The following is a 55,711-nucleotide window of genomic DNA, read 5'->3' on the forward strand; positions in this document are numbered from 1 at the left end:
GGCCGACCCGTGTGCGGCCTCGAACGAGGCGACCCCGGGGCGCTGCCAGGTGGTGGAGTCCCGTTCGGCGAGCAGCACCGCCGACCGGACTCCGGCGAGCACCCCGTCCACCGGCCGCAACCCGGACAGCACCGCCCGCCGGCTCGCCGCATCCTGCGCGCCTCCGTTGGCCACGAGCCCGGCGAGTCGTCGGGCCGCCGCTAGCAGCTCCGCGACCGCCGCCGCCACGACCCGGGCGTCGACGGGCCCGTCCGGCTGCCGAGCCTTATTGCCCGCACCCGAACGCCAGCCACCCTCAGCGTCGGCAGGAGCGGCTTCGAACATGTGTACGATTCTACCCGAACCGGACACCCCGGAACGAGGCCGGAATCAGGATGTGGACAACCCGCCGGTCACGGAACAGGAGGGGAGTCGTCCGAGGATCCCGGGTCGGCGCGCCGACGGTCCTCGTCGAGCCGCCACAGGAACTCGGGGTCGTCGTCGGGAGCGGTGGGACGCCTGCTCTGCCGCGGCGCGCCCGGGCTGCCGGCGGCCGCGGTGCGACGGGACCACCGCACGGCGAGCCACACCACGGCACCGAGCAGGGGCACGAAGAGGATCAGCAGGACCCACAGCGCCGGGTGCACCCCGAGCCGCTCCTCGGCGGTGCTGCGGATGACGTCGAACGCGCAGTAGACGGTCAGCCCGATGATCAGCAGGACGGCGAGGTTCCTCACCTCGTCAGACTAGACGCCGCCCGGCGGACGGGCGCCCCCGCGGAGCGTCCTACGCTGGGACCGTGCCATTCGTCGTCTACTCGGTCCTTCGCCTCGCGCTCTTCGGGGCCTGCCTCGGTCTGCTCTGGTGGGCGGGCCTGCGGTCGTGGCTGGTGGTGATCGTCGCGGCGTTCCTGGCCTGGGGGCTGTCGTACGTGCTGCTCAGCGGCCCGCGCGACGCGGCTGCGCTCCAGCTGGCCGAGCGTGCGGAGCGTCGACGAGCCGCCGGCGACCGGACGGTGCTGGGCAAGCGCGCCCAGCAGGACGCCGACGTCGAGGACGCGGCCGACGAGGCCACGCGCACCCAGGAGTCCTAGAGGGCCAGGCCGAGCCCGAGGAGCACGCCGAACCCGAGCTCGAGCAGGCCGGTCCCGGCGAGCACGGGGACCAGCGCGCGGCCGCGGGCACCCAGGAGCACGGTCACGGCGAGGATGACCGCCGGCGCCAGCAGGACCAGGACGATGAGCGTCCAGGGCGACGCGAACGCGCACACGATCCCGCCCAGCAGGACCGGCAGGATCACCATCGCGGCGTAGACGCGTCGGGCAAGTCGGTCGCCGAGCCGCACGGCGAGGGTGCGCTTGCCGACGAGGGCGTCGGTGGGGATGTCCCGAAGGTTGTTGGCCATGAGCAGCGCGCACGCGAGCAGCCCGATGGACACCGCGCCGACCCACGCGGCCCAAGAGAGCTCGTCGGCCTGCGTGTACGTGGTGCCCAGCACGGCGACGAGCCCGAAGAAGGTGAAGACGCCGACCTCCCCCAGCCCGAGATAGCCGTAGGGGTTCTTGCCGCCGGTGTACCCCCAGGCGGCCGCGATCGCGATCACCCCGACGCCGAGCAGCCACCAGTAGCCGCTCACGTACACCAGTGCGAGCCCGAAGATGCCGGCGACCGCGAACGCGGCGAACGCCGCGCCCCTGACGGTGCCCGGGCTGGCGGTGCCGGACGCGGTGAGCCGCATCGGGCCGACGCGGTCCACGTCGGTGCCGCGGATCCCGTCGGAGTAGTCGTTGGCGTAGTTGACGCCCACCTGGAGCGCCAGCGCGACGCCGAGCGCCAGCGCGGCACGCCCGAGGTGGGCCTCGCCCAGCTGGGCGGCAGCCCCGGTGCCGACGAGCACGGGGGCCGCGGCGGCCGGGAGCGTCCGCGGCCGTGCACCCTGCACCCAGTCGCTGGCAGTCGTCACGGGGAGTTCCTCTCGAGGTGGCGTGCGGCGAGCAGCGTGGCGGCCCGACGGTCGATCTTGCCCGGCCCGCGCAGCGGGAGCGAGTCCGTGACCACGACGTGCCGGGGCGCGTGCGTGGCGCCGAGCCGGTCGGTGACGGCCGCACGGGCGTCGGCCAGCGTCGGCGGGGTGGCCCCGGACCGCGGGACGACGACGGCGACGACGAGCTGCCCCCACTCGTCGTCGGGAATCCCGACCACGCAGACCTCGCCGACGCCCGGCAGTCCGGCGAGCACGGACTCCACAGGCCCCGGCGGCACCTTGACGCCCCCGGTGACCAGCACGTCGTCGGCGCGTCCGAGCACGGTCAGGACGTCGCCGGACCACGCGCCGAGATCCGTGGTGCGCAGGTGCCGGACCCCGTCCACCTGCACGAACGCGTCCGCGTCCAGGTCGGGTCGCCCGAGGTAGCCGTCCGCCAGGACGGGACCGGCCAGCAGGATGCGTCCCTCGGTGTCCAGCCGGACGGACACGCCGTCCAGCGGCCGCCCGTCGTAGACGCAGCCTCCGCAGGTCTCCGACATGCCGTACGTGGTGACGACGCGGACGCCCGCGGCCCGCGCGCGGTCCAGCAGGTCCGGCCCCGTCGCGGCGCCGCCGAGCAGCACGGCGTCGAACGCGGCCAGGGCGGTCGTCGCGGCGGGGTCGTCGAGCAGCCGCACCAGCTGGGTGGGCACCAGGGAGGTGTACCGCGGTCCTGGCCCGGTCATCGCGGCGGCCGCCGCCACGAAGGCCGACGCGCGGAACGGCCCCGCGGTCGTCGCCACGGGCTCGGTGCCTGCCAGCACCGAGCGGACGAGCACCTGGAGGCCGGCGACGTGGTGTACGGGCAGCGCCAGCAGCCACCGACCTGGGCCGTCGAGCCGGGCCTCGGTGGCGGCCGCCGACGCGCGCAGGGCCGACGCCGACAGCAGCACGGCACGCGGATCGCCCGTGGACCCCGACGTCTGCACCACCACGGCGATGCCGTTGGGGACCTCGCGGCCGTCCACGGGACCGGGCGAGACGGCCGGCCCGGTACCGCTCAGGGCGGCCTCGAGTGCCGGGAGAAGGAGCTCCGGCCGCGCGGGGACGTCTCGCACGGGCCGGCTCACCCGCCCAGCGTAGGTCCGTCTGCGCGCGCGCCCGGCCGGGGCAGGCGCCCCGACGCCGTAGAGTGTCGCGCGATTCACACCCGAAGGAGCACCGTGCCGTCCGTCCTCACCGCCCCGCCCGCCTCCCGCCGGGCCGCCGTGCTCGTGGCGCTCGCGACCACCGCCACGCTCGCGCTCGGTGCGTGCAGCGGACCGCCGACGGACCCGACGCCTGTCGCGCCCGTGACGCAGGCCCCCGTGATCGAGGCGGCCAAGGGTGCTCCGCCCGCACCGGTCGTGCCGCCGCGCTGGCCGCTGACCGGCGTCACCGCCACGGAGGTCTCGACGCGGCCCGCGCTGGCCATCAAGGTGGAGAACTCGACGGAGGCCCGCCCGCAGACCGGGCTCGACCAGGCGGACGTCGTCTGGGAGCAGGTCGTCGAGGGCGGCATCAGCCGGTTCGTCGCGGTGTACCAGTCGCAGGTGCCGGCCGAGGTGGGCCCGATCCGGTCGGTGCGCCCCATGGACCCCGCGATCGCCGCGCCGCTGCACGGACTGATCGCCTTCTCCGGCGGTCAGCCCGCGTTCGTCCAGGCGTTGAAGAACGCCGGACTCCAGACGGTCAGCATGGACGCCGGGGCGGGCGGCTTCTACCGCAAGAAGGGCGTCGGCCCGGCGCCGCACAACGTGTACGGCACCCCGCAGACGTTCTGGGACCAGGCGGACGCCGACCACTCCGCGGCGCCCGCCGCGCAGTTCGTGTTCGCGAAGGTGCTCGACAAGGCCACGGCGGTTGCCTCTGGTGGGCCGTCGTCGACCGTGGCCGTCCGGCTCTCCGGCTTCTCGCGGCCCACCTGGACGTGGGACGCGGGGACCGGGACGTGGCTGCGCGCCGAGGGTGCGACGCCCGCGACGCTGCGCTCGGGTGCTCGGATCGCCGCGACGAACGTGGTGACGCTGAAAGTGCGCCTCATCGACTCCGGCACGGTCGACCCGGCGGGCAACCCGGTCCCGGAGACCGTGCTCGAAGGCACGGGCGAGGCGACGATCTCCAGCGGCGGCAAGACGGTCACCGGCACGTGGACGAAGGGGTCGAGGGACGCGGTCCTCACGCTCGCCACGCCCGACGGCGCGGTCGTGACGCTCGCGCCGGGGAGCACGTGGGTGGAGCTGGTCCCGCGGGACTCGGGCTCGGTCACCATCAGTTGAGTGAACGACGGGGGAGCACGATGACGACGACCACACGACGATCCGGACGGGGCGCGGTAGCCGCGGTGCTCGCGGCCATGGCGCTGGCCGTCGCCGGGTGCACCACGCCGGCGCCGGAACCGCCGCAGGAACCGCCGTCCCCGGTGGTGCAGGGGCCCACCATCGCGCCGAACAAGGTGCCGGCACCCGTGCCCGTCGTTCCCCCCGTGTGGCCGCTGACCGGCGTGGCCGGGGAGCCGGCCGCGCGGCCGTCGCTCGCCGTGAAGATCGAGAACACGGCCGTGGCCCGTCCGCAGACCGGTCTGGACCAGGCGGACATGGTCTGGGAGACGATCGTCGAGTTCGACGTGTCGCGCTTCGTCGCCGTGTTCCACTCGCAGGTGCCCGCGGAGGTCGGCCCCATCCGGTCGGTCCGCCCGATGGACCCGCAGATCCTGGCGCCCATGCACGGCCTGCTCGCGTTCTCGGGCGGCCAGCCGGGCATCCTCGACCTGGTCGCGGCCAGCGGCGTCCAGATGATCAGCCACGACGCGGGTGCGCCGGGCATGTACCGGGTCCGGGACAGGGCCGCGCCGCACAACGTCTACGGCAACCCGACGATCTTCTGGGGACAGGCGGACGCCGACCACCAGGCGCCGCCCGGCGAGCAGTTCACCGTCGCGCGCAGCGCCGACCGTGCCGCGGCCGTCGTCGGCGGCACCCCGGCGAGCACGCTCGCGTTCCGCCTCTCCGCGGCGTCGAGCCCGACCTGGACCTGGGACGCCGGCAGCGGCACGTGGCTGCGGTCGGAGGGGTCGACCCCGGCGACGGCCCGCAGCGGGGCGCGGCTGTCCGCGGTCAACGTCGTGTCGCTGACGGCCCCGCACCCGAACTCCGGGTTCGGCGCGCAGGGCGGGGCGGCGGTGCCCACCTACGAGCTGGTCGGCTCGGGCGACGGCGTCGTCGCGACGGGTGGCAAGACCATCCCGGTGCGGTGGCAGCGGAACGCCCAAGAGGTGCCGATCCGGCTGTTCACCGCCGACGGCCAGCTCGCGGACCTGGCGCCCGGGAACACCTGGGTCGAGCTCGTGCCGGCCGGCAGCGGGTCGCTCACCATCGGCTGAGCCGGCTCGGTTGTCCGTCCACGGGATGATCCCCGGGGGCGGGTTGGCCACCCCAGGGCGGGAGCGCGACGAGCCCGCGGGCCGATGCCCGGCGGCAGGTGCGCGGGCGACGCTGGACGCATGGCCACTCTCACGCATCCCCAGCCCACACCCGTCGAGCACGACGTCCGGTCGCTCGGTGCGGTCCTCGTCTCGGCCGTCGTCCTCGTCGCGCTGCTGGTCGGCGCCGCGGGCGTCCTCGGCTCGATCGTGGACCTCGCCGGCTGGGCCCTGTCCAGCAGCTAGTACGCGTACGGGAAGCCCGACCAGTCGGGCTCGCGGCGCTCGAGGAACGCGTCCCGCCCCTCGACCGCCTCGTCGGTCATGTACGCCAGCCGGGTGGCCTCCCCGGCGAACACCTGCTGCCCCGCCAGGCCGTCGTCCGCCAGGTTGAACGCGAACTTGAGCATCCGGATCGCCTGCGGTGACTTGGTCGCCATGATCCGCGCGTACTCCAGCCCGGCCTCCTCGAGCTGCTCGTGCTCGACCACGTCGTTCACCGCGCCCCACGCGAGCGCCTGCTCCGCCGAGTACTCGCGGGCCAGGAAGAAGATCTCGCGGGCCCGCTTCTGCCCGACCTGCCGCGCGAGCAGCGCGGACCCGTAGCCGCCGTCGAACGAGCCCACGTTGGCGTCGGTCTGCATGAAGCGGGCGTGCTCGCGGCTGGCGATGCTGAGGTCGGCGACGACGTGCAGCGAGTGACCGCCGCCGGCCGCCCAGCCGTTGACCAGCGCGACGACGACCTTCGGCATGGTGCGGATCAGGCGCTGGACCTCGAGGATGTGCAGCCGCCCGGCGCGTGCGGGATCGACGTCCTGCGCCGTGTCGCCCGACGCGTACTGGTAGCCCGACCGGCCGCGGATGCGCTGGTCGCCGCCCGAGCAGAACGCCCAGACGCCGTCCTTCGGGCTCGGTCCGTTGCCGGTCAGCAGCACCGTGCCCACGTCGGACGTGGTGCGCGCGTGGTCGAGGACGCGGTACAGCTCGTCGACCGTGTGCGGGCGGAACGCGTTGCGCACCTCGGGCCGGTCGAACGCGACGCGGACGACGGGCAGGTTCCGGGCGGTCGCGCCGGCCGCCACCTGGTCCGCCGTGGGGCGGGCGAACCCGCGGTGGTACGTGAGGTCCGTGAGGTCCTCGAACCCGTCGACCGTCCGCCAGCGCGTCGGGTCGAACGTGTCGGAGACGGGGTCCGGCAGGGGAGGCAGGGTCACGGCGGCAGCCTAACCGCGACCGTGCAGTCTGGTACGCTTGTACCAGAACGTGCGCGGGACGGCGGGGACTGCCACCCGGCGCGCACGCGGAGAGTGGTGCACCACCATGGCCTGGATCGTCCTCGTCCTGTCCGGCATGCTCGAGGCCGGCTGGGCCCTCAGCCTCAAGGCGTCCGACGGCTTCACCAAGCTCTGGCCCAGCGTCCTGTTCGTCGTCCTGCTCGTCGCGTCGATGGGCGGGCTGTCCTGGGCGCTCAAGACGCTCCCGGTCGGGGTCGCGTACGGCGTGTGGGTCGGCATCGGTGCCGCCCTGACGGCCGTGCTCGCCGTCGTGCTCTTCCACGAGACCGTCTCCGTGCTGAAGATCGTCTCGCTCGTGCTCATCGTGGCCGGCGTCGTGGGCCTGAACCTGTCGGGCGGCCACGCGTGACCGACCGTGGTGCCCGCGGGAAGGGTGCGCGCCGCCGCGCGGACCTGGCGACCGCCGCCGCGACCCTCCTGCTGCGCGAGGGGCCGGGTGCGCTCACCCACCGGCGCGTGGCGCTGGAGGCGGGAGCCTCCCTGTCGGCGACCACCTACTATTTCGCGTCCCTCGACGACCTCGCGGCGGCGGCCGGAACCGCCCTGGCCGACGCGTGGGCGGACCACGCGCGCGCGGCCCTCGCCGGCGCGCCGGCCGTGACCGTCCGGCAGGACCCCGACGCGTCCGCGCAGGTGCTCGTCGACGCCGTCCTCCCGCCCGGGGACGACGCCGGCGTGCGCAGCTACTACGAGCACCTGCTGGGGGCGGGTCGGCAGGCGTCCCTCGCCGCGGCGTTCGCGGGCGGGCGCGCGGCGGTCGACGCCGTCCTGGGGCAGCTCGTCGTGCACGTCGACGCGCCCACGTCGGCCGCGGTGACCACGGCCCTCGTCGACGGCGCGGTGGTCACCGCCCTGACCGAGCAGCGACCCGTGCGGGCGACGGCGCGGGCCCTGCTCGTCGAGGCGTGGGGTGCGTGAGTCCGCCGTACGCTGGCGGCGTGCTCCACGACCCCGCTGACCTGCACGTCTGGTCGCTCCCGCTGCGCACGCGGTTCCGCGGGCTGACCGTCCGCGACGGGGTGCTGCTGCGCGGCGACGCGGGCTGGGGGGAGTTCAGCCCGTTCTGGGACTACGACGCCGACGAGTCGGCCGCCTGGTGGCGCGCTGCGGTCGAGGCCGCCGACGAGGGCTGGCCCGCACCCCTGCGCACCCGGATCCCGGTCAACGTGACCGTGCCCGCCGTCGACGCCGAGACCGCACACCGGATCGTGCGCGGCTCGGGCGGCTGCCGGACCGCGAAGGTCAAGGTCGCCGAGCCGGGGCAGTCGCTCGCCGACGAGATCGCCCGGCTGGAGGCGGTCCGCGACGCGCTCGGCCCCGGCGGTGCCATCCGCGTCGACGCCAACGCGGCATGGGACGTCGACACCGCCGTGAGCCGGCTGGTCGCCCTGGACCGTGCCGCCGGCGGCCTCGAGTACGCGGAGCAGCCGGTGCCCGGCGTCGACGACCTCGCCGCGCTGCGCCGCCGCACGCACGTGCCGATCGCCGCCGACGAGTCGATCCGCCGCGCGCAGGACCCGTTCGCGGTGGCGCGGGCGCACGCGGCCGACGTCGTCGTGCTCAAGGTCCAGCCGCTCGGCGGGGTGCGCGCGTGCCTGGAGCTGGCGGAGCGGATCGGGCTGCCGGTCGTGGTCTCGTCGGCCCTCGAGTCGTCCGTGGGGCTCGCCGCCGGCGTCGCGCTCGCCGCCGCCCTCCCGGAGCTGCCCTACGCGTGCGGTCTGGCCACCGCGCAGCTGTTCACCTCGGACCTGGTCGACAGCCCCTTCCTGCCGGTCGACGGGGCGCTCGACGTCCGCCGCACCTCGCCCGATCCCGCGCTGCTGGCAGCCTCCGCGGCGCCCCCCGAGCTGACGGACCGGTGGCGCGCGCGCGTCGCGGCCGTGCGGGCTCGGGCATGATGGCGGGCGTGCCGACGACGACCGCCCTCGCTCCCGACCCGGCGACCTCGGCGGCCCGCGTGATCGTGCAGGCGCTCGCGGCCCTCGGTGTCGAGGACATCGTGCTCGCCCCCGGGTCACGCAGCGCGCCGCTGGCCTACGCGGTCGCCGACGCAGCCCGCCCCGACGCCGAGCGCCCGGCCGGAGCACCGAGCCTGCGCCTGCACGTGCGGGTGGACGAGCGCTCGGCCGCGTTCCTGGCGGTCGGGCTGGCGCGCGCCTCCGCCCACGGTGACGGCGACCAGCTCCACGCACCGCGGCCGGTGGCGGTGATCACCACGTCCGGCACCGCGGTGGCCAACCTGCACCCGGCCGTGCTCGAGGCGCACCACAGCGGTCTGCCGCTGCTGCTGCTCACCGCCGACCGTCCGCACGAGCTGCGGGGAACGGGGGCCAACCAGACCACCGACCAGGTGGGCATGTTCGCCGGTGCCGTCCGCCTGACGATCGACGTGCCCGCCCCGGTCGGTCGCGCGGACGAGGCGCGCAGCCTGCGCCGCACGGTCTCGCGCGCGGTGGCCGCTGCCACGGGTGCGCGCACCGGTGACCCGGGACCGGTGCACCTCGACCTCGCGTTCCGGGAACCCCTGGTGCCCGGGGACTCCTCGTGGCCGGAACCGTCGACCGCCGGGCTCACGGTGGTGCAGGCGCGCCACGTGCCGGCCGGCTCGAGCACGGGAGCGGTGCCCACGGTCGCGGACCCGACGGCACCCGCCCGCCGCGGCGGGGTGGCGACCGTGCTGGTGGCCGGGGACGGCGCCGGACCGGCCGCACGCCGGCTCGCGGAGGCGAACGGCTGGCCCCTGCTGGCCGAGCCGTCCTCCGGCGCGCGCGGCGGTTCCCACGCCATCGCGGCCTACCGCCTGCTGCTGGCCCATCCGCTGCTGGGCGGGGCGGTCCGCCGCGTCGTCGTGCTCGGGCGCCCCACGCTCTCGCGGCCGGTGCAGCAGCTGCTGGCGCGCGAGGACGTCGAGGTGGTCGTCATCGCCCCGCGCGGCGCCGACTGGCCCGACGCCCCGCGCAACGCGACCGACGTGCTGCTCGAGCCCCCCGCCCGGATGCGGCAGGGTCGGATGCCCGCACCGGCCGGGTGGCTCGACGCGTGGCACGCGGCCGACAAGGCGGCGGCGTCGGCGATCGATGCGGTCGTCGGCGGGCCTGACGGCCCTGACGCCGGCCGCCGCTCGCGCAGCGGTACCCGCGTCACCGGCCCGGCGCTGGCGCGCGTGGTCGCGCAGGTCAGCGGGCCCGGCGACGCGCTCGTCGTCGGCTCGTCGAACCCGGTGCGGGACCTGGACCTGGTGGCGCGCTGGGACAGCCCGCCCGTCGTGCTGGCCAACCGCGGGCTCGCGGGCATCGACGGCACGGTGTCCACCGCGGTCGGCGTGGCGCTCGGGCTGCCCCGCCGCCGGGTCCGCGCCTACCTGGGCGACCTCACGTTCCTGCACGACGTCGGCGGCCTGCTGCGCGGCCCGCTCGAGACTGCGGTGCACCTCCAGCTCGTCGTCGCCAACGACGACGGCGGCTCGATCTTCGCGACGCTCGAACCGGGGGAGCCGGCGCGCGCGGACGTGTTCGAGCGCGTGTTCGGCACCCCGCACGGCGCCGACCTGGCGGCACTGTGCGCGGGCTACGGCGTGCGGCACACCCGCGTGAGCGACGTCGACGGCCTGCTGCCCGCGCTCGCGGCTCCGGGCCCGGGGCTGAGCGTCGTGGAGGTCCGCGTCGACCGGGTGGGGCGCCGCGCCCTCGGCGAACGGATCTCCGTCGAGGTCCGGGCCGCCGTCGACGCGGTGCTGCCTACATCCCGATGAGCGAGCCGGGCGCCGGCGGCCCGTAGACCGGCCGCTCCTTCCCGCAGCGCAGGCAGACCTCGTAGTCGGCCTCGCGCCCGCCCACCTCGGGGTTGCGCTCGTGGTGCCAGAGATGCCGTCCGACGTGACACAGGATCCAGCCCATGACTGCCTCCTCGTGCACGACGTTACCCGCGGGCACCGAGGCCGTCGACGGGCGATCCATCCGAAACTCGCAGCAGATTCCCAGGTTCCGCGAAGGCTCCCTCCAGCGCGAACGGGTCTGATGGTCGTCGACGAAGGAGGGCACCCCACATGACCACCACCCCGGAGCACGGCGCGGCCGACCAGACGCCCGCAGCCGACCAGCACCCGCAGGCACAGCCGACGCAGCCGCTGCCGCCCGTGAACCCGACGCAGCCGTTGCCGGTCCACGCCACCCAGCCGTTGCCGGTCCACGCCACCCAGCCGCTGCCGGCGCACCCCCGCCCGGCGCACCCCACCAACCCGTTCCAGCCGCCGCACCCGGCCGCTCCCGCGGACCAGCGGGCCGCGTACGAGGCCGCCCAGCAGCAGGCCGCCGCGCAGCAGGCGTCGCAGATGGACCAGTTCGAGGCTGTCCGCCGCGCCCAGTGGGAGGCCGCCCAGCGCGCCGCCGCACACGACCCCGCAACCGCGCCCCAGGCTGCCTACCAGCCTGCGGCGGCCTACGCGGGGGGACCTGCGCCCCAGGGCCCGGTCCCCCCGCAGCGCAAGCGCAGCCTGTGGCTCCCGGTCACGTCGGCGGCCGCGGCGGCGGCGATCGTCGCGGCGATCGCGACCGTCGGGATCACGCAGACGCTGTCCGACGACGACGCGTCGGGGAACCGGCCGGCCTCGCTGGCGACCATCGGCCAGGCGGCCAACGACACGGTCCCCGTGGCCGGCTCGACGTCGGAGGACCCGGACTGGGAGGCCGTCGCCAAGGCGGTCCAGCAGTCGGTCGTCGCCATCCAGGTCAGCACCGGCAACGGCGGCGGCGCGGAGGGCTCGGGCGTGATCATCGACGACGCCGGCCACATCGTCACCAACAACCACGTGGTGGCCGGCGCGGACGGCGAGGTCCAGGTCACCCTGACCGACGGCCGCCTCTTCGACGCCACGATCGTCGGCACCGACGCGACCACCGACCTGGCGGTCATCAAGCTGACCGACGCCCCGGACGACCTCAAGGCCGCGGCCATCGGCGACTCGTCGACGGTCGTCGTCGGCCAGCCCGTGATGGCCGTCGGCAACCCGCTGGGCCTGGCCAACACGGTCACCACCGGCATCGTCTCCGCGGTCGACCGCCCGGTCTCCACCTCGGGCGACAGCACCAGCGAGGCCACGGTCACCAACGCGATCCAGATCGACGCGGCGGTCAACCCCGGCAACTCGGGCGGCCCGCTGTTCGACGCCGAGGGCCGCGTGATCGGCATCAACTCCTCGATCGCCACGCTGTCCAGCGAGTCCGGCTCGATCGGTCTCGGGTTCGCCATCCCCGTCGACCTGGTGAAGAACATCGCCGCGCAGCTCATCGACGACGGCACCGCGGAGCACGCGTTCCTCGGGGTGTCCCTGTCCGACGGCACGGCCACCGCCGACGGCGTGACGCGGCGCGGGGCGGTCGTGGAGCAGGTCACGGACGGCTCGCCCGCGGCGAAGGCCGAGCTCCAGGCGAACGACACGATCGTCGCGATCGACGGTGACGCCGTCGGTGGCGCCGAGTCGCTGACCGCCTACGTGCGGGCGCTCCCGTCCGGCACCGACGTCACGCTGACGGTCGTCCGCGACGGCAAGACGGTCGAGGTCGACGTGACCCTGGCAGTCCGCCCGGAGACGGCCCAGTCGGAGCCGCAGCAGCAGGCGCCCGACGAGCAGCAGGCGCCTGACGACCAGCAGGGGCAGGAGGGCATCCCCGAGGGGATGAGCCCCGACGAGCTGTGGGAGTGGTTCCAGCAGCAGCAGGACCAGGGCTGAGCACCGCCCTCTGACCCGCCGGGCCGTCGTCCCCACGGAGCCCGGCGTCGGCCGCCCGGCCGGGGCGTCAGCTGTCGCTGACGTCCCGGCCGAGCGCGTACCGCATGGGGACCAGCTTGGCCTCGGACTCCGCGACCTCGGCCGGGGGATCGGACGCGGCGACCACCCCGCAGCCGGCGAACAGGCGCACGCTGCGCGGGTCGTCGGGGTCGATGGCCGCCGAGCGCAGCGCGATGCCCCACTCGCCGTCGCCGTCGGCACCGAACCAGCCGACAGGCCCGGCGTAGCGGGCGCGGTCCATGCCCTCGATGCTGCGGATGAGCTCGCGGGCGGCCGCGGTCGGCGTGCCGCACACGGCGGCCGTCGGGTGCAGGGCCGCCGCGAGCGCGAGGGACGAGGGGTGCGCGGCGGCGCCGGTCGGCGCGGTGAGCACCCCGGTGACGTCCGACGCCAGGTGCAGGACGTTGGGCAGGTGCAGGACGAAGGGCACGTCCGGCACGTTGGTCGACGAGCAGAACGGCTCGAGCGCGTGCGCCACGGAGGTCACCGCGTACTCGTGCTCCTCGAGGTCCTTGGACGAGTGCGCGAGGATCGCCGCGCGGGCCATGTCGGCCGCGTCGTCGCCGGTGCGCCGGATCGTGCCGGCGAGCACGCGGGACGTGACCAGGCCCTTCTCGGACCGGACCAGCAGCTCGGGCGTCGCGCCGATCATGCCGTCGACGCTGAACGTCCAGCACGACGGGTACTCCACGGCCAGCCGCTCGAGGGCCCAGCGCGCGTCCACGGGGTGCTCGGTGCGCGCGTGCACGTCCCGTGCCAGCACCACCTTGTCGACGGCACCGGCCTTGATCGCGGCGATGCCGCGCGCGACGACCTCCCGCCACCCGTCGGCGCTCACCGCGCCGTCCGAGTACACGACCGTGCCCGGGTCGACGGGCGGCACCCGCGGCCCGACGACGTCCGCGAGCCGGGGCGGGGCGCCCAGGCGGGCGCCCGTGGTGATGGTGGTGAGCCAGGTGCGTCCCGCGCGGCGTCCGACGACCACGCGCGGCACGACGATCACGCTGCCCGCCGCCGAGTCCTCGTCGAACGCGAAGGAGCCGAACGCGACGGGACCGGTCCCGGGCAGCTGGACCTCGTCGCGCACGATCGCCCGCGCCAGGACGTCCTGCCAGGCGCGCTCGGCGTCGGCGAAGCGGTCGGGGCCGCTGACGGCGACGCGCAGGGTCTCGCCCCACGCCACCAGGCCGTCGCCGCGGCGCACCCATGCGAGGGGCGCCTGCGACGGCAGCAGGCCGAGCAGGTCCAGGGGGTCCGTGGTCGCCGCCTCGGTCGTCCCGCCCAGCGCGTCCAGCGCGACCGTGCGGACCACGAGCGGGTACGGGACCGCGTCCGCGGGGGCGGAGGTCTGCGTACTCATCGGTGCCAGCGTATGCCTCGGTCACCCGTGCCTCCCTGTCGAAAGGCCCCTGCGGACCTGCGACGATGGACACATGTCCCGCGCCTCCCTCGACAAGGACCCCCAGGACGTCGCCGCCATGTTCGACGCGGTGGCCCACCGCTACGACCGGACCAACGACGTCATCTCGCTCGGTCAGGACCGCGCCTGGCGCAAGGCGACCCTCCGGGCAGTCGCCGCCCAGCCCGGCGAGACCGTGCTCGACCTGGCAGCCGGCACCGGCACCTCGTCCGAGCCGATGGCTGACGCGGGCGTGCGGGTGGTCGCCTGCGACCTGTCCGTCGGCATGCTCGAGGTGGGCAAGAAGCGCCGCCCCGACCTCACGTTCGTCGCCGGCGACGCACTGCACCTGCCGTTTGCGGACGAGTCGTTCGACGCGGTGACCATGTCCTTCGGCCTGCGCAACGTGAACGACGTCGACGCCGCGCTGGCTGAGCTCCTGCGGGTGACGAAGCCGGGCGGACGCCTGGTGGTGTGCGAGTTCTCCCGCCCGACGTTCACGCCCTTCCGCGTGGTCTACCAGAACTACCTGATGCGGGCCCTGCCGCCCGTCGCCCGTGCGGTGTCCAAGGAGCCGGAGGCGTACGTGTACCTCGCGGAGTCCATCCGCGAGTGGCCGGACCAGCGCACCCTCGGCCTGCAGATCAAGCACGCCGGCTGGACCCACGTGGCCTACCGGAACCTCTCGGGCGGCATCGTCGCCCTGCACCGGGGCACCCGTCCGGCCGCAGAGGGCATCGCCCGTTCGGCCTAGGCCGAGAACGGTCCGATTCGCGGGCGTTCGCCCGCTGGACTCCCAACTGCTCGGGTGGTAACCCCTCGCTGACTCTCCACGGTCGGATGATGACCGTTCTCAACCACTCAGTTCCGCAGCCCCCCTGCCGAGAGCCTCCGCAGCCGGTCGATGTCACCGGCCTCGGCTACGGGAGGCATGGACATGCGCAAGACGACGAAGGGCGCCCTGGCAGTGGGCGCCGGTGTAGCACTGCTGCTGGGCGGCGCGGGCACGATGGCGGCGTGGCAGCTGACGAGCACCGCGGCCACCGGCACGGTCTCGTCCGGTGAGTTCAACCTGGCGACCACCGCGGGTGCGACGTGGAAGTGGGGCACGGCCACCAGCGCCACCGGCTGCACCGCGACCACGACGGACTTCCCGGTGGGCGCCAAGATCGTCCCCGGCGACTGCGTGATCTACACGCAGCCGATCACCGTGACGGCGAGCGGCAACCGCCTGGTGGCGACGCTCAGCGTGTCGGCGATCGCCAACTCGGGCGTCTGGTCCGGCCTCACGGCGACGTCGGCGACGACGATGGACGCGAACCCGGCCGTCACCGGTGCGGGCAGCCCGTTCACCATCACGCCCGGCACCGGCACGGTCAACGCGACCGGCAAGGTGGTGACCACGATCGTCTTCGACCCGGCCACCACGAGCAGCACCGGCCAGAACAGCACCGCGACGCTGAACGGCGTGACGCTCGTGCTGAAGCAGACGGCGCCGACGACCTAGTCCTCGACCCTCTGATCGCCTGAGCCGATGCCTCCCCGCCTGCGCCCCGCGCTGGTCGCGTGCGTCGCCGTCGTGCTCCTCCTCGTGGGGAGCACGACGGCGTACGCGGCGTGGGCACGGTCGGCGACGGTGGCGGCGGGCGCGGTCACCGGTGGCTCCTTCAGCGGCACGGTGACCTGGTCGACGGCACCGAACCTGGCGGGCATGCACCCGGGCGAGACCCGGGTGGGCGTGGTCCAGGTGGCGCGGACGGCGAGCACGAACGGGCGGTGGGTCTACGCCGTCGGGGCGCCGACAGCGGCGCCGTCCGGCACGGTGACCGCGGCGAGCACGGCGCTCGCCGGACAGCTCGTCGTCACGGTCTACACAGGCGCCACCTTCACCGGCACGACGTGTGCCGGCACGCCGGCGACGCTCGGGGTCGCCAGCCCCGTCCAGGCGCTCGGCGCAGTCGTCCGGCACTGCGTCGCGGTCCGTCTCCTGCCGACCGCCCCGAGCACCGTGCAGGGCGGTTCGGTGGCCGTGACCGTGCCGATCACGCTCGAGAACCGATCGACCAACTGACGCGACGGGACGCACCATGAGCTCGAGGGACGAACGCGCCGGGGGCCGGGCCGCCATGCCCGTCGCTCGTGCCGCCCGTCGCGCTGTCCGCAACGCCGTCGGCGTGCTGAGCGTCGTGCTCGCGATGGTGCTGGTCGGCTCGGGGACGGCATGGGCCTGGTGGACCGACGCCCGCAGCGTGGCGAGCGCCGCGACCGCGATCGACATCCGGCCGGGCACCCCCACCTGCACGCCGAAGCCGGACGAGAGCTCCGACATCGCGGACTCGCCCGCGACGATCGCCTGGGCCCCTCCGGCCCTGCCCGCCGGTGCGACGGCGACGTACACGGTGACGGCGGTGTCCGACACCAACGTCACGCGGACGTTCACGCCGAGCCCGGCGTCGACGCCGTCCCTCCTGCTCTACCCCGCCAACGTGGGCTCCTCGACGGCGGACAGGCTGCGCCTCCAGACGCTGACGGTCACCGCCACGGTGACCTTCCCCGGCGGGGCGGTCTGGACCTCACCGCCCAGCGGCTCCGTGAAGGCCCAGGCGGTCCGCTCGTTCTTCTTCTTCCTCAACATGGGATGCCCGGCGTGACGACCGCCGACCGGCCGGACGCGGTTCCGGCTCCCGCGGCGCGCACCACGCGTTCGGTCGCCCGCTGGGTCGGCGGCACCGTGTCCACCCTCGCGCTCCTCGCCGTGGTGGTGGTCGCACTGGCGCTGATCGTCGTCCCGCTGCTCCTGGGCGCGACGCCGTACACCGTGCTCACGGGGAGCATGCGCCCCACGCTCCCTCCGGGGGAGCTGGTGGTGACCAGGCCGCGGCCGGCGGCCGACATCACGCTCGGAGACGTGATCACCTACCAGCTGCGCTCCAACGAGCCCGAGGTCGTCACGCACCGGGTGGTCGGGGTGGGATCGACCTCCGAGGGGGAGCGCACCTTCATCACGCGGGGCGACGCCAACAACCTGGACGACGACCCCGTCCGCGCCGTGCAGGTCCGGGGCGTCGTCGTGTACCACGTGCCCTACCTCGGCCACCTGAACTCGTGGGTGGGGGTGAACCGCCCGGGCTGGTTGCTCAAGGGCGTGGCCGCCGCCCTGATCCTCTACGGGCTGGTGCTGGTGGGCGGTGGGCTGCGCGACCGGCTCACCCGACGGCACGCCGCCCTCGACGCCACCGAGCCCGCGCCCGTCCCTGAGCCCGTGCTCGTGCACGTCGCACCGGCACCGCCCCGGACGGTCCGCCGTCCGAACGACCCGGTCGTCGTCGGTCTCGTCGTGTGCGCGGTCTCGGTCGTGGCGCTGGCGGTCGCGAGGCGCTCCTCGGCGCCACGGCGATGAGCGCGCTCGCGCGCGTCGTCGGGTCCGCGGGCGTCGCAGCGCTGCTCGCCGTCGGCCTGCCCGCAGCCCCGGCGCAGGCCGCGGGCGAGCTCGAGCTCTCCCTCGACGGCGTCTCGTGGTCGACCACCCTCGCCGCGGACCTCTTCGCCGGCGCGGGGCTGATCGTGCCCGGTGACGTGCTCGAGTCGGACCTGTGGGTGCGGAACGCCTCCGGCGACCGGGCGCGGGTGGAGCTGGACGTCGCGGACGCCATCGGGGCCGCGCCCGGCACGCTCGCCGGTGACCTCTCGTTGCGCATCGACGGTGCGCCGACCGCGGGCGGAGCGCGGTGGCGGGGGCCCGACCTCGCACCCGGGTCCGCTCTGCGGATCCCGCTCGTCCTCACCTTCGACGCCGGGTCCGCGACCACGAGCCAGGTCGACGTGGCCACGGTCCTGGACGCCGTCATCCTCGTCCAGACGGCGTCGGGACCGGGGTCCGCGCCGACGACCCCGGGTCCCGGCCCGACACCGCGCGCACCGGTGGCCACGTCCTCCGGCGGCGGGCTCGCGCACACGGGTGTCGAGGTCGGCGGCGCGGCCGGCGTCTCGTTCGCCGTGATCGGCCTCGGCCTGCTGCTCGTGGCGGCGCGCCACCGGTCGCGACGCGCGCGGGACTGAGCGGCGCGCAGTTCCCGGTCGGCTGCCCAGATGCGGCTGCGGGGGTGAACAATGGGCCTCGCGGCGCAGGCGTCGCACCCGCCCGCCGGGGATTCCCGGGCGGTCGACCGGCAGTTCACGGCATGTTCCTCACCCCCTCCTGTGAAGTAAGGAAAGCCTTCGCAGACAGCCCTTGGGGCGCTGGTTACACTCGCCGGAGCAGTGCGTGAACAACGTCACAAGTGGGGTCACCAGTGGTGGATGCAGCGATGGATGACGCGGACGTCATCGTCGTGGGCGCGGGCCCGGCCGGGTCCGCCGCCGCGTTCCACTGCGCCTCCGCGGGCCTGGACGTGCTGCTCCTGGAGAAGTCCGAGTTCCCCCGGGACAAGGTGTGCGGCGACGGTCTGACGCCGCGCGCGGTCGCCGAGCTGGTCCGCATGGGGCTGCCCATCCGGGAGCAGGACGGCTGGATCCGCAACGTGGGGCTGCGCGTGATCGGCGGCGGTCACCGCCTCGAGCTGGCGTGGCCGGAGCTGTCCAGCTACCCGTCGTACGGGCTCGCCAAGTCGCGCATGTCCCTGGACCACACGCTGGCCGACCACGCACGGTCCGCGGGCGCCAAGCTCCAGGAGCGCACGAACGTCACGGGTCCGGTGCGCGACGAGCGCTCGGGTCGCGTGGTCGGGGTGCACGCCAAGGTCGACGGCGAGATCGTCACGTACCGCGCGCCCGTCGTCATCGCGGCCGACGGGGTCTCCGCCCGGCTGGCCACGGGGATGGGCCTGGAGAAGCGCATGAACCGCCCGATGGGCGTCGCCGTGCGCACCTACTTCCAGACGCCCCGGCACGACGACCCGTGGATGGAGAGCCACCTCGAGCTCCGCGACGACGACGGCCACCTGATGCCCGGGTACGGCTGGATCTTCTCGCTCGGCGACGGCACCGCGAACGTCGGGCTCGGCTCGGTGGCCTCCACGGCGGCGCCGACCAAGGTCGACTACAAGAAGCTCTTCGCCACCTGGATGCGGCACGTGCCTGCCGAGTGGGAGTTCACGCCCGACAACCAGGTGGGCCCCGTCAAGGGTGCGGCGCTGCCCATGGGGTTCAACCGCGGGCCGCTGTACGGCAACGGGCTCATGCTCGCGGGCGACTCGGCGGGGATGATCAGCCCGTTCAACGGCGAGGGCATCGCGTACGGCCTCCAGGCCGGCCGGGTCGCGGCCGACGCCATCTCCCAGGGCCTGGCCCGCGGGACCGCGGCCGGTCGGGAGCGCGCGTTCGCCACGTACCAGAACCGCATGAAGGACGACCTCGGCGGCTACTACACGCTGGGCCGCGTGTTCGTGCGGCTCATCGAGCACCCGGAGGTCATGCGGGTGTGCACGCGGTACGGTCTGCCGCGGCCGCTGGTCATGAAGTTCGTGCTCAAGCTCCTCTCCGACTGCTACGAGCCGAAGGGCGGTGACCTGGTGGACCGGGTGATCGCCGGACTGGCCCGGATCGCCCCCTCCGCATGACCCCCGACCACAACGAAGTGGAGTGACGCGCGATGAACAACCCGTACGTCCCGCTGCTCTTCCTCATGGGGATCGCCGCCGTGCTCGCCCTCGGCGGCGTCGGCGCGAGCGTCGTCCTCGGCCCCAAGCGGTACAACCGCGCCAAGCTGGAGGCGTACGAGTGCGGCATCGAGCCCACCCCGCACGCCATCGGCGGCGGCCGCTTCCCGATCAAGTACTACCTGGTCGCGATGACCTTCATCATCTTCGACATCGAGGTGGTGTTCCTCTACCCGTGGGCCGTGAGCTTCGCCGACCTGGCCCTGTTCGGGCTGGTCGCCATGATCGGCTTCCTGGTGCTCATCACGGTCCCGTTCGTCTACGAGTGGAAGCGCGGCGGGTTCGAGTGGGACTGACGAGCAGAAGCGCGCCGTCCATGAAGGAGTGTTGAGATGGGCATCGAAGAGGCACCGTCGGGGTTCCTGCTGACGACGGTCGAGGACCTGGTCGGCTACTTCCGCAAGGCGTCGCTGTGGCCGGTCACGTTCGGTCTGGCCTGTTGCGCCATCGAGATGATGGCCGCGGGCGCCAGCCGGTTCGACATCTCGCGGTTCGGCATGGAGGTCTTCCGCGCGTCCCCGCGCCAGGCCGACCTCATGATCGTCGCCGGCCGCGTGAGCCAGAAGATGGCCCCCGTGGTCCGCCAGGTCTACGACCAGATGTCCGAGCCCAAGTGGGTGCTCTCGATGGGCGTCTGCGCCAGCTCCGGCGGCATGTTCAACAACTACGCGATCGTGCAGGGCGTCGACCACATCATCCCGGTCGACATCTACCTGCCCGGCTGCCCCCCGCGCCCCGAGATGCTCATCAACGCGATCCTGGCCCTGCACGAGCAGATCGAGAACGAGCCGCTGGGCGTCAACCGCAAGGAAGCCGCTGCCGCCGCGGAGGCCGCCGCGCTGGCCGCGACGCCGACGTCGCAGATGACGGGGCTGCTCAAGTGACAGAGAAGACCGACGCCGCCGACGCCGTGAAGCCCGGTGGCGGCAGCGACGCGACGACCGCCGCGCAGAAGACCAGCGAGGCCGCCCTCGAGGCCGGCTCGCAGAACGTCCCCGCGGAGGGGCGCACGCAGATCGACGTCGTCGACGTCCGCCGCGGCATGTTCGGCGCCAGCGGCTCGGGTGACACCTCCGGCTACGGCGGGCTCGTCACCGCGATCGCCCTGCCGGGCCCCAGCGAGCGGCCGTACGGCGGCTGGTTCGACGAGGCCGTGGACATCCTCACCGAGGTGCTGGACGAGTCCGGCACGACGTTCGCGGCCGCGGTCGAGTCCGTCGTGGTGGACCGCGAGGAGCTCACGCTGCACGTGGCGCGCGAGCACATCGTCGAGGTCAGCCAGGTGCTGAGGGACGACCAGGACCTGCGGTTCGAGCTCAGCCTGGGCGTCTCGGGCGTGCACTACCCGCACGACGCCGGCCGCGAGCTGCACGCCGTCTACCACCTCGTCTCGGTGACCCACTCGCGCCGGCTGCGGCTCGAGGTCGCGGTCCCGGACTCCGACCCGCACCTGCCGTCCACGGTCTCGGTCTACCCGGCCAACGACTGGCACGAGCGCGAGACCTACGACTTCTTCGGGATGATCTTCGACGGTCACCCGGGTCTGGCCCGCATCGAGATGCCCGACGACTGGCCGGGCCACCCGCAGCGCAAGGACTACCCCCTCGGGGGCATCCCGGTCGAGTACAAGGGCGCCACCGTGCCGCCCCCGGACCAGCGGAGGTCGTACCGATGACCACCCAGACACCCCGATCTACAGCCCACGTCGTGGACGCTGACACCGAGGGCGTCCCCTCCTTCGAGGCGTCCGGCGGCGACTGGTCCGAGATCGCCGAGGAGGCCGCCCGCCTCGGCGAGGAGCGGATCGTCGTCAACATGGGCCCGCAGCACCCGTCCACCCACGGCGTGCTCCGGCTCATGCTCGAGATCGACGGCGAGACGGTGACCGAGGCCCGCGCGGGCATCGGCTACCTGCACACCGGCATCGAGAAGAACATGGAGTTCCGCACCTGGACCCAGGGCGTGACCTTCTGCACCCGCATGGACTACGTGGCGCCGCTGTTCCAGGAGGCCGCGTACTGCCTGGCGGTCGAGAAGCTGCTCGGCATCACGGACGACGTGCCCGAGCGGGCCACCGTCATCCGCGTGCTGATGATGGAGCTCAACCGGATCACGTCGCACCTGGTCTGCCTGGCCACCGGCGGCAACGAGCTGGGCGCGACGACGATCATGACCGTGGGCTTCACCGCCCGCGAGGAGATCCTCAAGATCTTCGAGCTGATCTCCGGCCTGCGCATGAACCACGCGTACATCCGCCCGGGTGGGGTCGCGCAGGACATCCCGCCGGGCGCGATCGACACGATCCGCGAGTCGCTGGTGACGGTGCGTCAGTACTTCAAGCAGCTCGAAGACCTGATGATGGCCAACCCGATCCTGCACCTGCGGCTCAAGGACGTCGGCTACCTCGGCCTGTCCGGCTGCATGGCGCTGGGCATCACCGGGCCGGTGCTGCGCTCGGCGGGCCTGCCGTACGACGTGCGCAAGGCCAACCCGTACTGCGGGTACGAGACGTACGACTTCGAGGTCCCGGTCGCGCAGTCCTCGGACTCGTGGGGGCGCCTCGTGCTCCGCGTCGAGGAGTGCTACCAGTCGATGAAGATCGTCGAGCAGACCCTGGACCGCCTCCAGAAGATGGGCCCAGGCCCGGTCATGGTCGAGGACAAGAAGATCGCGTGGCCCGCGCAGCTGGCCATCGGGTCGGACGGCATGGGCAACTCCCTCGACCACATCCGGGAGATCATGGGCACCTCGATGGAGGCCCTGATCCACCACTTCAAGCTGGTCACCGAGGGCTTCCGCGTGCCGGCCGGCCAGGTGTTCCAGACGGTCGAGCACCCCCGCGGGGAGCTCGGCGTGCACCTGGTCTCCGACGGCGGGACGCGGCCGTACCGCGCCCACTTCCGGGACCCCTCGTTCAACAACCTGCAGGCCACGTCGATCATGTGCGAGGGCGGGCAGGTGGCCGACGTGGTCGTCGCCGTCGCGTCCCTCGACCCGGTGCTGGGAGGGGTGGACCGATGAGCATCGAGACCAGCCGCGTCCACAAGACTGCGTACGACGCCGAGACGCACGCGCGGCTCACCGTCGACTCGGACGCGATCGTCGCCCGGTACCCGCAGGCGCGGTCGGCGCTGCTGCCGATGCTGCACCTGGTGCAGTCCGAGGACGGCTACGTCAGCCCCCGGGGCATCGCGTTCTGCGCGGCGCACCTGGGCCTGTCCACCGCCGAGGTGTCCGCGGTCGCGACGTTCTACACGCAGTACAAGCGGCACCCCAACGGCACGTACACGGTCGGTGTCTGCACCAACACCCTGTGCGCGATCATGGGCGGCGACGCCATCTGGGAGGACCTGTCCGACCACCTGGGCATCGGGCACGACGAGACCACCGACGACGGGGTCATCACCCTCGAGCGCGTCGAGTGCAACGCAGCCTGCGACTACGCACCGGTCGTGATGGTCAACTGGGAGTTCTTCGACAACCAGACCCCGGACAGCGCGCGCCAGATCGCCGACGACCTGACCGCGGGCAAGCCGGTGGTCCCGACGCGCGGCGCGGCGAGCGTCTGCTCGTTCAAGGAGATGTCCCGCGTGCTGGCCGGGTTCGGTGACGGCCGGGCCGACGAGGGCGTCGGGGCCGGCGTGCCGACCCTGCGCGGCGTCGAGCTGGCCCGGGCCGAGGGCTGGACCGCAGCCGAGTTCCCCGACGCGACGGGCTCCGCAGGTGCGGGCGCCACGACGCCGACGGTCGGCGGTGAGCAGTCGAGCGCGCAGCGTCCGGCCACCACCCCGGCCGACGTCTCGCCCGCTGCCGAGCTCAAGAAGCAGTCCACCGACGACGCGAAGGAGTCGTGATGGCGACGACCCTCACCCCCGTCCTCACGGACACGTGGGACGCCGACCGCTCCTGGTCGCTCGCCACGTACGAGGACGCGGGCGGCTACCGCGGCCTGCGCAAGGCGCTCAGCCTGCCGGCCGCCGACGTCGTCACCATGGTCAAGGACTCCGGCCTGCGCGGGCGCGGGGGAGCCGGCTTCCCGACGGGCATGAAGTGGGGCTTCCTGCCTGCGCCCGACGGCGGACCCCGCTACCTGGTGGTCAACGCCGACGAGTCCGAGCCGGGGACCTGCAAGGACATCCCCCTGATGATGGCCAGCCCGCAGCACCTGATCGAGGGCATGATCATCACCAGCTACGCGATCGGCTGCCACCACGCGTTCATCTACGTGCGCGGCGAGGTGCTGCACGTCTACCGCCGCCTGCTGAACTCGATCGAGGAGGCGCGCGCCGCGGGCTACCTCGGCACCGACATCCTCGGCTCCGGCTTCGACCTCGAGATCACGCTGCACGCCGGTGCGGGCGCGTACATCTGCGGCGAGGAGACGGCGCTGCTCGACTCGCTCGAGGGCCTGCGCGGCCAGCCGCGGCTGAAGCCCCCGTTCCCCGCCGTCGCCGGCCTGTACGCCCGGCCGACCGTGGTGAACAACGTCGAGTCGATCGCGTCCGTGCCCGGCATCGTCGCCGGCGGCGCGGACTGGTTCACCTCGATGGGGACGGAGAAGTCGCGGGGGCACGGGCTGTTCTCGCTCTCCGGGCACGTGACCCGGCCCGGTCAGTACGAGGCGCCCCTCGGCATCACGCTCCGCGAGCTGCTGGAGATGGCCGGCGGCATCCGCGAGGGCCACGAGCTGAAGTTCTGGACCCCCGGCGGATCGTCGACCCCGATCTTCACGGCCGAGCACCTCGACGTCCCGCTGAGCTACGAGGCGGTCGACGAGGCGGGCTCGATGCTCGGCACGCGCGCGCTCCAGATCTTCGACGAGACCACCTCGGTGGTCCGCGCGGTCACGCGGTGGACCGAGTTCTACAAGCACGAGTCCTGCGGCAAGTGCACCCCGTGCCGCGAGGGCACGTACTGGCTGACGCAGGTGCTGCAGCGGATCGAGGCGGGGCAGGGCACGCTCGCCGACATCGACCTGCTGCTGGACCTGTGCGACAACATCCTCGGCAAGGCGTTCTGCGCCCTGGGTGACGGCGCCACCAGCCCGATCACCTCCGCCGTGCAGTACTTCCGCGAGGAGTTCGTCGCCGGGACGCACACGCCGGCGGACGTGCTCTTCCCGCCGGAGCTCAGCTCTCTGTTCTCCTACACACCGAAGCACGAGCTCGCTGGGGTGCACGCATGACGATCCTGTCCTCCGGGCCGACGACCTCCCTCGTCCCGGCAGCGCCGGTCGCGCCCGTCGAGCCCACCGGAGATCTCGTCACCTTCACGGTCGACGGCATCGAGACCGCCGTGCCCAAGGGCACGCTGGTCATCCGCGCCGCCGAGCAGCTGGGCATCCAGATCCCGCGCTTCTGCGACCACCCCCTGCTCGCCCCGGCCGGCGCGTGCCGCCAGTGCCTGGTCGAGGTCTGGGCGCCCGGGCGCGACGGTGCACTCGCCAAGATGCCCAAGCCCCAGGCCAGCTGCACGCTCGAGGCCACCCCGGGCATGCAGGTCAAGACCCAGCACACGTCTCCCGAGGCCGACAAGGCCCAGCACGGTGTCATGGAGCTGCTGCTCATCAACCACCCGCTCGACTGCCCGGTCTGCGACAAGGGCGGCGAGTGCCCGCTGCAGAACCAGGCGATGAGCAACGGTCGCGCCAGCACGCGGTTCGTCGACGTCAAGCGCACGTTCCCCAAGCCGATCGCGATCTCCACGCAGATCCTGCTGGACCGCGAGCGCTGCATCCTGTGCCAGCGCTGCACCCGGTTCTCCGAGGAGATCGCGGGCGACGTGTTCATCGACCTCCAGAAGCGCGGCGCCAACCAGCAGATCGGCACCTTCGACGCGAACGTGCTCGGGTTCGTCGGCGAGGCCCCGCTGGGCGCCTCCGCCGAGGACACGTCGGGGCGTCCGTTCGCGTCCTACTTCTCCGGCAACACCGTGCAGATCTGCCCGGTCGGGGCTCTGACCAGCGCGGCGTACCGGTTCCGGTCCCGCCCGTTCGACCTGGTCTCCACCCCGGGCATCGGTGAGCACGACTCGCAGGGGTCGGCCATCCGCATCGACCACCGCCGCGGCGTCGTCCTGCGCCGCTTGGCGGGCGAGGACCCGACGGTCAACCAGGAGTGGATCACCGACAAGGACCGCTTCGCGTTCACGTGGCAGTCGGCGCCGGACCGCATCACCACCCCGCTGATCCGCAACGCGGACGGCGAGCTCGAGCCCGCCAGCTGGGTCGAGGCGCTCGACGTCGCCGCCGCCGGCCTGCGTGCCGCGCAGCAGCCGGACGACCCGCGCGACACCGCGATCGGCGTCGCCGTGCTGCCCGGCGGACGCCTGACGCTCGAGGACGCCTACGCGTACGGCAAGTTCGCCCGCGTCGCGCTCGGCACCAACGACGTCGACGGGCGCGCGCGCCCGCACTCGGCGGAGGAGGAGACCTTCCTCGGCCACCACGTCGCGGGCCACACCCTCGAGGTCACGTTCGCTGACCTGGACCGTGCGCCCGCCGTGCTGCTCGTCGGCCTCGAGGCCGAGGAGGAGGCGGGGATCGCGTTCCTGCGCCTGCGTGACGCCGTCATCTCCCGCAAGCTCCGCGTGCTGTCCGTCGCCGCCCTGGAGAGCCGCGGTCTCCAGCGGCTGTCCGGCACGCTGCTCCCGGCCGCGCCCGGCACCGAGGCCGAGATCCTCGACGGCATCGGCTCCGACCCGGCGCTCGCCGAGACGGCGACGCTGCTCGGCACCGCCGGCGCCCTCGTGCTCGTCGGCGAGCGCCTGGCCGGTGTGCCCGGGGGCTTCTCCGCGGCCGTCCGGCTCGCGCAGCGCACCGGCGCCCGGCTGGCCTGGGTGCCGCGCCGCGTGGGTGAGCGGTCCGCCGTCGAGGCCGGTCTGCTGCCCTCGCTGCTGCCCGGCGGCCGTCCGGTCGCCGACTCGGCCGCCCGGGTCGACCTCGCCGCCGCCTGGGGCGTCGAGCACCTGCCCGCCGAGGCGGGCCGCTCGACCACCGAGATCCTCGCGGCCGCGCGTGCGGGGCTGCTCGGCGGCCTCGTCGTCGGCGGCCTCGAGCTCGCGGACCTGCCGGACCCGGCCATCGCCCGCGAGGCGCTCGACCGGGTCACGTTCCTGGTCTCCCTCGAGGTCCGGCACTCGGAGGTCACCGACCGCGCCGACGTCGTCCTGCCCGTCGCGCCGCCCACCGAGAAGCCCGGCACGTTCGTGACGTGGGAGGGGCGCCCGCGCCCGTTCCCGCAGGCGCTCGTGTCGCACTCGATGGCCGACCACCGCGTGCTGGACCGGCTGGCCGACGCCCTCGGCGTCGAGCTCGGCCTGCAGACGATCGGGGCCGTGCACGACGAGCTCGACCAGCTGGGCGGCTGGGACGGCGCACGCGTCGGCGCCCCCGACGTGCCCGCCGCCGAGCCGCCCGCGGTCACGCCGGGGACGGCCGTGCTGGCCACCTGGCACCAGCTGCTGGACGGCGGCCGGCTCCAGTCGGGCGAGCCGTTCCTCGCCGGTACCGCCAAGCGCCCGGTCGCCCGCATCTCGGCCGGCACCGCCGCCGCGGTGGGCGTCGAGGACGGCGGCAACCTGACCGTGTCCACCGACGCGGGCTCCCTCACGCTGCCGGCGGTCGTCACCGAGATGCCGGACCACGTGGTGTGGCTGCCGACCAACGCGGTCGGCGCGGGCGTCCGCGACGCCCTGCACGCCGACGCGGGCCACCTGGTGCGCCTCGCTCCGGCACACCGTCACCTGGAGGCCAGCGCATGAGGATCCTCGGCGAGGCCGTGGCACCCGTCACCGCCGACTTCAGCAACGACACCTGGTGGATCTGGCTGATCAAGGCCGTCGCCATCGTCGTGTTCCTGCTGACCAGCGTGCTCATCGCCATCTGGTTCGAGCGCAAGGTCGTCGCCCGCATGCAGGTGCGGCCCGGCCCGAACGTGCACGGCCCCTTCGGGTTGCTCCAGTCGCTCGCGGACGCCATGAAGCTCCTGGTCAAGGAGGACATGACGGTCAAGGCAGCGGACAAGCTGGTCTACATCGTCGCGCCCATGATCGCGGTGTTCTGCTCGCTGCTGACGTTCGCGGTCATCCCGTTCGGGCCCAACGTGAGCATGTTCGGTGTCAACACCCCGATCCAGCTCACCGACTTCCCCGTGGCGGTCCTCTACATCCTCGCGTGCGCCTCCGTCGGTGTGTACGGGATCGTGCTCGGTGGCTGGTCGTCCGGGTCCACGTACCCGCTGCTCGGTGCGGTCCGCTCGACCGCGCAGGTCATCAGCTACGAGCTCGCGATGGGCCTGTCGCTGGTCAGCGTGTTCATCCTGGCCGGCTCCATGTCGACGTCACAGATCGTCACGTCGCAGACCGCGGTGTGGTGGTTCCTGCCCCTGCTGCCGGCGTTCGTCATCTACATCATCTCGATGGTGGGCGAGACCAACCGCCTGCCGTTCGACCTCCCGGAGGCCGAGGGCGAGCTGGTGTCCGGGTACATGACCGAGTACTCGTCGATGAAGTTCGCGTGGTTCTTCCTGGCCGAGTACATCAACATGCTCAACGTCTCGGCGGTGGCCACCACGCTGTTCCTCGGCGGCTGGCGCGCGCCGTGGCCCCTGTCGGCCATCAACGACGGCATGTTCAACCAGGGCTGGTGGCCGGTCCTGTGGTTCCTGGCCAAGCTCTGGCTGCTCATGTTCGTGTTCGTCTGGATCCGCGGCTCGGTGCTGCGGTTCCGGTACGACCAGTTCATGAAGATCGGCTGGAAGCTGCTCATCCCGTCGGCCCTCGCGTGGGTGGTCTGCGTGGGCGTCGTGCAGGGCGTCCGGCAGTTCTCCGGCCTGGACCTGCGCACGATCCTGTTCGTGCTCGCCGGGATCGTGCTGGTCGGCCTCCTCATCTCCTTCCTCATCCCGGAGAAGAAGGAACCCCCCGCCCCGAAGCGACCTCCGGGTCCGCAGGTGTACGACCCCTACGCAGGCGGGTACCCCGTGCCTCCGCTGCCGGGGCAGGTCCTGCCGCCCTCGCCGCGCAAGCAGCGAGCAGCCGCGGCCGCTGCGGCGGACGCCGAGAACACGACCCCCCAGGTCACCCAGGAGGTGCACGGTGGCTGACCACCGCAAGCCAGTCCGCAAGCCGGCCCAGCCCGCGAAGGGCAAGGCCGTCGCGCCGAAGCCGCGCGCCGGCGAGGTCGCGGTCCCGGACGAGGGCTACACCTCGCTCATCGAGCCGCGGGGGGCCCTCTCGGAGCTGTTCGCGCCCGTGGGCGGGTTCGGCGTCACGCTCTCGAACATGTTCCGTCCGACGGTGACCGACCAGTACCCGTCGGAGAAGGCCCCGACCAAGCCGCGGTACCACGGTCGCCACCAGCTCAACCGGTACGCCGACGGCCTGGAGAAGTGCATCGGGTGCGAGCTGTGCGCCTGGGCCTGCCCCGCGGACGCGATCTACGTCGAGGGTGCGGACAACACCCCCGACAACCAGCGCTCGCCGGGGGAGCGGTACGGCAGCGTCTACCAGATCAACTACCTGCGCTGCATCTTCTGCGGGCTGTGCATCGAGGCGTGCCCCACGCGCGCGCTGACCATGACCAACGAGTACGAGCTGGCCGGCCCGACGCGCGCCGGGATGATCTGGGAGAAGCAGGACCTGCTGGCCCCGCTGCGCAGCGGCATGCTCCAGGCGCCGCACCCGATGGTCGAGGGCACCACCGACACGGACTACTACCACGGGACCGTCACCGGCTCGACGCCGGCGCAGGCCGCGTGGGTCACCGAGCACCGTCCCGACGACCCGACGCTGCCCGGCGGCGCGGGGCTGGACGCGGCGAACGTGCCCGGTGAGACGGCTGCCGTCATGGCCGCGACCGTGGCCGCCGCGACGAAGCAGGGGAAGCGATGAGCGCGCTGGCCACCACCCTGCTCGAGACGGGGGAGACCTCGACGGCCGAGGCGGTGCTGTTCTGGACGCTCGGGCCGATCATGGTGCTCGCCGCCCTGAGCCTGCTGTTCGCCAAGAAGGCGGTGCACGCCGCGCTCTCGGTGGTCGTCGTGATGATCTCCCTGGCGTTCCTCTACGTGGCGCAGGACGCAGTGTTCCTCGGGGTCGTGCAGGTGGTCGTCTACACCGGCGCCGTGATGATGCTCTTCCTGTTCGTGCTCATGCTCGTCGGCGTCGACAGCTCGGACTCGCTGGTGGAGACCATCCGCGGGCAGCGCTGGATCGGTCTGCTGGCGGGCGTCGGCCTGGGTGTGGTGCTGGTCGGCGTCGTCGGCCGCGCGACCTACGACAAGCCGTTCGGGCTCAGCGGCGAGGCGACCGACAACAACCCCACCGGCGTCGCGCACATCATCTTCGGCCAGTACGTGTTCGCGTTCGAGGTGGTCGGCGCCCTGCTGGTCACCGCGGCGCTCGGCGCGCTCGTGCTCACGCACCGGCAGCGGCTCACCCCGCGCGCCGGCCAGCGGGAGCGGGCGGACGCGCGTGTCGCCGCCGGCGCGACGCTCACGCCGCTGCCGGCACCGGGTGTGTACGCCCGGCACAACGCCATGGACGTCCCGGCGCTCGGACCCGACGGGCAGCCGCTGGAGAGCTCGGTCCCCCGGGTCCTGCGGATCCGCGGCCAGGAGGCCGACGCCGAGGAGTTCGCGGCGCGGACGGAACGCGTCCTCGCGGGGGTCTCCCAGGTGCGTGGGAACCTGCCTCCGCAGGCCGCGCCCGAGGGCGCAGCCGTGAACGCGCCCGACCTCGGTGCCGCGCTCAGCGACACCGGACAGAACGGCCCGTCGACCGGCCCCGCCGGCGTCGTCGGACAGGAGGACGGCGCGTGAGCCTGACCCACTACCTGGTCCTCTCGGCGATCCTCTTCTCGATCGGCGCGACGACGGTCCTGCTGCGGCGGAACGCGATCATCGTGTTCATGGGCGTCGAGCTCATGCTCAACGCCTCGAACCTGATGCTCGTGACGTTCGCCCGGATCCACGGCGACCTGACGGGCCAGGTGCTCGCGTTCTTCGTGATGGTCGTGGCCGCCGCCGAGGTGGTCGTCGGGCTGGCGATCATCGTGGCCATCTTCCGCACCCGACGCTCGGCCTCGGTCGACGACATCAACCTGTTGAAGAGCTGAGGGGCGGGACGTGCACACCCTGACAACTCTGGTGGCTAGCCTGCCGTCCGAGAGCTTCGTGCCTGCCAGCGAGACGGTCGACGGCGGCTCGTTCGTCCTCGCTCCGCTGCTCATCGCGCTCCCGCTGCTCGGCGCCGCGGTGCTCCTGCTCGCCGGTCGCCGGTCGGACCGGTGGGGCCACTGGGTCGGCGTGCTCGCATCCGCCGCCGCGTTCGTGGTCGCAGCGATCGTGTTCGTCGCGATGCTCCAGCGCCCCGAGGACGCCCGCGTGCTGGACGTGCAGCTCGGCACCTGGATCGATGCCGGCGCGTTCCAGCTCGACGCGGGACTGCGGCTCGACCCGCTGTCGCTGACGTTCGTCCTGCTGGTGACGTTCGTCGGCACCCTGATCCACGTCTACGCCGTGGCGTACATGGAGCACGACGTCGACCGCCGCCGGTTCTTCGCGTACCTCAACCTGTTCGTCGCGGCGATGCTCATCCTCGTGCTGGCCGACAGCTACCTGCTGCTGTTCGTCGGCTGGGAGGGCGTCGGCCTGGCGTCGTACCTGCTCATCGGGTTCTGGAACCACAACTACGACTACGCGGTCGCCGCCAAGAAGGCGTTCGTCGCCAACCGCATCGGTGACCTCGGCCTGATCATCGCGCTCGGGCTCATGTTCGCGGCGTTCGGCGCGGTGGACTTCGGGACGGTGCTCTCCGGCGAGCACGGCAGCACGAGCCAGGGCACGATGACCGCGATCGGGCTCATGCTCCTGCTGGCCGCGTGCGGCAAGTCGGCGCAGTTCCCGCTCCAGTCCTGGCTCGGCGACGCGATGGCCGGCCCGACGCCGGTGTCCGCGCTCATCCACGCCGCGACGATGGTCACCGCCGGCGTCTACCTCATCGTCCGGTCGGCACCCCTGTTCGACGCGGCACCGACGGCCCAGCTGGTCGTGGTCATCGTCGGCGCCATCACGCTGCTGTTCGGGGCGATCGTCGGCTGCGCCAAGGACGACATCAAGAAGGCGCTGGCCGCCTCGACGATGTCGCAGATCGGCTACATGATCCTGGCCGCCGGCCTGGGCCCGGTCGGGTACGCGTTCGCGATCTTCCACCTGATCACGCACGGCTTCTTCAAGGCCGGCATGTTCCTCGGCGCCGGCTCCGTCATGCACGGCATGGACGACCAGGTGGACATGCGCCGCTTCGGTGGGCTCGCCCGGTACATGACCATCACGTGGCTGACGTTCATGGCCGGCTGGCTGGCCATCATCGGCGTCCCGCCGTTCTCCGGGTTCTTCAGCAAGGACAAGATCATCGAGGCCGCGTTCGTCCCGGTCGACGGGTCGCCATGGCGGGCCTGGGTGTTCGGCGGCGTCACGCTGCTGGGCGCCGGGATCACCGCGTTCTACATGTCCCGGCTGTTCTTCATGACGTTCGAGGGCGAGCGCCGCTGGTCCACCAAGCGCGACGGCACGGCGCAGCACCCGCACGAGTCCCCGAGGCTCATGACGTGGCCGATGATCGTGCTGGCCGCCGGGTCGATCGGGCTCGGGTTCTTCCTGAACCTGGGTGGCCGGTTCGTCGACTGGCTGTCGCCGGTGCTGGGGCACGCGGAGCACGAGGAGCCGGTGCTGCCCATCTGGGTGATCACCGTCCTCACGCTCGGGCTCGTGATCGTCGGCGTGGTGATCGCCTGGCGGCGGTACGCCGTCTCGCAGGTGCCCGTCATCCCGCCGGTGGGCACCGAGCTCACCCGCGCCGCCCGCGTCGATCTCTACCAGGACTCGGTCAACGACGTCCTGCTCGTCGAGCCGGGGCAGGCACTCACCCGCTCGCTCGTGTACGCGGACCGCACGGTCATCGACGGCACCGTCACCGGGGTCGGCCTGTCCACCGTCCTGCTGGGCGGGTGGGCGCGGCGCCTGCAGACCGGGTACGTCCGGTCCTACGCCGCGTCGATGCTGCTCGGGCTCGTCGTCCTCGTCGTCGTCGTCCTGGTCATCCAGAACTGAGGAGTGCTCACACCGATGTCGTCCTCCTTCCCCTGGCTGACCGCCCTCATCGTCGTGCCCCTGCTGGGCGCGGTGGCGCTGTGGGTGCTCCCGGCCGGCCGCACCCGGGCCGTCGCGCTCGGCGTGGCTCTGCTCGAGCTCCTGCTCGGCGTCGCGGCGCTCACCGCCTTCGACGTCGCCGACGCCGGCACCGTCCAGCTCTCCGAGGTGCACGGCTGGATCCCCGCGTTCGGCGTGTCCTACGCGGTCGGCGTCGACGGCGTGGGCCTGATCCTCGTGCTCATGTCGGTGCTGATCGTGCCGCTGGTGGTGCTCGCCGCCTGGCGCGAGCAGGGCGCGCTCACCGTCGCCACCGATCAGCTGCGCCGGTACCTGGCCCTGGTCCTGCTGCTCGAGGCCTTCATCGTCGCGGTGTTCGCGGCGCGTGACGTGTTCTTCTTCTACGTCCTGTTCGAGGCCATGCTCATCCCGGTCTACTTCATGATCGGGCTGTTCGGCGGCGCACAGCGCAGGTACGCGGCCGTGAAGTTCCTGCTCTACTCGCTGACCGGCGGGCTGATCATGCTGGTCGCCGTGATCGCCCTGTACCTCCAGGGGCCGGGCGGTCCGCAGGGGTTCCTCACCGACAACCTCACCGGGATCGCGCTGGACCCGACCGCCGAGAAGCTCATGTTCAGCGCGTTCTTCCTGGCGTTCGCCATCAAGGCGCCCATGTTCCCCGTGCACACCTGGCTACCGGATGCCGCCGAGAACGCCCCCGCCGGCACCTCGACCCTGCTGGTCGGCGTGCTGGACAAGGTCGGCACGTTCGGGATGCTCACGCTCTGCCTGCCGCTGTTCCCGAACGCGTCCCGCTGGGCGGCGCCGGTGGTCATCGTGCTCGCCGTGATCTCGATCCTGTACGGGGCGCTGCTCGCGATCGGGCAGAAGGACCTCATGCGCCTGATCGCGTACACGTCGGTCTCGCACTTCGGGTTCATCGTGCTGGGGATCTTCGCGTTCACCTCGACGTCGGTGGCCGGCTCGTCGTTCTACATGGTCAACCACGGGCTCTCCACGGCGGCGCTGTTCCTCATCGCCGGCTTCCTGGTGGCCCGACGCGGCTCGCAGCAGATCGCCGACTTCGGCGGGCTCCAGAAGGTGGTGCCGGTGATCGCGGGGACGTTCCTGGTGGCGGGCCTCTCGGCGCTGTCGCTGCCGGGTCTGTCGACGTTCATCAGCGAGTTCCTGGTCCTGGTCGGCACGTTCGCCCGGCACCCCGCCGCGGCCATCGTCGCGAGCCTCGGCGTGGTGCTCGCCGCCATCTACGTGCTCTGGACGTACCAGCGCATGTTCACCGGTCCCGTGCGACCGGAGCTCGCCGACATGCCCGACGCGGTCTCCCGCGAGAAGTGGGTCGTCGCGCCGCTGCTCGCCCTCATGGTCGTGTTCGGCTTCGTGCCCGGCCCGGCGCTCGACCTGGTCCGGCCGCCCGCGAGCGTCACGCTCGAGCAGGTGGGCGTGCAGGACGTGCCCGCCGCCACCACTGAAGACGGAACCAACGAAGGGAGCGACCAGTGACCGACTTCGTCGCACCGGACGTCGACTGGGCCGCCCTGAGCCCGGTCGTCATCGTGCTCATCGCCGCCGTGCTCGGCGTGCTGGTCGAGGCCTTCGTACCCGCTCGCGTGCGGCGCACCGTGCAGCTGGCCCTCGCGCTCGTGGCGCTCTTCGGCGCGATCATCGCGGTCGCGGCGCTGTGGAACGGGGTCGAGGACACGGGCGGGACCGTCGTGCTCGGCGGCTCGCTGCTGGTCGACGGTCCCACGCTCGTCCTGCAGGGCACCATCGCCCTGCTCGCCCTGCTGGCGCTCCTGATCATCGCGGACCGCACCGAGACGGGGGAGGACGCGTTCGCGCCCAACGCCGCCGCGGTCCCGGGCTCCGACTACGAGGAGCTCGCGCGCCGCAAGGGAGTGCGCCAGACGGAGATCTACCCGCTGGTGCTCTTCGCCACCGGCGGCATGCTGATCTTCCCGGCCACGGGTGACCTGCTCACGCTCTTCGTCGCGCTCGAGGTCCTCTCGCTGCCGCTGTACCTGCTCACGGGCATGGCCCGGCGTCGGCGTCTGCTCTCGCAGGAGGCGTCGATGAAGTACTTCCTGCTGGGCGCGTTCTCGTCCGCGCTGCTGCTCTTCGGCATCGCGCTGGTCTACGGCTACTCGGGCTCGCTGCGGTACTCGGAGATCGCCGAGGCCACGCAGGTGCCCGGCGGCCTGGACAGCCTCCTGCTCGTCGGCGCGGTGCTCATCCTGTCCGGCCTGCTGTTCAAGGTCGGCGCGGTGCCGTTCCACACCTGGACGCCGGACGTCTACCAGGGTGCTCCGACGCCGATCACGGGCTTCATGGCCGCGTGCACCAAGGTCGCCGCGTTCGGCGCCCTGCTCCGGATCGTCTACACGATGCTGCCGGGCCTCGCGTGGGACATCGACGTCGTGCTCTGGACGGTGGCCATCCTCACCATGGTGGTCGGCACGGTCGCCGCGCTGGTGCAGACCGACATGAAGCGCGTCCTGGGGTACTCCTCGATCGCGCACGCCGGGTTCATCCTCACCGGCATCATCGCGCTGAACGAGTCCGGCATCACCGCCGTGCTGTTCTACCTGCTGGTCTACGGGGCGGCGACCATCGGGGCGTTCGGCATCGTCTGGCTGGTGCGCGAGCGCGCGGGCCGTGCGGACGGGTCGGACGCGTCCGGCCCGATCCTCGGCGAGGCCACCCACCTGTCGCAGTGGGCCGGTCTCGGCCGCACCCACCCGCTGCTCGCCCTCACGTTCGGCCTGTTCCTGCTCTCGTTCGCCGGCATCCCGCTGACGGCCGGCTTCGCGGGGAAGTTCTCGGTGTTCTCCGCGGCGGTCGAGGGCGGCGCCTGGCCGCTAGCACTCATCGGCGTGCTGGCCTCGTCCGTGGCGGTGTTCTTCTACGTGCGGATCATCGTGCTGATGTTCTTCACCGAGCCGGCCGGGGTCGACGACGAGGCCACGGGCGTGACCGCGCTCGCGCCCTCCGCGCAGGGCTTCGCGCTGACGGGGGACACCGCGGTGGTCGTCGAGACCCGGTCGTCGGTCACGACGACGGTCGTGGGGACCGAGGGGTTGGCCGTGGTGGCCATCGCGGTCTGCGCGGTGGTGACGGTCGCCCTCGGGGTGTTCCCGTCCCCGGTGCTCGACCTCATCGCGAGCGTGGCGACGTTCCTGCCCTGAGCGCCGCCTGTCGGGCGGGATCGCTGTGCCGGGATAGGTTCTAGCCGTGACTTCCCTGACGGCCTTCCCGCTGGCCGATCCCGATCTGGCCGAGCGGTTGGCGCTGCGGCTCGCGCTGGTCGAGGAGCGTCTGCGGGACGCGGTGACCAACGTGGACCCCCTGGCGGACGACGCGTCGCGCCACCTGGTCAACGCCGGCGGCAAGCGGCTGCGCCCGCTCCTGACCCTGCTCGCGGCCGAGCTGGGAGACGGCTCGCGGCGGGAGGTCGTCGACGCCGCGGTGGTCGTCGAGCTCACGCACCTGGCCACGCTCTACCACGACGACGTCATGGACTCCGCGCCGCTGCGCCGCGGCGCCCCGGCGGCGCACGAGGTGTGGGGCAACTCCGTCGCCATCCTCACGGGGGACCTGCTGTTCGCGCGCGCCTCCGCCACCGTGGCCGGCCTCGGGCCTGACGCCGTCCGCATCCAGGCCGCCACGTTCGAGCGGCTGTGCCTCGGCCAGCTGCACGAGACGGTCGGCCCGCGCCCGGAGGACGACAAGGTCGCGCACTACCTCCAGGTGCTGGCGGACAAGACCGCCTCGCTGATCGCGACGTCCGCGCGGTTCGGCGCGATGTTCGCGGGCTGCCGGCCGGACGTGGTGGCCACGGTCACCGGGTTCGGGGAGAAGATCGGCGTCGCGTTCCAGCTGGCCGACGACGTCATCGACCTGACCTCCGACGGCGACGTGACCGGCAAGACCCCCGGCACCGACCTGCGGGAGCGGGTGCCGACGATGCCGGCGCTGCTCCTGCGCGCCCGCGCCGCAGGACCGGACGCGACCGACGCGGACCGCCGGCTGGTCGCCGTGCTGGACGGGGACCTCTCGGACGACGGAGACCTCGCGGAGGCTGTCGCGGCGCTGCGCGTGCACCCGGTCGTCGGCGAGACCCGGGACCGCGCGGTCGCGCTGGCGCAGGCCGCCGTCCGCGAGCTCGACCCGCTGCCGGCCGGTCCCGTGAAGGACGCTCTCGTCTCGTTCGCGGACGCGCTGGTGGATCGCGCGTCCTGAGGTCTGCGCGGTAGCCGGATCTGGCACCATGGCGGCGCGGACCCGCACCGGGCCGCAGCCGGAGGACCGCCATGAGCACTGCCCCGATCGGGTCGCCCCCTGGAGCCCCGCGCGCCGCGCACCGGGGTGGGGTCGGTGCTGCGTCGGCTCTGGTCACGCCGGGATCGGTCGCGCCGGTGGGGTCGCGCGTGCTGGCCTACCTCCTGGACGTGGTCGTTGTCGTGGCGGCGGCCGGGCTGGGCTATGCGGTGGCCGCGGCCACGTCGGCACCGCGGACAGCGCTCCTGCTCGCCGCAGCCGCCGCGGGGGTCGCGGTGGCCGTGGGGCAGTGGGTTGCCGAGGCCCGGACCGGCGCGACGCTCGGCAGCGCGGTGGTGGGCATCCGGACCGTGTCGACGTCGACCGGCCGACCCGCGGGCCTGCGGGCGATCCTGGTTCGGCAGCTGGTCGTCGGCGTCGGCGCCCTGGCCTGCGTGGTGGGCCAGTGGGTCGTCGTGTCGTCGGGCACCTGGGACGCCACCCCGGCGCAGCGCGGCTGGCACGACAAGGCGGCCGGCACGCTGGTGCTGCGCGCCCGCGCGGTCCGACGCCCGGTCGCCGGTTCGGGTGCGCGTCCCGCCGGCCGGGTCGTCCCCCCGGCGGCGTCGGGATCGCGGGTCGTGCAGCTGCCCCCCTCGGTCGAGGCGCCGGCAGCGGGCGCGACGGTCTCCGCCGGGCTGGTGCGGAGCGCTCCCGACGGCGGCGCGGGCGCGGCACCGCCACGGAGCGCCGGGCCTGTCATCACGGGGATGCCCGGCGTAGACACCCGTCGGCGCCGCAGCGACCCGCCGACGGTGGTCCCGCTGATCGACGTCCCGTCCGTCCCAGCCGTCGTCGTGCCCTCACGCGTCGAGCGGGCACCCGGTCTGCTCGCCGGTCCGCGGCCCGATCGCACGGGTGCACCCCTCGTGCGGCCGGCGGACCCGGGGATCGGTGAGCTCGAGCGCCTTGCGGATGCTCCGGTGGTGCGGCCGGCGGACCCCGGGCTCGACGACCCGGAGGGCGAACCGGGTCCGGTCCCGACGGACCCCGGGCTGGGCGCCCTGGAGCACACCCGGCTGCGGCCTGCCGTCCCGGCGCCGGCCACCAGCACCCGCCTGCACCTGCGGTTCGACACCGGCGAGGAGGTCGACGTCACGGGCGACGGGCTCGTCGGCCGCAGCCCCGCCGTCGAGCCAGGGATCCAGCACGTGGTGTCGATCGACGACCCGGACCGCTCGATCTCCAAGGTGCACCTCGCGTTCGGTCCCGAGCCCGACGGCCGGCGGCTGTGGGTGGTGGACCGCGGGTCCACCAACGGCACGGTGCTCGTCGGCCCGGACGGCGCCAGCGTCGCGCTGCACCCGGGGACGCGTGCCGTCGTCGAGCCCGGGTGGACGGTGCGGTTCGGCCGGCGGAGCCTGCGGGTCGTCGACGAGGCCTGACCTGCATCGAGGCTGCGCCGACCCGTAGCATGGCCGCCGTGAGGACGCCGACAGCCCAGCAGCGACGCCGGGCCACGGTGGCACGCCGATGATCGACCCTCGGGTGCGCCTGGACGTCGGGGTCGCGACGGCCCGAGGGCAGCGGTCTCGCAACGAGGACAGCCACTGGGCCGCGGACGGGGTGTACCTGGTCGCGGACGGCATGGGCGGGCACGAGGCCGGCGACGTGGCCAGCCGCACGGCGATCGGGGTGCTCCGCGGCCTGGCCGACGGTGCCCCGGGTCCCGACGACGTGCGCCGCGCAGTCCGCGAGGCGCACGCTGCGGTCCGGGACCTCCCGGCGACCACGGGACGGCGCCCGGGTACCACCGCGACCGGCGTCGTCCTCACGGAGCACGGCGACACCCCGTGCTGGCTCGTGGTCAACGTGGGCGACTCGCGGACGTACCGGATGGCCGGAGGAGTTCTCGAGCAGGTCACGCTCGACCACTCCGAGGTCGCGGAGCTGGTGGCCAGCGGCGTCGTCCCGGCCGACGAGGCGAGCCGGCACCCGCGGCGCAACGTGGTGACCCGGGTGCTCGGCGGCGGGGCCACGCAGGTCGAGCCGGACGTGTGGTTGCTGCCGGTCAGCCCGGGCGACCGCATGCTTGTGTGCTCCGACGGGCTGACGGACGAGCTCTCGGACGCACGCATCCAGGCCGAGCTGCGGGCGCAGGAGTCCGCTCAGCCCGCGGCGGACCGGTTGGTGGCAGCCGCCCTCGCGGCCGGTGGCCACGACAACGTCACGGTGCTCGTGGTGGACGCGATCCTGCGGCGCTGACCTCGGCGGCACGTCGGCCGAGCCGCTGCGCGTGCCCGTGGCGGACGCCGTCGACGGTGAGGACTGTGAGCGCCAGCCACACGAGCCCGAAGCCCCACCAGCGCGCGGGCGGCATCTGCTCGTGCAGCACCAGGACGCCGATGAGGAGCTGGAGGGTGGGGGCGATGTACTGGAGCAGCCCGAGCATCGACAGCGGCAGGCGTCGGGCTGCGGTGTTGAAGAGCAGCAGAGGGACGGACGTGACGATGCCCGACGACGCGAGGACCAGGGCGTGCCCGAGCCCCTCGGTCCCGAACGTGCCCGAGCCGACCACGCCCATCCAGAGCAGGTAGCCGAGCGCCACCGGGAACAGGACCAGGGTCTCCACGGCGAGGCCCGGCACGGCCCCGACGCTGCGTCCGACGCGGTTCTTGAGCAGCCCGTAGAACCCGAAGCTCAGGGCGAGCGTCAGCGCGATCCAGGGCAGTTGGCCGTAGCCGGCGGTGATGACCACCACCGCGGCCGCCCCGAACCCGAGCGCCACCCACTGCACGGCGCGCAACCGCTCCCGGAGCACGACGACGGCGAGCGTGACGGTCACGAGGGGGTTGATGTAGTACCCCAGCGCGGCGTCGACCACGCGATCGGTGAGGATGCCGAACACGAACACGAGCCAGTTGACGGCCAGCAGGACTGCCGCGACGGCGAGCACGCCCAGGGTCCGGCGGTTGCGCAGCGCAGCGACGAACGTGCCCCACGTGCGGGTGGCGAGCAGCAGGAGGAGGCAGAACAGCAGGGACCAGACCACGCGGTGCGCGATGATCTCCACCGCTCCGGCCGGTTGGAGGAGCGGGAAGTACAGCGGCAGCACGCCCCACAGGACGTAGGCGCCGACGCCGGTGGCCAGGCCCAGTCCGTCGAGGGCGGCGGCGGGTGCCGGGCGTGCGCTGGGGGAGTCGGTCACGAGCAGAGCCTAGGTCGCGGTTGACGCTGGGTGAGACCTCCCCTAGTGTCCGGTTGCAGCAAGTTTCACCGATGTTGCAGAGCGCATTGCAGCGCTCTGGGCCGCCGGTGCAGCGCGCCCTCCACCGGGTCCCGGTGGTCGGCACACCTCCTCCCGGGGCCGGTCACGCCGGTCCCACCCGCGTTGCCGTGCGCCGCCACCACCCGGTGCGCGACGGGCGGTTGCAGGTCGGTCCCGCGACGGTGCGGTGACCGAGAGCGGCTCGACGACGACGCCGGGCCCCACCTCGAGGAGTGCACCACGTGTCAGACCACACGACCCACACCCGACCGCGCCGAGCCGCGCTCGGCGCCCTGCTCGCCGCCGTGCTGGCCCTCGCCGGGCTGACCGCCGCCGGGCTCACCGCCGCCCAGCCCGCCACAGCCGCACCCGCCACGATGCGGCCGGCCGCCAACCTGTTCCAGTGGACCTGGAACGCGATCGCGCAGGAGTGCACCACCCAGCTGGGCCCGGCCGGCTACGGCTACGTGCAGACGTCCCCGCCCAACGAGCACGTGGTGCTCGCCGGCCAGTGGTGGACGTCGTACCAGCCGGTCAGCTACAAGGTCGCGTCCAAGCTGGGCACCCGCGCCGAGTACAAGTCCATGATCGACACCTGCCGGACGGCGGGGGTCTCGGTGATCACGGACGTCGTCGTCAACCACATGTCCGGCCAGACCACGGCGGGCACCGGGTGGGCAGGCACCGCGTACTCCGAGGAGCGCTACCCGGGACCGGAGGGCGGCTACGGCCCGCAGGACTTCCACGCCTGCAAGACGAACATCAGCAACTACAACGACCGCTACCAGGTGCAGAACTGCCGGCTGGTGGGGCTCCAGGACCTCGACACGGGCAGCGACTACGTCCGCTCGGAGATCGCCGCCTACCTCAACGACCTCATCTCGCTGGGCGTCCGCGGCTTCCGGGTCGACGCGTCCAAGCACATCGCCGCGGTGGACCTCGAGGCGATCCGGGGCAAGCTCACCGACCAGAGCGTCTACATCGAGCACGAGGTGATCGCGGGCAGCGGTGAGCCCGTGCAGCCCGCCGAGTACTTCGGCTCCGGCGACTCCAACGAGTTCAACTACGCCCGGAACCTCAAGTCGGTGCTCCAGAGCGGCAACCTCTCCTCGCTCGGGGCGCTCAAGGACCAGTCCTGGCTGCTGCCGACCGACAAGGCCGCCGTGTTCGTCGACAACCACGACACCGAGCGCAACGGCGAGACCCTGAGCTACAAGAACGGCTCGGACTACCGCCTGGCCAACGTGTTCGCCCTCAGCTACCCGTACGGCTGGCCCACGGTCTACTCGGGCTACGCGTTCAGCAGCACCGACGCCGGTGCGCCCCAGCAGGGCAACGGCAAGGTGAACGACGCCGTGTGCGGGCAGGGCACGTGGACCTGCGCGCACCGCTGGAACGAGACCGCGCACATGGTCGGCTTCCGCAACGCGGTCGGCACCGGTGCCCTGACCAACGTCTGGAGCGACGGCGGCCGGCTGGCGTACGGGCGCGGGTCGCTCGGGTACGTGGCGCTCAACCGCAACGGCTCGGCACTGCAGCGCACCTTCCAGACGTCCCTGCCGGCGGGCCGGTACTGCGACGTGATCAGCGGCGCGACGACCAGCGGCGGCTGCTCGGGCACCACCGTCACCGTGGCGTCCGGCGGCTCGGCGACGTTCACGGTGCCCGCCAACGGCTCGGTGGCCCTGCACGTCGGGCAGCCGGCCGGAGGGACGGCCACCCCCACCCCGACGCCCACGCCGACGCCCACGACGGCCTCGCAGGTCTCGTTCGGCGTCAACGCCACGACGTCCTGGGGTCAGAACGTCTTCGTCGTGGGCGACCGCGCGGAGCTGGGCAGCTGGAACCCGGCGAGCGCGATCGCGCTCTCGTCGGCCACCTACCCGGTCTGGCGCGCGTCGGTGACCCTCCCGGCCGGGACGGTCGTCCAGTACAAGTACGTGCGCAAGGAGTCGACCGGAGCCGTCACGTGGGAGTCCGGCGCCAACCGGACGGTGACGGTGCCCGCGAGCGGGGTGCTCACCCTGACCGACACCTGGCGCAGCTAGAACCGTCCCGGGCGCCGATCTGGTGCGGCGCCCGGGCACCGGACGGGGGTGGCGTCGAGCGCGTGGAGGTGTGCGGCGCCACCCCTTCGCGCGTCTCACGTCTGTCCAGATGGTGGCAGGCGACCGAGGGGCGCCTCACCGTCGGTCCTACACTGGCACCGAGCACAGCCCTGCACCGTGCCGTCGGTCGCGCCCGAATCCGATGCGACGCCACGCGTCCCGCAGGGCTCCCCTGATCGGAAGGCACCCGCGTCCCGTGAGCACCCCGACTCTGCGAGTGGCCGTCGTCGGCGCAGGCCCGGCCGGCATCTACGCCGCCGACATCCTGTCGAAGACCGACCTCGACGTCAGCATCGACCTCTTCGAGCGCCTTCCTGCGCCGTTCGGCCTCGTGCGCTACGGCGTCGCGCCCGACCACCCGCGGATCAAGCAGATCATCGTCGCGCTGCAGAATGTGCTGGCTCGCGGAGACATCCGCCTGCTGGCCAACGTCGACTACGGCACCGACCTCAAGCTCGACGACCTGCGCCAGTTCTACGACGCGGTCATCTTCTCCACGGGCTCCATCCGGGACGCCGCGCTGCCGGTCCCGGGCATCGACCTCGAGGGCTCCTACGGCGCCGCCGACTTCGTGTCCTGGTACGACGGCCACCCGGACGTGCCGCGCACCTGGCCGCTGAACGCCCAGCACGTCGCGGTCCTCGGCGCGGGCAACGTGGCGCTCGACGTGGCCCGCATCCTGTCCAAGCACGCCGACGACCTGCTGCCCACCGAGCTGCCGGCCAACGTCTACGAGATCCTCAAGGCGTCGCCGGTGACGGACGTGCACGTGTTCGCGCGTCGCGGCCCGGCCCAGGTCAAGTTCTCGCCGCTGGAGCTGCGTGAGCTCGGGCACGTCCCGGACGTCGACGTCATCGTCTACCCCGAGGACTTCGACTTCGACGAGGGCTCGATGGCCGCCATCCACTCCTCGAACCAGACCAAGCAGGTGGTCAAGACCCTCACGGACTGGACGCTGAAGGAGCCGGAGGAGAACACCGCGAGCCGGCGCATCCACCTGCACTTCCTGCACAAGCCGGTCGAGATCCTGGGCGAGGACGGCCGCGTGGTCGGCGTCCGCACCGAGCGCACCGCCCTGAACGGGGACGGCAACGTCACGGGCACGGGCCAGCTGCACGACTGGCCGGTCGAGGCCGTCTACCGCGCGGTCGGGTACTTCGGCTCGCCGCTGGTGGACATCCCGTTCGACGACGTCGCCGGCGTGATCCCCAACCGCGAGGGTCGCGTGGTCGACGTCGACGGCGAGCACCTGCCCGGCGTCTACGCGACCGGCTGGATCAAGCGCGGCCCGGTGGGCCTGATCGGGCACACCAAGTCGGACGCGTCGGAGACCATCCGCCACCTGGGCGAGGACGTGGCCCAGGGCGGCGAGGCGTTCTACACGGCCACCGACCGCGACCCCGAGGCCGTCACCGAGTTCCTGCACGGCCGCAGCGTCGACGTGATCACCTGGCAGGGCTGGGAGCTCCTGGACGCCTACGAGCGCTCGCTGGGCCAGCCGCACGGTCGCGAGCGCGTGAAGCTGGTCCCGCGCGACGAGATGGTGAACGTGTCGCTGGGCCGCGACTGACCCCCACCAGACCACGCGACGTCCGAGGAAGTGGCTGCTCCAGCGCGCACGTCCTCGGACGTCGTCGTCTACGGGCCGGTGATGCGGCGCAGGAACTCGCGCGTGCGCTCCTCGCGGGGGTTCCCGAGCACCTGAGCCGGCGTGCCGCGCTCGTGCACGCGGCCCTCGTGCAGGAAGCAGACCTCGTCGGCCACCTCGCGCGCGAAGCCCATCTCGTGCGTCGCGATCACCATGGTGAGCCCGGCCTGCTTGAGCTCCGCCAGCAGGGTCAGCACCTCGCCGACGAGCTCCGGGTCGAGCGCGCTGGTCACCTCGTCGAGGAGCATCACGGCCGGCTTGCCGACGAGGGCGCGCGCGATCGCGACGCGCTGCTGCTGCCCGCCCGAGAGCTCGTCGGGAAAGGCCTGCGCCTTGGCGGCCAGCCCGACCCGCTCCAGGACGGCCAGCGCCTCGGCCTCCGCCTCCGCGCGCGAGGCCTTGTGCACCAGCCGCGGGGCGAGCGTGACGTTGTCGATCACGCGCAGGTGCGGGAAGAGGTTGTAGGCCTGGAACACCATGCCGATGCGGGCCCGCACCGCGTTGGCGTCCAGCCGAGGGTCGGTGATGTCCTGCCCCTCGAGCTCGATCACGCCGTCGTCGACGTCCTCGAGCAGGTCGATGCAGCGCAGCAGGGTCGACTTGCCCGAGCCGGAGGCCCCGATGAGCACGACGACCTTGTGGGCGTGCACGTCGAGCGAGAGGTCGTCGAGCACCACGTGGTCGCCGAAGGCCTTGCGGACGCCCCGGACCGACAGCAGGGGCCGGTCGAGGCGCAGCGGCCGGCCGGGCATCGGGTCGCGCATCCGACCGGGGCTCATCGCAGCGCCCCGCCGCCGGCCAGCGTGCTCTGCGCCCCGACCCAGCCGGAGCGTCGCGCCAGCACGTCGGTGAACCGGGTGAGCGGGATGGTCAGGGCCACGAACAGCACCCCCGCGACGACGTACGGCGTGAAGTTGGCGTACCGGGCGGTCTCGATCTGCGCGGCCCGGACCGCGTCGATGGCGCCGAGGATCGAGATGAGCCCGGAGTCCTTGGACAGGGCCACCAGGTCGTTGAGAAGCGGAGGGATGACGCGCCGGACCGCCTGGGGGAGCACCACGTGCCGCATCGCCTGCGCGCGCGTGAGCCCCAGCGAGCGCGCCGCGGCTACCTGCGACGGGTGCACGGACTCGATCCCGGCGCGGAACACCTCCGCGACGTAGGCCGAGTACGTGAGCACCAGCGCCAGCGTGCCCAGCGCCACCGCGGACGTGGGGATGCCCTGGAGCCGCAGTCCGGGCAGCCCGAACCCGACGAGCAGCAGGACGAGGATCAGGGGCAGCCCGCGGAACACGTCGACGTACCCGGTGGCCAGCGCCCGGACGGGGAAGAACACCGGGCCGCGCAGGGTGCGGGCGAGCGCGAGGCCCATTGCGACGATGACGATGAGGACCGCGCTGACCGCCATGACCCGGATGTTCAGCCACAGCCCCTGCAGGATCGCCGGGAACGACTCGACCGCCACGTCCCAGTCGAAGAAGGACGCCTTGACCCGCGGCCAGCCGGGGGAGGACACCAGCGCCAGCACGGCGATGGCGACCAGCGCGAACGTCGACAGGAACGCCACCGCGGTCGACCGTCGGGCACGGCTGCGGCGGTAGGCGTCCCGCTCCTGCTGGCGCTCGGAGGGCACCCAGCTCACTGGAGGACCGGTGCACCCGCGGCGTCGGTGAGCCACTGCGCCTCGAGGTCGGCCAGCGTGCCGTCGTCTCGAAGGGCATCGACCGCCTCCGTGACCGGTGTGGTCAGCGCGCTGCCCTTGTCCAGCACGAGCCCGAACTGGTCGCCGCCGGCGCTGTCGGGCAGGGTGCCGACGATCTTCCCGCCGTCCAGCTCGGCCGCCGTGATGTACAGCGCGGTCGGCAGGTCGACGACGATCGCGTCCACGAGCCCGGCGGTCAGGGCCTGCTTGACCTGGTCGTTGTCGTTGAACGGGGAGACCGGCGTGCTCGGGTCGATGGCCTCCTGCGCGGCCGTGAGGCTGGTCGTGCCCACCATCGCGCCGATCTTCAGCTCCTTGAGGTCCGCGAGCGTCGTCGCCTCGGCCCCGGCGGATCCCTCGAGCGTCACGACGGCCTGCGAGGTCGTGTAGTACGGCGAGGAGAAGTCGAGGTTGGCCTCGCGCTCGTCGCTGATCGACACCTGGTTGATCGCGAAGTCGAAGTCCTTGGCGCCGGGCGCGATGATCTGGTCGAAGCTGGCGACGGTCCACTCCACGTGGTCCTTGTCGAAGCCCAGCTGGTCGGCCACGGCGTACGCCACGGCGGACTCGAAGCCCTCGCCACTGGTCGGGTCGTTGTCGACCACCCAGGGCTCGTAGGCCGGGTCGGAGGTGGCGATGGTCAGGACGCCGTCGGTCACCGTGGCCAGCGCCCCGTCGCTGGGCGCCTCGCTCGCGTCCTCGTCAGTCGGTGCACAGGCGGCGAGCGTCAGGGCGGCGATGGCGGCGAGGGTGGTCCAGCGGGCTCTGCGCACGGCGTGCTCCGGAGGTGTCGTCGGAAGGGTGGGGTCAGGATACGAGGGAACCCCGGGCCCGTGGCGTGCGTTCCACGGGTGCACCGCTGCGAGGAGAGAGAGACATGGGTCACCGGCACTACAACGGACTGAAGACGGCCGCGCTGTTCGGCGTGATGTGGGCCGTGCTGCTCGGCATCGGGTGGCTGCTCGGCCGGGGGACCCCGAAGTTTCTCCTGCTGTTCACCGTGCTTGGCCTGGTGATGACCGCGTACAGCTACTGGAACTCCGACAAGATCGCGATCCGTGCCATGAAGGCCCGGCCGGTCAGCGAGATCGAGCAGCCGGCCATGTACCGCATCGTGCGGGAGCTCTCCACCGCCGCCCGCCAGCCGATGCCCCGGCTGTACATCTCCCCGACGGCCGCGCCCAACGCCTTCGCCACGGGCCGCAGCCCGAAGAACGCCGCGGTCTGCTGCACGGAGGGCATCCTGCAGATCCTCGACGAGCGGGAGCTGCGCGGGGTGCTCGGCCACGAGCTCATGCACGTCTACAACCGCGACATCCTCACGTCGTCGGTCGCCGCCGCGGTGGCCGGGGTGATCACGTCGCTCGCGCAGTTCGCGCTCTTCTTCGGCGGCGGCAGCGACCGCGACCGCGGCGGCAACCCCATTGCCGGCCTCCTGCTGGTGTTCCTCGCCCCGCTGGCCGCGATGCTGGTCCAGCTCGCGATCACCCGCACCCGCGAGTACGACGCCGATGAGGACGGCGCGCGGCTCACCGGCGACCCGCTGGCCCTCGCGTCCGCCCTGCGCAAGCTCGAGCAGGGCACCAGGGCCCGGCCGCTGCCGCAGGACCGCCAGCTGGTCGACGTGTCGCACCTGATGATCGCGAACCCGTTCCGCGGCGCGGGGATGGCGAAGCTGTTCTCGACGCACCCGCCGATGGCCGACCGGATCGCCCGCCTGGAGCGCCAGGCCGGCCCGCAGGACGGCATCTCGCGGTACTGACGGGTCCTATGTCGCGATGCGCGCCGTGAGCTCGGCCGCGACAGCGTCGACCTCCGTGAGCGAGCCGTCGGCGATCGACAGGACGAGTGCGGTGTCCGCGGCGGGGCGGACCCCGAGCTCGACGCCGTTCATGGAGAGGAACACCAGGCACCCGATCCAGCCGAGCCGCTTGTTCCCGTCCAGGAGCGCATGGTTGTCCACGAGGGAGATCAGCAGCGCCGCCGCCTTGTGCACGAGCGACGGGTAGGCGTCCTCGCCGAAGACGGACGCCTGCGGGCGGGCGAGAGCCGCCTCGAGCAAGCCGTAGTCGCGGACCTCCGGCGCGCGCCCGAGGATCGCCTCAGCGACCGTAAGCAGGTCCCCGAGGTCGAGGTACTCGATCCTCACGCCAGCCGCGAGAGCGTCTCGCGGTGATCACGGACGAGCCGGGCGATCGTCTCGTCGCGTCGCCTGGTCCGCTCCGTGGTGTACACGCGAACGGCCTCGATCGCGACGGCCTGCATCGACCGACCCTCACGCTCGGCCGTCTCCTTCAGCGCCTCCTGCAGATCATCGGGGAGCCGCAATGTCATCGCCATGGTGCGCATGATACCTAGTGGTATCACTCCACGTCGAGGGATGGGCGGCTCAGCGGTAGTTGGTGAACTGCAGGTCGGCGTCCACGTCGGCGCCCTTGAGCAGCGCGATCACGGCCTGCAGGTCGTCACGGCTCTTGCCCGTCACGCGCAGCTCGTCGCCCTGGATCTGCGTCTTGATGCCCTTGGGCCCCTCGTCGCGGACGATCTTGGCCACCTTCTTGGCGGTCTCGCTGCTCAGGCCCTCCTTGATGAGGGCCTCGAGGCGGTACTCCTTGCCGGACGGCTTGGGCTCGGGGCCGTCGTCGCCGCCGGTGTCCAGGGACTTCAGCGAGATCCCGCGTCGGATCAGCTTGGACTGGAAGACGTCGAGGACCGCGAGCACACGCTCGGAGGAGTTGGCAATCATGAGGATCTTCTCGCCGCTCCAGGCGATCGACGCGCCGACGCCCTTGAAGTCGTACCGCTGCGCGATCTCCTTGGCGGCCTGGTTGAGGGCGTTGTCGACCTCCTGGCGGTCGACCTTGCTGACGACGTCGAACGAGGCTTCGCTCGCCATGTTTCCTCCTGCTGCTGATGGCACTGGGGCGCGGGCTCGGCATCGCTTTCGCTAGCACCGCCCGGGTGTTGCTATCCTTCCACCCGCACGCTGCACGCGCGTTCGCCCTTGGGGCGTCCTCTCGTTCGGCAGGCATCCCCGGCGGGTTACCCGAGTGGCCAAAGGGGGCTGACTGTAAATCAGCTGGCAACGCCTACGGGGGTTCGAATCCCTCACCCGCCACGTTGTGACCACGACCCCGGACCGCCTGCGGCCCGGGGTCGTGTCGTTGGTGTGGGCGAGTGCTGGCAGGGTGGGCGCGTGCCCCAGACCACCCGTGACGCCGCCCTCGACGTGCTGCGCCGACTCGTCGGCAACCCGACCGCCGACTTCCACGAGGGGCAGTTCGAGGCCATCGAGACGCTCGTCGACGACCACCGGCGCGCGCTCGTGGTGCAGCGGACCGGGTGGGGCAAGTCGGCGGTCTACTTCGTCGCGACCATGCTCCTGCGCCAGCGCGGGGCCGGCCCGACCGTGCTGGTCTCGCCGCTGCTGGCGCTGATGCGCGACCAGGTCGCGGCGGCCGAGCGCGCCGGTGTGCGGGCGGTGGCGATCAACTCGACCAACGCGCACGAGTGGGACGAGCTGCTGGCCCGCCTCGCGGCCGACGAGGTCGACGTGCTGCTGGTCTCGCCCGAGCGGCTGAACAACCCCGCCTTCCGGGAGAACCAGCTGCCGGCCTTGGTGCGGCGCCTGGGCATGCTGGTGGTCGACGAGGCGCACTGCATCAGCGACTGGGGCCACGACTTCCGCCCCGACTACCGGCGCCTGCGGGACCTGATCGCGACGATGCCCGCGGGAGTCCCGGTGCTGGCGACGACCGCGACGGCCAACAGCCGGGTCGTCGCCGACGTCGCCGAGCAGCTGGACTCGGGCGGCGACGGGGTGCTCACCATCCGCGGGCCGCTGGCCCGGGCGTCCCTGCGCCTTGGCGTCCTGCGGCTGCCCGACGCGCGGACCCGGCTCGCCTGGCTGCTCAGCCACCTGGGCGACCTGCACGGGTCGGGGATCATCTACACGCTCACGGTGGCGGCCGCGCAGGACACCGCCCGGCTGCTGCGCGAGGCGGGTCACGACGTGCGCGCGTACACGGGCCAGACCGACCCCGCGGACCGCGAGGCGGCGGAGGCGGCGCTCAAGGCCAACGAGGTCAAGGCGCTGGTCGCGACGAGCGCGCTGGGCATGGGCTTCGACAAGCCGGACCTCGGCTGGGTGCTGCACCTCGGGGCGCCCTCCTCGCCGGTGGCCTACTACCAGCAGGTCGGCCGTGCCGGCCGCGCCACCGAGAGCGCGGACGTGCTCCTGCTGCCCGGCACCGAGGACCCGGACATCTGGCAGTACTTCGCCACCGCCTCGATGCCGAACCAGGACCGGGCGGAGCGCGTCATCGCGGAGCTGTCGGACCGGCCGATGTCGACGCCGGCCCTGGAGGCGCGCGTCGACGTCCGCCGCACCCCGCTGGAGCTGCTGCTCAAGGTGCTCGACGTGGACGGTGCCGTGCGCCGCGTGCAGGGCGGCTGGGTGGCGACGGGGCAGCCGTGGACCTATGACGCGGAGCGCTACGCCCGCATCGCCGCGGCCCGGCAGGCCGAGCAGGAGCACATGCTCGAGTACGAGCGCACCGACGGCTGCCGGATGGAGTTCCTCCAGCGCAGCCTCGATGACGAGACCGCGGTCCCGTGCGGGCGCTGCGACTCCTGCGCGGGTGCCTGGTACCCCCGGGACGTCGCCGAGGGGGCGACAGCCTCGGCCGAGCGCTCGCTCGACCGGGTGGGGGTCCCCGTCGAGCCGCGCGTGCAGTGGCCCGTCGGCGCGGACCGCCTCGGCCTGCCCGTGCGTGGCCGGATCGCCGAGTCGGAGCGGGCCGTCGAGGGGCGGGCGCTCGCCCGGCTCACCGACCTCGGCTGGGGGACCGCCCTGCGCGAGATCTTCGCGGCCGGCGCCGCCGACGCACCCGTCACCCGGGCGATGCTCGACGGCTGCGTCCGCGTGCTCGCGCAGTGGGGCTGGGACGAGCGACCGGTCGCGGTCGTCGCCCTACCGTCCCGTCGGCGGCCCCTGCTCGTCGACTCCCTGGCCCGGGGCATCGCCGAGATCGGCCGGCTGCCGTACGCCGGGGCCCTGGCGCCGCGCGACGGCGGTCCGAGCGGGGAACCGGGCGGCAACAGCGCGTTCCGGCTGGCGGGCGTGTGGGACCGGTTCGACGCGTCCGCGCTGGAGCTGCCGCCCGGCCCGGTGCTGCTCGTCGACGACCTGGTGGACAGCCGGTGGACGATGACCGTCGCGGCCCGCGAGCTGCGCCGGGCGGGCGCGGCGGCCGTGCTGCCGTTCGCGCTGGCCCTGCGCGGCTGATCAGGCCAGCGGCTCGGCCGTGGTCACGCGCACCCCGGCCTGGGACAGCCGGGCCGCCGCCCGCAGCGTGGTCGGCAGGGCCACGGCGGCCGTCAGGTCCACCAGGACCGTCGCCTCGAACCCGTCCGCACGGGCGTCCAGGGCGGTCGCGGTGACGCAGTGGTCCGTGGCCAGGCCGACGACGTCGACCTCCGTGACGCCCGCCGCCGCGAGGACCTCGGTCAGCCGAGCTCCCTCGGCGCCGACGACCTCCCCGGCGAACCCGGAGTAGTCCTGCCGGCTCTGCCCCTTGCGGACGTGGACCGTGCCCAGGGGCAGCCGCAGCTCGGGGTGGTACTCGGCGCCGGGGGTTCCCGCGACGCAGTGCACCGGCCAGGTGGTGACGTAGTCGGGCTCGGCGTCCGTGGCGAAGTGCCCGTCGTTGGTGTCCGGCAGGGGTGCGTGCCAGTCCCGCGTGGCGACGACGGCCGCGTACCGGTCCGCGTGCTCGCGCAGGTGGGCGGACACGGCCCGCGCGACCGCGGACCCGCCGGTGACCGCGAGCGAGCCGCCCTCGCAGAAGTCGTTCTGCACGTCGACGACGATCAGTGCCCTGCTCATGCCGCCCATTGTCGTCCAGGCGCGGAGCACCTGCTCAGCGGGTCAGGAGGCGGTGCCGCAGGTGTAGGTGCCCTCGGTGATCGAGACGGTCGCGCCCTCGTACAGCGTGTCGAACGTGCCCGCGTCCTGCGCCGACCCGAACGCCACACCGACCCCGAGCGGGTTGCCGAACCCGGTGAGCCCCGCCAGCTGCTCCTCGGCTCCGCTCTGACAGGCGGGGTCGAGCGGCAGGGTCTGGTAGTCCAGGGCGGCCAGGGAGTCGATCGACGGCTGGAGCGTGGTCGTGTCCCCGGCGCCGGTCTCGACGATCTCGGTCCAGACCACCCAGAACGGCTCGGCGGTGGCCGTGGGGTCGATCGCCACCGGCCACGCGGGGGCCGTCGCGGCGGCCTCGGTCGGCGCGGCATCGTCGGCGTCGCCGCCGGTGCACGCGGCGGTGCTGAGCAGGAGGGCGGCGGTGAGCGTGAGGGCAGCAGCGGTGCTGCGTCGGGGCTGGCGCATGGGCCGGATCGTGGCACGCGGCGCCCGCGGGCGACCACGTGTGAATCCTTTAGGCAGGGCTCGCGGGGGGCCGCCGGAGGGGCCGATTTCGCGACCACCCCAGAGCCCGTGTAACCTTGCTCGCGCTGCCCCGATAGCTCAGTCGGCAGAGCGTCTCCATGGTAAGGAGAAGGTCAAGGGTTCGATTCCCTTTCGGGGCTCTGTGGTGTGTTCGAAGGAAGTGCCGTGATTGCGCGGCACTCTCCCGGGCGCATCGACATGGCGGGGTAGCTCAGGTGGTTAGAGCACACGGCTCATAATCGTGGTGTCGCGGGTTCGAGTCCCGCTCCCGCTACCGCCAGGTGACACAACAGTGCGTCGGCCGGCGCACAATGACGAGAACGCGGTACCCGTACGGGTGCGAGAGGTGACAAGACCATGGCCAAGAGCTCGGACGTCCGCCCGAAGATCACGCTCGCCTGCACAGAGTGCAAGGAGCGGAACTACATCACGAAGAAGAACCGTCGGAACGACCCCGACCGTCTCGAGATGAAGAAGTTCTGCCCCCGCGACAACAAGCACACGCTGCACCGCGAGACCCGCTGACCTCGTCCCGATGCCGGTCGACGTCGGGTACGCGGGTCGTCAGTACCCGCCGACCGCTGCCTACGAGGTAGGCCGCCAGAAGCTCCAGGAGTTCGCCGACGCGGTCGGCGCCTCCCACGCAGCCCACACGGATCCGTCGGTGGCGCGCGCGCTCGGGTACCCCGACGTGATCGCGCCGCCGACGTTCGCCGTCGTGGTGGCGCAGCGCGCCGAGGCCCAGCTGTTCGAGGACCCCGCCGCCGGGATCGACTTCAGCCGCGTCGTGCACGCCGACGAGCGGTTCACGCACCACCGGCCCATCCACGCGGGAGACCGCCTGGTGACGGTGCTCCACGTCGACGCGATCACCGTGCGCGCGGGCCTGGCCATGATCACCACGCGCGCCGAGATCGCGGCCGAGGACGGCGAGCCCGTCACCACGGTGATCTCCACCCTGGCCGTCCGCCCGGAGGAGTCATGAGCGAGGCGCTCGCCGTCGGCGATGAGGTCGCCCGCCGCGAGATCACCGTCGACCGGGCGCGGCTCGTCCGGTACGCGGGCGCCAGCGGCGACTTCAACCCCATCCACTGGAACGACCGCGTCGCCACCTCGGTCGGTCTGCCCGGGGTCATCGCGCACGGCATGTGGACCATGGGTGCCGCGTCGAGCGTCGTCGCCGACTGGATCGGGGACCCGGGGGCGGTCCTCGACTACCAGGTGCGCTTCACGCGGCCGGTGCCGGTGCCCGACCCGGGCGCGGCGACCGTCGAGGTGACCGCCGTCGTCGGTGCACTGGACGCCGAGGCCGGCACGGCGCGGATCGACCTGACCGTCGCGGTCGACGGCGTCCGCGTGCTCGGCAAGGCCCAGGCGGTCGTCCGCCTCAGCTGACGGTCGGTGCCGGACCGGTCGTCGTGCCGATCCGCAGGCTGACCGGCAGCATCCGGCGCGTCGGACCCTCGCCGGCCAGGAAGGCCTCGACGGCGTGCCCGACGGCCGCCCCCTTCTCGGCGAGGGGCTGCACGACGGTGGTGAGCACGTCGGGTGCCAGCCACGGCAGGTCGAGGCCGTCGAACCCGCTGACGGACACGTCCTCCGGCACGCGCAGGCCGAGCTCGCGCGCGGCCAGCACGACGCCGGAGGCGAGCAGGTCGGACTGGCACGCGATGGCGGTGGGCCGGTCCGGCGTCGACAGGAGGGCGGTCCCGGCGGTGCGGCCGTGCTCCACGAGCGACGCCGGCGTCTCCCAGATCGCGACGGGTGTCACGCCCGCGTCGGTCACCCCGTCGAGCCGACGGCGGGTGATCTCCCAGTCGAGGTGGTCCATCTGGTCGAGCGCGACGAGCCCCTCGCCGCGCGAGCGGTCGAACGGGAGCGTGACGGAGGCGATCCGGGTGTGGCCGAGGGAGAGCAGGTGCTCCGTGGCCTCGCGCATCCCGCCGCGGTCGTCGATCCCCACCGACGCGACGTCCGGGAGCGGCTGGCCCTCGACGAGCACGGTCGGGGTCCCGCGCCGCCGCAGGGCGCCGAGCATCGGGTCGTCCGTCGTGCCGCCCCACATGATCACGGCGACGTCCATGGCAGCGGTCTCCAGCAGGGGGTCCACCGCGGGGCCGGCCGGGTCGCTCGAGCCGGGGATGAGCAGGACGCCCAGGTCGAGGGGGCCGAGCGTGCTGACCAGCCCGTCGAGCACCTGGATGGAGACGGGGTCCCGGAACGAGCGGCGCAGCGAGTCGCCCACCACCACGCCGACGATCCCGGACCGCCCCCGGCGCAGCTGGCGCCCGAGGGGGTTCGGACCGGAGTAGTCGAGCGCGGCGGCGGCGTCGAGCACGCGCTGCCGGGTCGCCGCGGCGATCGGCCCCGCACCGGAGAACGCGAGGGAGGCGGTCGACACCGACACGTGCGCGGCGGCGGCGACGTCGGCCAGGGTGGGGCGGTGCGGAGACAGGGTCGGACCTCCGGATCGGCATCGCGGGACGGAGGCTCCCGCGACGCGCGGGCGAGCGCACGGTTGACGCAGCGGCAAGCGTACCCGCAGAATGGCTGCGACCCTCAAATCGATTCGACCGTGAACGACGGCGCTCGGTCGAATCGATTCGATCGCCTCTCGACCAACGCCTCCCGGAGTTCGTACGTGCGCCACCCTTCCCCCGCCCTGAGTCGAGCCCGCTGGCTCCTCATGGGCCTGTTCGCCCTCGCCGGCATCACCTTCTCCAGCTGGCTGGCCCGCATCCCGACGGTCCGCGACCTGCTCGACCTGTCCACCTCCGAGCTCGGGGTGCTGCTCCTCATCGGCTCGGTCGGCGCGCTGCTCACCGTGACGTTCTCCGGCATGGTCGTGCAGCGGTTCGGCAGCCGCGTGGCGGTCGTCGCGTCGACGGTCGTCCTCGCGGTGGCGCTCGTGCTCATGGGTGCCGGGCCGAGCGTCGGCTCGGTCGCACTGCTCGGGCTCGGGATCTTCCTCAACGGCGTCGCGGTCGCGCTCGGCAACGTGCCGCTCAACGTGGAGTCCGCGCGCGTCGAGCGGGCGATGGGCCGGACCGTCATCCCGCAGTTCCACGCCGCGTTCTCGATCGGTGCGGTCGCCGGCTCCGCGCTCGGCGCGACGGCCTCGCACCTGGGCATCTCGGTGGCCGTGCAGTTCACGGCCGTCGCGGTCCTCGCGGTCGTCTGGCGGCTGGCCTCGTTGCGCGGGCTCGTCCTGCCCGACGCGCCGGGGGACCGGCCGCGCACGCCCAGCCGGTTGGTCACCGGCGCAGTCACCATGGGTCGGCGCCGACGCATCGCGACCGCCCTCGACTCCTGGCGCGAGCCCCGCACGCTGCTGATCGGCGTGGTCGTCATGGCCGCCGCACTGTCCGAGGGCTCCGCCAACGACTGGCTGTCGCTGGCGGTCGTGGACGGCTTCGACCAGACCGAGGCCGTCGGCGGCGCGATGCTCGGGGTGTTCGTCGGTGCCATGACCCTCGTCCGGCTGCTCGGCACGCGCCTGATCGACCGGTTCGGCCGGGTGGCCGTCCTGCGCGTCTCGGGGAGCGTGTCGATCGTGGGGCTGCTGCTC

Annotated in this window: 58 protein-coding genes and 3 tRNA genes (1 of these 61 cut by a window edge); 44 read left to right on the top strand and 17 right to left on the bottom strand. The window is 73.1% G+C overall.

All coding sequences use genetic code 11. From position 1 onward, the window contains the following. Together HP550_RS12005 and HP550_RS12010 are read right to left on the bottom strand one after the other, a co-directional pair. The coding region (locus tag HP550_RS12005; RefSeq protein ID WP_175347933.1) for a hypothetical protein at nt 1–324 on the bottom strand (324 nt) is incomplete at its 3' end. Nucleotides 325–392: 68 nt separating this feature from the next. Then, a complete protein-coding gene (locus HP550_RS12010) occupies nt 393–716 on the bottom strand; it encodes a PLDc N-terminal domain-containing protein (RefSeq protein WP_175347934.1) in 324 nt (107 codons plus the stop codon). Nucleotides 717–778: 62 nt separating this feature from the next. On the opposite strand from HP550_RS12010, the gene HP550_RS12015 reads away from it, so the two are divergent. Next, entirely contained in the window at nt 779–1,072 is a 294-nt protein-coding gene (locus HP550_RS12015) for a DUF4229 domain-containing protein (RefSeq protein ID WP_175347935.1), read from the top strand. Here the strand turns inward: HP550_RS12015 and HP550_RS12020 are convergent. Together HP550_RS12020 and menE are read right to left on the bottom strand one after the other, a co-directional pair. Then, nucleotides 1,069–1,941 carry a 1,4-dihydroxy-2-naphthoate polyprenyltransferase gene (locus tag HP550_RS12020; RefSeq protein ID WP_175347936.1) on the bottom strand — a complete coding sequence of 291 codons (873 nt, stop codon included), beginning with the start codon at nt 1,939–1,941 and terminating at the stop codon, nt 1,069–1,071. The genes HP550_RS12015 and HP550_RS12020 overlap by 4 nt on opposite strands. Further along, on the bottom strand, nt 1,938–3,074 hold the full coding sequence (gene menE, locus HP550_RS12025; protein ID WP_175347937.1) for an o-succinylbenzoate--CoA ligase: 1,137 nt from the start codon (nt 3,072–3,074) through the stop codon (nt 1,938–1,940). Before menE ends, HP550_RS12020 begins: the two co-directional genes overlap by 4 nt. Nucleotides 3,075–3,167: 93 nt before the next feature. Between menE and HP550_RS12030 the strand changes: the two genes are divergently transcribed. The 3 genes from HP550_RS12030 to HP550_RS12040 all read left to right on the top strand — a co-directional run bounded on the left by HP550_RS12030 (nt 3,168) and on the right by HP550_RS12040 (nt 5,650). Next, nucleotides 3,168–4,262, top strand: a complete 1,095-nt coding sequence (locus HP550_RS12030; protein WP_175347938.1) for a DUF3048 domain-containing protein — start codon at nt 3,168–3,170, stop codon at nt 4,260–4,262. 20 nt (nt 4,263–4,282) lie between these two features. Then, on the top strand, nt 4,283–5,365 hold the full coding sequence (locus HP550_RS12035; protein ID WP_246280826.1) for a DUF3048 domain-containing protein: 1,083 nt from the start codon (nt 4,283–4,285) through the stop codon (nt 5,363–5,365). Between the two features lie 120 nt (nt 5,366–5,485). Beyond that, nucleotides 5,486–5,650: a hypothetical protein gene (locus tag HP550_RS12040; protein WP_175347939.1), complete on the top strand. Its 165-nt coding sequence runs from the start codon at nt 5,486–5,488 to the stop codon at nt 5,648–5,650. Here the strand turns inward: HP550_RS12040 and HP550_RS12045 are convergent. After that, nucleotides 5,647–6,612, bottom strand: coding sequence for a 1,4-dihydroxy-2-naphthoyl-CoA synthase (locus HP550_RS12045; protein WP_175348195.1), 966 nt, complete (start codon nt 6,610–6,612; stop codon nt 5,647–5,649). The two genes, HP550_RS12040 and HP550_RS12045, sit on opposite strands and share 4 nt — an antisense overlap. Before the next feature lie 112 nt (nt 6,613–6,724). On the opposite strand from HP550_RS12045, the gene HP550_RS12050 reads away from it, so the two are divergent. The 4 genes from HP550_RS12050 to menD are packed head-to-tail and all read left to right on the top strand — an operon-like array spanning nt 6,725 to nt 10,450. Next, nucleotides 6,725–7,048: a DMT family transporter gene (locus HP550_RS12050; RefSeq protein WP_175347940.1), complete on the top strand. Its 324-nt coding sequence runs from the start codon at nt 6,725–6,727 to the stop codon at nt 7,046–7,048. Continuing rightward, a complete protein-coding gene (locus tag HP550_RS12055; RefSeq protein WP_175347941.1) occupies nt 7,045–7,617 on the top strand; it encodes a TetR/AcrR family transcriptional regulator in 573 nt (190 codons plus the stop codon). Before HP550_RS12050 ends, HP550_RS12055 begins: the two co-directional genes overlap by 4 nt. A 20-nt stretch (nt 7,618–7,637) precedes the next feature. Continuing rightward, nucleotides 7,638–8,597, top strand: a complete 960-nt coding sequence (locus HP550_RS12060; RefSeq protein WP_175347942.1) for an o-succinylbenzoate synthase — start codon at nt 7,638–7,640, stop codon at nt 8,595–8,597. After that, nucleotides 8,594–10,450, top strand: a complete 1,857-nt coding sequence (gene menD, locus HP550_RS12065) for a 2-succinyl-5-enolpyruvyl-6-hydroxy-3-cyclohexene-1-carboxylic-acid synthase (RefSeq protein WP_175348196.1) — start codon at nt 8,594–8,596, stop codon at nt 10,448–10,450. The genes HP550_RS12060 and menD overlap by 4 nt, the downstream gene beginning before the upstream one ends. Here the strand turns inward: menD and HP550_RS12070 are convergent. Next, the gene (locus tag HP550_RS12070) at nt 10,437–10,595 is read right to left on the bottom strand and encodes a hypothetical protein (protein ID WP_175347943.1); all 159 of its coding nucleotides are present in this window, start codon (nt 10,593–10,595) and stop codon (nt 10,437–10,439) included. The genes menD and HP550_RS12070 overlap by 14 nt on opposite strands. A 149-nt stretch (nt 10,596–10,744) precedes the next feature. Between HP550_RS12070 and HP550_RS12075 the strand changes: the two genes are divergently transcribed. Beyond that, on the top strand, nt 10,745–12,427 hold the full coding sequence (locus HP550_RS12075) for a trypsin-like peptidase domain-containing protein (protein WP_175347944.1): 1,683 nt from the start codon (nt 10,745–10,747) through the stop codon (nt 12,425–12,427). A 67-nt stretch (nt 12,428–12,494) separates the two neighbouring features. Here HP550_RS12075 and HP550_RS12080 read toward each other — a convergent pair whose 3' ends face one another. Then, nucleotides 12,495–13,847, bottom strand: coding sequence for an isochorismate synthase (locus tag HP550_RS12080; protein WP_175347945.1), 1,353 nt, complete (start codon nt 13,845–13,847; stop codon nt 12,495–12,497). Nucleotides 13,848–13,920: 73 nt separating this feature from the next. Between HP550_RS12080 and HP550_RS12085 the strand changes: the two genes are divergently transcribed. The 24 genes from HP550_RS12085 to HP550_RS12200 all read left to right on the top strand — a co-directional run bounded on the left by HP550_RS12085 (nt 13,921) and on the right by HP550_RS12200 (nt 39,234). Further along, nucleotides 13,921–14,640, top strand: a complete 720-nt coding sequence (locus tag HP550_RS12085; protein ID WP_175347946.1) for a demethylmenaquinone methyltransferase — start codon at nt 13,921–13,923, stop codon at nt 14,638–14,640. A gap of 183 nt (nt 14,641–14,823) precedes the next feature. Beyond that, on the top strand, nt 14,824–15,393 hold the full coding sequence (locus tag HP550_RS12090) for an alternate-type signal peptide domain-containing protein (protein ID WP_175347947.1): 570 nt from the start codon (nt 14,824–14,826) through the stop codon (nt 15,391–15,393). A gap of 27 nt (nt 15,394–15,420) precedes the next feature. Further along, nucleotides 15,421–15,957: a hypothetical protein gene (locus tag HP550_RS12095; protein ID WP_175347948.1), complete on the top strand. Its 537-nt coding sequence runs from the start codon at nt 15,421–15,423 to the stop codon at nt 15,955–15,957. Between the two features lie 16 nt (nt 15,958–15,973). After that, a complete protein-coding gene (locus tag HP550_RS12100; RefSeq protein WP_175347949.1) occupies nt 15,974–16,537 on the top strand; it encodes a hypothetical protein in 564 nt (187 codons plus the stop codon). After that, on the top strand, nt 16,534–17,286 hold the full coding sequence (locus HP550_RS12105) for a signal peptidase I (protein WP_175347950.1): 753 nt from the start codon (nt 16,534–16,536) through the stop codon (nt 17,284–17,286). The genes HP550_RS12100 and HP550_RS12105 overlap by 4 nt, the downstream gene beginning before the upstream one ends. Next, nucleotides 17,283–17,945, top strand: a complete 663-nt coding sequence (locus HP550_RS12110; RefSeq protein ID WP_175347951.1) for a hypothetical protein — start codon at nt 17,283–17,285, stop codon at nt 17,943–17,945. Before HP550_RS12105 ends, HP550_RS12110 begins: the two co-directional genes overlap by 4 nt. A gap of 248 nt (nt 17,946–18,193) precedes the next feature. Then, nucleotides 18,194–19,444: a geranylgeranyl reductase family protein gene (locus tag HP550_RS12115; RefSeq protein WP_175347952.1), complete on the top strand. Its 1,251-nt coding sequence runs from the start codon at nt 18,194–18,196 to the stop codon at nt 19,442–19,444. 32 nt (nt 19,445–19,476) lie between these two features. Next, entirely contained in the window at nt 19,477–19,839 is a 363-nt protein-coding gene (locus tag HP550_RS12120; RefSeq protein ID WP_175347953.1) for an NADH-quinone oxidoreductase subunit A, read from the top strand. Between the two features lie 36 nt (nt 19,840–19,875). Continuing rightward, a complete protein-coding gene (locus tag HP550_RS12125) occupies nt 19,876–20,427 on the top strand; it encodes a NuoB/complex I 20 kDa subunit family protein (protein WP_056088757.1) in 552 nt (183 codons plus the stop codon). Next, entirely contained in the window at nt 20,424–21,218 is a 795-nt protein-coding gene (locus HP550_RS12130; RefSeq protein ID WP_175347954.1) for an NADH-quinone oxidoreductase subunit C, read from the top strand. The genes HP550_RS12125 and HP550_RS12130 overlap by 4 nt, the downstream gene beginning before the upstream one ends. Beyond that, complete coding sequence (locus HP550_RS12135; protein ID WP_175347955.1) at nt 21,215–22,564, top strand: NADH-quinone oxidoreductase subunit D; 1,350 nt, start codon at nt 21,215–21,217, stop codon at nt 22,562–22,564. Before HP550_RS12130 ends, HP550_RS12135 begins: the two co-directional genes overlap by 4 nt. After that, a complete protein-coding gene (gene nuoE / locus HP550_RS12140; protein WP_175347956.1) occupies nt 22,561–23,397 on the top strand; it encodes an NADH-quinone oxidoreductase subunit NuoE in 837 nt (278 codons plus the stop codon). Before HP550_RS12135 ends, nuoE begins: the two co-directional genes overlap by 4 nt. Continuing rightward, the gene (nuoF, locus tag HP550_RS12145) at nt 23,397–24,728 is read left to right on the top strand and encodes an NADH-quinone oxidoreductase subunit NuoF (RefSeq protein WP_175347957.1); all 1,332 of its coding nucleotides are present in this window, start codon (nt 23,397–23,399) and stop codon (nt 24,726–24,728) included. Before nuoE ends, nuoF begins: the two co-directional genes overlap by 1 nt. Beyond that, a complete protein-coding gene (locus HP550_RS12150) occupies nt 24,725–27,304 on the top strand; it encodes an NADH-quinone oxidoreductase subunit G (protein WP_175347958.1) in 2,580 nt (859 codons plus the stop codon). Before nuoF ends, HP550_RS12150 begins: the two co-directional genes overlap by 4 nt. Then, entirely contained in the window at nt 27,301–28,647 is a 1,347-nt protein-coding gene (gene nuoH, locus HP550_RS12155) for an NADH-quinone oxidoreductase subunit NuoH (protein WP_175347959.1), read from the top strand. The genes HP550_RS12150 and nuoH overlap by 4 nt, the downstream gene beginning before the upstream one ends. After that, complete coding sequence (nuoI, locus tag HP550_RS12160) at nt 28,640–29,434, top strand: NADH-quinone oxidoreductase subunit NuoI (RefSeq protein WP_175347960.1); 795 nt, start codon at nt 28,640–28,642, stop codon at nt 29,432–29,434. Before nuoH ends, nuoI begins: the two co-directional genes overlap by 8 nt. Then, nucleotides 29,431–30,363 (top strand): NADH-quinone oxidoreductase subunit J, encoded by a 933-nt coding sequence (locus tag HP550_RS12165; protein WP_175347961.1) that lies wholly within the window; start codon nt 29,431–29,433, stop codon nt 30,361–30,363. Before nuoI ends, HP550_RS12165 begins: the two co-directional genes overlap by 4 nt. Continuing rightward, the gene (nuoK, locus tag HP550_RS12170) at nt 30,360–30,659 is read left to right on the top strand and encodes an NADH-quinone oxidoreductase subunit NuoK (RefSeq protein ID WP_175347962.1); all 300 of its coding nucleotides are present in this window, start codon (nt 30,360–30,362) and stop codon (nt 30,657–30,659) included. Before HP550_RS12165 ends, nuoK begins: the two co-directional genes overlap by 4 nt. A gap of 58 nt (nt 30,660–30,717) precedes the next feature. Then, the gene (gene nuoL / locus HP550_RS12175; protein WP_343048148.1) at nt 30,718–32,655 is read left to right on the top strand and encodes an NADH-quinone oxidoreductase subunit L; all 1,938 of its coding nucleotides are present in this window, start codon (nt 30,718–30,720) and stop codon (nt 32,653–32,655) included. A 15-nt stretch (nt 32,656–32,670) separates the two neighbouring features. Beyond that, nucleotides 32,671–34,215: an NADH-quinone oxidoreductase subunit M gene (locus HP550_RS12180; RefSeq protein ID WP_175347964.1), complete on the top strand. Its 1,545-nt coding sequence runs from the start codon at nt 32,671–32,673 to the stop codon at nt 34,213–34,215. Continuing rightward, entirely contained in the window at nt 34,212–35,897 is a 1,686-nt protein-coding gene (gene nuoN, locus HP550_RS12185; RefSeq protein WP_175347965.1) for an NADH-quinone oxidoreductase subunit NuoN, read from the top strand. The genes HP550_RS12180 and nuoN overlap by 4 nt, the downstream gene beginning before the upstream one ends. A 46-nt stretch (nt 35,898–35,943) precedes the next feature. Next, nucleotides 35,944–36,951: a polyprenyl synthetase family protein gene (locus HP550_RS12190; RefSeq protein WP_175347966.1), complete on the top strand. Its 1,008-nt coding sequence runs from the start codon at nt 35,944–35,946 to the stop codon at nt 36,949–36,951. Nucleotides 36,952–37,022: 71 nt separating this feature from the next. Next, nucleotides 37,023–38,414, top strand: coding sequence for an RDD family protein (locus tag HP550_RS12195; RefSeq protein ID WP_175347967.1), 1,392 nt, complete (start codon nt 37,023–37,025; stop codon nt 38,412–38,414). 88 nt (nt 38,415–38,502) lie between these two features. After that, nucleotides 38,503–39,234 (top strand): PP2C family protein-serine/threonine phosphatase, encoded by a 732-nt coding sequence (locus tag HP550_RS12200; RefSeq protein WP_175347968.1) that lies wholly within the window; start codon nt 38,503–38,505, stop codon nt 39,232–39,234. Here HP550_RS12200 and rarD read toward each other — a convergent pair. Next, nucleotides 39,197–40,177, bottom strand: a complete 981-nt coding sequence (gene rarD, locus HP550_RS12205) for an EamA family transporter RarD (protein ID WP_175347969.1) — start codon at nt 40,175–40,177, stop codon at nt 39,197–39,199. The two genes, HP550_RS12200 and rarD, sit on opposite strands and share 38 nt — an antisense overlap. A 302-nt stretch (nt 40,178–40,479) precedes the next feature. On the opposite strand from rarD, the gene HP550_RS12210 reads away from it, so the two are divergent. Both HP550_RS12210 and HP550_RS12215 read left to right on the top strand, forming a co-directional pair. Continuing rightward, nucleotides 40,480–42,285, top strand: coding sequence for a carbohydrate-binding module family 20 domain-containing protein (locus tag HP550_RS12210; RefSeq protein WP_175347970.1), 1,806 nt, complete (start codon nt 40,480–40,482; stop codon nt 42,283–42,285). A gap of 256 nt (nt 42,286–42,541) precedes the next feature. Further along, on the top strand, nt 42,542–43,915 hold the full coding sequence (locus tag HP550_RS12215) for an FAD-dependent oxidoreductase (protein ID WP_175347971.1): 1,374 nt from the start codon (nt 42,542–42,544) through the stop codon (nt 43,913–43,915). Nucleotides 43,916–43,983: 68 nt separating this feature from the next. On the opposite strand, the gene HP550_RS12220 is transcribed toward HP550_RS12215, so the two are convergent. Genes HP550_RS12220 through HP550_RS12230 form a run of 3 tightly spaced genes read right to left on the bottom strand, consistent with a single transcriptional unit; the run spans nt 43,984 to nt 46,468 of the window. Beyond that, a complete protein-coding gene (locus HP550_RS12220; RefSeq protein ID WP_281362190.1) occupies nt 43,984–44,772 on the bottom strand; it encodes an amino acid ABC transporter ATP-binding protein in 789 nt (262 codons plus the stop codon). Next, the gene (locus HP550_RS12225; RefSeq protein WP_343048149.1) at nt 44,769–45,635 is read right to left on the bottom strand and encodes an amino acid ABC transporter permease; all 867 of its coding nucleotides are present in this window, start codon (nt 45,633–45,635) and stop codon (nt 44,769–44,771) included. Before HP550_RS12225 ends, HP550_RS12220 begins: the two co-directional genes overlap by 4 nt. After that, nucleotides 45,632–46,468: a transporter substrate-binding domain-containing protein gene (locus HP550_RS12230; RefSeq protein WP_175347973.1), complete on the bottom strand. Its 837-nt coding sequence runs from the start codon at nt 46,466–46,468 to the stop codon at nt 45,632–45,634. Before HP550_RS12230 ends, HP550_RS12225 begins: the two co-directional genes overlap by 4 nt. Nucleotides 46,469–46,572: 104 nt before the next feature. Here HP550_RS12230 and htpX point away from each other — a divergent pair, with 104 nt between their 5' ends. Next, nucleotides 46,573–47,457: a zinc metalloprotease HtpX gene (htpX, locus tag HP550_RS12235; protein WP_175347974.1), complete on the top strand. Its 885-nt coding sequence runs from the start codon at nt 46,573–46,575 to the stop codon at nt 47,455–47,457. A gap of 6 nt (nt 47,458–47,463) precedes the next feature. Here the strand turns inward: htpX and HP550_RS12240 are convergent, their stop codons facing one another. The 3 genes from HP550_RS12240 to HP550_RS12250 are packed head-to-tail and all read right to left on the bottom strand — an operon-like array spanning nt 47,464 to nt 48,591. Beyond that, the gene (locus HP550_RS12240; RefSeq protein ID WP_343048150.1) at nt 47,464–47,844 is read right to left on the bottom strand and encodes a type II toxin-antitoxin system death-on-curing family toxin; all 381 of its coding nucleotides are present in this window, start codon (nt 47,842–47,844) and stop codon (nt 47,464–47,466) included. After that, nucleotides 47,841–48,035, bottom strand: coding sequence for a FitA-like ribbon-helix-helix domain-containing protein (locus HP550_RS12245; RefSeq protein WP_175347975.1), 195 nt, complete (start codon nt 48,033–48,035; stop codon nt 47,841–47,843). Before HP550_RS12245 ends, HP550_RS12240 begins: the two co-directional genes overlap by 4 nt. A 49-nt stretch (nt 48,036–48,084) precedes the next feature. Beyond that, nucleotides 48,085–48,591: a YajQ family cyclic di-GMP-binding protein gene (locus tag HP550_RS12250; RefSeq protein WP_056088822.1), complete on the bottom strand. Its 507-nt coding sequence runs from the start codon at nt 48,589–48,591 to the stop codon at nt 48,085–48,087. A gap of 140 nt (nt 48,592–48,731) precedes the next feature. Here HP550_RS12250 and HP550_RS12255 point away from each other — a divergent pair. Continuing rightward, nucleotides 48,732–48,813, top strand: a tRNA-Tyr gene (locus HP550_RS12255). 78 nt (nt 48,814–48,891) lie between these two features. Then, a complete protein-coding gene (locus HP550_RS12260) occupies nt 48,892–50,982 on the top strand; it encodes a DEAD/DEAH box helicase (RefSeq protein WP_175347976.1) in 2,091 nt (696 codons plus the stop codon). Here HP550_RS12260 and HP550_RS12265 read toward each other — a convergent pair whose 3' ends face one another. Further along, complete coding sequence (locus HP550_RS12265) at nt 50,983–51,582, bottom strand: isochorismatase family protein (RefSeq protein WP_175347977.1); 600 nt, start codon at nt 51,580–51,582, stop codon at nt 50,983–50,985. It lies immediately after the preceding gene. 42 nt (nt 51,583–51,624) lie between these two features. Then, entirely contained in the window at nt 51,625–52,083 is a 459-nt protein-coding gene (locus tag HP550_RS12270) for a hypothetical protein (RefSeq protein WP_175347978.1), read from the bottom strand. 127 nt (nt 52,084–52,210) lie between these two features. Between HP550_RS12270 and HP550_RS12275 the strand changes: the two genes are divergently transcribed. From HP550_RS12275 to HP550_RS12295, 5 genes are all read left to right on the top strand, one after another. Further along, nucleotides 52,211–52,283: transfer RNA gene (locus HP550_RS12275), tRNA-Thr, on the top strand. Nucleotides 52,284–52,343: 60 nt separating this feature from the next. Continuing rightward, nucleotides 52,344–52,417 (top strand) — tRNA-Met (locus HP550_RS12280). Between the two features lie 83 nt (nt 52,418–52,500). After that, nucleotides 52,501–52,668, top strand: a complete 168-nt coding sequence (gene rpmG, locus HP550_RS12285; protein WP_175347979.1) for a 50S ribosomal protein L33 — start codon at nt 52,501–52,503, stop codon at nt 52,666–52,668. Nucleotides 52,669–52,678: 10 nt separating this feature from the next. Continuing rightward, nucleotides 52,679–53,128: an FAS1-like dehydratase domain-containing protein gene (locus tag HP550_RS12290; protein ID WP_175347980.1), complete on the top strand. Its 450-nt coding sequence runs from the start codon at nt 52,679–52,681 to the stop codon at nt 53,126–53,128. After that, complete coding sequence (locus HP550_RS12295) at nt 53,125–53,538, top strand: MaoC family dehydratase (protein ID WP_175347981.1); 414 nt, start codon at nt 53,125–53,127, stop codon at nt 53,536–53,538. Before HP550_RS12290 ends, HP550_RS12295 begins: the two co-directional genes overlap by 4 nt. Here the strand turns inward: HP550_RS12295 and HP550_RS12300 are convergent. Next, nucleotides 53,531–54,598 carry a LacI family DNA-binding transcriptional regulator gene (locus tag HP550_RS12300; protein ID WP_175348199.1) on the bottom strand — a complete coding sequence of 356 codons (1,068 nt, stop codon included), beginning with the start codon at nt 54,596–54,598 and terminating at the stop codon, nt 53,531–53,533. The two genes, HP550_RS12295 and HP550_RS12300, sit on opposite strands and share 8 nt — an antisense overlap. A gap of 186 nt (nt 54,599–54,784) precedes the next feature. Between HP550_RS12300 and HP550_RS12305 the strand changes: the two genes are divergently transcribed. Beyond that, nucleotides 54,785–55,711, top strand: the 5' portion of a protein-coding gene (locus HP550_RS12305; RefSeq protein WP_343048151.1) for an MFS transporter. 450 nt of this gene lie beyond the right edge of the window; the window shows 927 of its 1,377 coding nt (coding positions 1–927); it begins with the start codon at nt 54,785–54,787; its stop codon lies off the right edge, out of view.

It is taken from the genome of Cellulomonas humilata, from assembly GCF_013359775.1.
GTDB classification, from domain to species: Bacteria; Actinomycetota; Actinomycetes; order Actinomycetales; family Cellulomonadaceae; genus Cellulomonas; species Cellulomonas humilata.

What these genes read in the sequence shown, in the direction of transcription:
- HP550_RS12250 (WP_056088822.1), bottom strand. Translation starts at nt 48,591, where the DNA reads ATGGCGAGCGAAGCCTCGTTCGACGTCGTCAGCAAGGTCGACCGCCAG.
- HP550_RS12075 (WP_175347944.1), top strand. Translation starts at nt 10,745, where the DNA reads ATGACCACCACCCCGGAGCACGGCGCGGCCGACCAGACGCCCGCAGCC.
- htpX (WP_175347974.1), top strand. Translation starts at nt 46,573, where the DNA reads ATGGGTCACCGGCACTACAACGGACTGAAGACGGCCGCGCTGTTCGGC.
- HP550_RS12095 (WP_175347948.1), top strand. Translation starts at nt 15,421, where the DNA reads ATGCCTCCCCGCCTGCGCCCCGCGCTGGTCGCGTGCGTCGCCGTCGTG.
- HP550_RS12035 (WP_246280826.1), top strand. Translation starts at nt 4,283, where the DNA reads ATGACGACGACCACACGACGATCCGGACGGGGCGCGGTAGCCGCGGTG.
- HP550_RS12200 (WP_175347968.1), top strand. Translation starts at nt 38,503, where the DNA reads ATGATCGACCCTCGGGTGCGCCTGGACGTCGGGGTCGCGACGGCCCGA.
- HP550_RS12135 (WP_175347955.1), top strand. Translation starts at nt 21,215, where the DNA reads ATGACCACCCAGACACCCCGATCTACAGCCCACGTCGTGGACGCTGAC.
- HP550_RS12245 (WP_175347975.1), bottom strand. Translation starts at nt 48,035, where the DNA reads ATGGCGATGACATTGCGGCTCCCCGATGATCTGCAGGAGGCGCTGAAG.
- HP550_RS12290 (WP_175347980.1), top strand. Translation starts at nt 52,679, where the DNA reads ATGCCGGTCGACGTCGGGTACGCGGGTCGTCAGTACCCGCCGACCGCT.
- HP550_RS12180 (WP_175347964.1), top strand. Translation starts at nt 32,671, where the DNA reads ATGTCGTCCTCCTTCCCCTGGCTGACCGCCCTCATCGTCGTGCCCCTG.
- nuoE (WP_175347956.1), top strand. Translation starts at nt 22,561, where the DNA reads ATGAGCATCGAGACCAGCCGCGTCCACAAGACTGCGTACGACGCCGAG.
- HP550_RS12165 (WP_175347961.1), top strand. Translation starts at nt 29,431, where the DNA reads ATGAGCGCGCTGGCCACCACCCTGCTCGAGACGGGGGAGACCTCGACG.
- HP550_RS12100 (WP_175347949.1), top strand. Translation starts at nt 15,974, where the DNA reads ATGAGCTCGAGGGACGAACGCGCCGGGGGCCGGGCCGCCATGCCCGTC.
- HP550_RS12265 (WP_175347977.1), bottom strand. Translation starts at nt 51,582, where the DNA reads ATGAGCAGGGCACTGATCGTCGTCGACGTGCAGAACGACTTCTGCGAG.
- nuoH (WP_175347959.1), top strand. Translation starts at nt 27,301, where the DNA reads ATGAGGATCCTCGGCGAGGCCGTGGCACCCGTCACCGCCGACTTCAGC.
- HP550_RS12050 (WP_175347940.1), top strand. Translation starts at nt 6,725, where the DNA reads ATGGCCTGGATCGTCCTCGTCCTGTCCGGCATGCTCGAGGCCGGCTGG.
- HP550_RS12270 (WP_175347978.1), bottom strand. Translation starts at nt 52,083, where the DNA reads ATGCGCCAGCCCCGACGCAGCACCGCTGCTGCCCTCACGCTCACCGCC.
- HP550_RS12125 (WP_056088757.1), top strand. Translation starts at nt 19,876, where the DNA reads ATGGGCATCGAAGAGGCACCGTCGGGGTTCCTGCTGACGACGGTCGAG.
- HP550_RS12120 (WP_175347953.1), top strand. Translation starts at nt 19,477, where the DNA reads ATGAACAACCCGTACGTCCCGCTGCTCTTCCTCATGGGGATCGCCGCC.
- HP550_RS12040 (WP_175347939.1), top strand. Translation starts at nt 5,486, where the DNA reads ATGGCCACTCTCACGCATCCCCAGCCCACACCCGTCGAGCACGACGTC.
- HP550_RS12220 (WP_281362190.1), bottom strand. Translation starts at nt 44,772, where the DNA reads ATGAGCCCCGGTCGGATGCGCGACCCGATGCCCGGCCGGCCGCTGCGC.
- HP550_RS12085 (WP_175347946.1), top strand. Translation starts at nt 13,921, where the DNA reads ATGTCCCGCGCCTCCCTCGACAAGGACCCCCAGGACGTCGCCGCCATG.
- rpmG (WP_175347979.1), top strand. Translation starts at nt 52,501, where the DNA reads ATGGCCAAGAGCTCGGACGTCCGCCCGAAGATCACGCTCGCCTGCACA.
- menD (WP_175348196.1), top strand. Translation starts at nt 8,594, where the DNA reads ATGATGGCGGGCGTGCCGACGACGACCGCCCTCGCTCCCGACCCGGCG.
- nuoF (WP_175347957.1), top strand. Translation starts at nt 23,397, where the DNA reads ATGGCGACGACCCTCACCCCCGTCCTCACGGACACGTGGGACGCCGAC.
- HP550_RS12295 (WP_175347981.1), top strand. Translation starts at nt 53,125, where the DNA reads ATGAGCGAGGCGCTCGCCGTCGGCGATGAGGTCGCCCGCCGCGAGATC.
- HP550_RS12150 (WP_175347958.1), top strand. Translation starts at nt 24,725, where the DNA reads ATGACGATCCTGTCCTCCGGGCCGACGACCTCCCTCGTCCCGGCAGCG.
- HP550_RS12110 (WP_175347951.1), top strand. Translation starts at nt 17,283, where the DNA reads ATGAGCGCGCTCGCGCGCGTCGTCGGGTCCGCGGGCGTCGCAGCGCTG.
- HP550_RS12090 (WP_175347947.1), top strand. Translation starts at nt 14,824, where the DNA reads ATGCGCAAGACGACGAAGGGCGCCCTGGCAGTGGGCGCCGGTGTAGCA.
- HP550_RS12115 (WP_175347952.1), top strand. Translation starts at nt 18,194, where the DNA reads ATGGATGACGCGGACGTCATCGTCGTGGGCGCGGGCCCGGCCGGGTCC.
- HP550_RS12080 (WP_175347945.1), bottom strand. Translation starts at nt 13,847, where the DNA reads ATGAGTACGCAGACCTCCGCCCCCGCGGACGCGGTCCCGTACCCGCTC.
- HP550_RS12070 (WP_175347943.1), bottom strand. Translation starts at nt 10,595, where the DNA reads ATGGGCTGGATCCTGTGTCACGTCGGACGGCATCTCTGGCACCACGAG.
- HP550_RS12195 (WP_175347967.1), top strand. Translation starts at nt 37,023, where the DNA reads ATGAGCACTGCCCCGATCGGGTCGCCCCCTGGAGCCCCGCGCGCCGCG.